Raw genomic sequence first — 48,055 nt, forward strand, 5'->3', positions numbered from 1 at the left:
CACCAGCTCCGGCGGGAACGTCCGCGTAAGCAGTCCGATTGCGATCCGGTCCGACAACCGCTCGTCCGTCGGCGGCTTGACCTGCCCAGGGCGTGACATCCAGGCACCTCCTGGACAGGCAGCCTACCAGCAAAGATCCTTAAGTCACTGGTATTGAGGCTAGCCCTTGACCTTCCAGTGCACTGGAAGGTCTACGGTCGATGCGTATCACGGTGATGACCAGGAGGGCAGGACGGATGCGGATCACGGTGCTGATGGTGGCGGACTGCCCCAACGCACGGCCGGCGCTGGAGCGGGTCACCGCCGCCCTGGGCGGCCGGGATGCGGAGGTGGAGCTGGTCGAGGTGCGCGACGAGGCCGAGGCCGTCCACTGGGGCATGCACGGGTCGCCGACCATCCTGGTTGACGGCGCCGACCCGTTTGCCCCGCCAGGGGCTGTGCCGAGCCTGTCGTGCCGCCTGTACCGGGACGCCGATGGCACCGTGTCCGGCGTGCCGGACGAAGCCGCCCTGCGTCAGGCGCTGGCCGCAGCTGCCGCGCCCGGGCCGGCCATAGACATGTCAGACTGTTGCACGGCACAGACTGCGGAGCCCCTGGATGTGGTCGGCCGGGCTGGCCGGGGCCGCCGCGCGCCTGCCCAGCACGGCCTGCGCGCGGTGCACCAGCAGATCCTGCGCCACTTCGCCGCCACGGGGGTCGCCCCCGATCCACAGACGCTTCAGCCGGTGGCGACCGGTGCTGGGCGGAGTGCCACCGACGTACTGGCCGAGTTGGCCGACGAAGACTTCCTCACCCTGGACGAGGCCGGGAACATCCGTGCCGCCTATCCCTTCTCCGCTGTCCCCACCCGCCACAGGGTCCGCCTCGAAAGCGGGGTGGAGGTGTGGTCGATGTGTGCCATCGACGCCCTGGGCGTCCCGGCCATGCTCGGCCAGGACGCGGTGATCTCCTCCACCGACCCGCTGAGCGGCGACCCCATCACCGTCACTTCGACTACTGGCACCCTTCGGTGGGAACCGGCGAGCGCGTTGGTCTTCGTCGGACAGCGTCCCGGAGGCGGTCCCGCGGCCGCCGCCTGCTGCGACGCTCTGAACTTCTTCACCGACGCAGCGAGCGCCCGCGCCTGGACGAGCCAGCACCCGGACGTCCCCGGCCGTGTAGTCGACCAGCCGGATGCCGAGCACATCGGCCGGCAGACTTTCGGGCCCCTGCTCGGCCCTTGAACGCCACCTGGCGCGCCGACAAGCAGACCCTCCACAAGGGCATCTTGGTGACGGATCCTCTGCTGTCACTCATCACCGGTACTGGGCGCCTCCCGTTCTCGTGAACATCGACTCCGGCTCATGACGAGCGCCTTGAGCCAGAACCGCAACTCGTGGACAAAGCCAAGGTGGTGCGGGAACGGGCTCGGACGCTGTTCTCAGCCGAGTTGGCTCTCGCGGAACCGGGGCTCATGCGGTGGGGAGGGCCCAGAGTTCCGGAACTGTCCCGTCTCATCGAGGTCTGCGCCGTTTCACCGGAGTCTGAGCGTGGGCGATCGCATCGTTTTGGAAGAGGAGCTCACGTCCCCAGGGCGAGGAACTGGCGGGCGCCGCGGAGCCTGGTCCGGAGCCGGTCCTGGGTGGCACGGCTGTCGAGGCGGACGTCGAGTGCTCCGGGACGTGCGCTGTCGGCCCGCAGGCCGGTAGGGAGCCGGGAGGCGTCGAGCCCGTCACGCCGGGCGATGAGGGTGCCGAGTTCGTAGCGGCTCACGGCATCGGTTCCTGCCAGGTGGTAGACACCGGACAGGTCGCTGGACGCGAGTTCCAGCAGGGCGGCGGCCAGGTCGGCGACGTGTACGGGGCAGCGGATGTCGTCGGTGAACAGGACACCGGTACGAGTGCCGGCCGCGAGGTCGTGCACCGCGCGTACGTGTTCTGATCGCCGGTCGCCGACGATCAGGGAGGTGCGAGCGACGACGGCGCCCGGGTTCACGAGGCGGACGCCGGTCTCCGCCGCGGCCTTCGCGGCACCGTCAGGGTTGAGCGGGTCGGGGAGGCAGGATTCGTCGTAGTGGACGCGGACACCGGAGAACACGGCGTCGCTGGATACGTGACTCCTCCACCGCGTGAACGCGGGGGCTTCTCGCTATGCCGCTTGGGCGTCGCGACGGGCCGGCCCGGCCCGGCCCGGCCCGGCCCGTAGAACGTTGACGGCTCCCACCGTGTCGGCGTGTGCCTGGTGGCCGCACCCAACGCAGTGGAAGGTGTCCTGTGCGGGCCGGTTCTCGCGGGTGGTGAGCCCGCATGCGGGGCACCGGCGGGAGGTATTGCGGGGGTCCACGGCCATCACGTAGCTCTGCGTAGCAGATCTGGGCAAACATGCCGGCCGCGACAAAGCCATCATCGCGCGGGAACCGCGCACGTTGTCGCCGGTCTGTTCGACTGAGCTAACCGGGATCGGGTTCGTCGTGGATGGTCAATGCTCCGGCGAGGTCGAGGTCGGCGACGGTGCCATGTGCCCCGGCGCGGACGAGCAGCACTGCGCCGAGCGCGGTGCTCCAGAACGTCCTGGCTTCCACGTTGAGCGGTCGACGGGTCCTCCAGCCGCGACTGTCGATGAGCTGGCTCACGAAACGCTCGGATTGCCGGAACAGCAACTGGAGGTGCTGGTCGACCACGGAGGCGAGTTCGGGCTTGGAGATCCCGGCGGCGAGTGCTCGCGTGACTGACGGGAGCGAGGGCATGGCCAGTACGGCGCGGGCGATGTTGCGCCGAAATGTCGCCGCATCGGGGGCTTGGCGACCGATGCGTTCAATCCGTCGGGCGTCGTGCAGCAGGCCGAGAAAGGCGGCGTGCACGAGGAGCGAGTCCTTGGAGCCGAAGTGGTAGGTGACCTGATTGGGGAAGACGCCTGCCGCGTTCGCGATCTCCGCGACGCTCATCTCGGCGCCGGGCCGTTCCTTGCAGAGCCGTGCAGTTTCCTCGATCAGCCGACGCCTCGTCGCGCGACCGCGGTCGCGCGACCGAGCCGGCGTTGATCGATCTTCGGTTCGCTTCTTCTCCACAGCGAAATTGTATGTGATACAACAGGGCTGTTCGCTTGTATCGCATACAAGAAAGGTTGAGGGGTATGCACCGGACTGAAGTCGTCGTGACCGGACTCGGCGCGATCACACCACTCGGGGCAGACGTGGCGTCCACCTGGGAGGCCCTGCTTGCCGGCGAGTCGGGCATCCGCGGGGGCGTCCTGCGCGGCCACGAGGACGTCGGCCTTCCCGACACCGTCGCGGGGACGATGGCGATCGACCCCGCCGAGTTGCTGCTGCCGGTACAGGCCAGGCGGCTCGACCGCTCGCAGCAGGCGGCCTTCATCGCGGCGGCCGAAGCCTGGGCCGACGCCGGCGCCCCAGAGGTGGACCCGGACCGGCTCGCCTCGGCGATCGGCACGGGCATCGGCGGCATAGGGACGCTGCTGAAGGAGGACGACGTACTGGAAGCGGCCGGGACCCGGCGCGTCTCGCCACGCACGGTCCCGATGCTCATGCCCAATGCGGCGGCGGCGCTGATCAGCATCGAATACAGCGCACGGGCCGGGGTCTACACGCCCGTCTCGGCGTGCTCTTCCGGTGCCGAGGCGATCGCCCTGGGGGCCAGGCTCATCCGTGCCGGCGAGGCGGACGTGGTCATCGCGGGCGGGACCGAGGCCGCAACCACCCCGATCACCGTCGCCAGCTTCGCCCAGGCACAAGCACTGTCGAGGCACACCGCCGAACCCGCCTCGGCGTCACGGCCGTTCGCCGCGGACCGCAGCGGATTCGTCCTCAGCGAAGGCGCCGCTGTCATGGTGCTCGAAAGCGCCGAGCATGCCGGCGCCCGAGGCGCGCGCGTCCACGCAGTGCTCGCGGGCGCCGGCATCGCCGCCGACGCCCACCACATCACGGCGCCCGCTCCCGACGGCTCCGGTCAGATCTCCGCCATGCGCAAGGCCCTCGCGCAAGCCGGTTTGGCTCCCGGGCAGATCAGCCACATCAACGCCCACGCCACCGGAACTCCGGTCGGCGACGTCGCCGAGGCACGCGCGATCAGGGAGGTCTTCGGCCACGCCACCGTGACAGCCCCCAAGGCCGCGCTCGGTCATCTCTTCGGCGCAGCCGGCGCGATCGAAGCACTCATCGCCGTCCTCAGTGTGGAGCGCGGTGTCATCCCGCCGACCCGCAACCTCACCGCGGCCGGCGTCGATCCCGACATCGATCTCGATGTCGTCGCAGAGCGACGAGACGTCCCCCAGGAGGCCGTGCTCAGCAACTCCTTCGGTTTCGGTGGGCAGAACGTTTCGCTCATCGTCACCGGCACGCGGCACCACGCGTCCCGTACGGCCTCGACGACACCATGAGCGAGGCGAACGCACCGTTGTCCGTGGAGGGTCGCCGCCGATTGATCGAGCGTTGCAAGACTCGTCCGACTGTGCATGTCGCCGCAGAGATGGAGGGATGTCCCGAGCAGCGGCGTCGAAGTGGGTGAACCGGAACCAGCGACACGGCGAACTTGGGCTGATCGATCGAAGCTCGTCGCCGCACCGCGGTCGGCCCTCGGTCATCGCCGACGACATGCCCCACACCGTGCTGCGGCGCCGCGCGGGCGGCCAGTCCGTCGAGCAGATCCAGCCCGACCTGATCATCCCCACCGGCAAGCGCAAGGCACAGAACCCCCTCGGTGGCCGGCATCTACCGGGCGCTCGCCGAGCACGCCGAGCGCAAGTCGTACCCCGAAGCCGTCGAACAGGCCCATACCGACTTCGCCGCCCTCCAGGTCCGCGAAGTGCCCGGACCTCGCCTCGCCCTCCCTGACCGAGCGTCACTTGATGACAGAGAGCTACTTGTCACTTTCCCGTAGCTTCGGGAGAACAGGGCCGAGAAGCCTGCCGCCGACCGACCTCTGACCGACACCCCCCGGCCGCCTCGAACCCGGCGGACGGAGTCCGGCACGGATCTGACTGCATGACCAGGTGAGGTCCCTCCAACGCTCCGGAGGGGCCTCACCGATATCCGGAACCACCGATACCCGCCCCGGTCACCGGCCGGGGTCGTAGCACACGAACTGGCCCGAGTGTTCGTCGACTTTCCGCGCAGAACGGCCTGCCGAGCGGCGAGCGGCTGACGCGGGTCAACGTGGACCGCTGACTCATGCCAACGTGCCAGTGAGTCAGCCCTCCCGCCCACAGGTGAAGCGTGCCGTGAACTGCTGCGACCGCCCTGGAGACCGGCCCCATCAGCGGCGTCTCCGTCTCCGCCACGCTTGGTGGCCAGACCGTCACCCTGGAGCGGCTCCGCGTCGACCGCCGGCTCGAAGAAGCCCTCGTCCACGGCCCCGACCCGCTCCACCTCGCCGAAGTCTTCGGCCTGGCCGAGAAAACCGCCATCCGCTACGCGGAGCCAGCACGCGTGCTCCTGGACGAGCAATCATCGCAATGAAAACCGCTCGATCCTGTGACCTGTTTGAAGAGACCCTATGGGCATGGAGTTCCTCTGCTACCACCGCAACCGGCCCGACTCCGTCGCCCTGCGCTACGAACTGCGGGAAGAACACTGGTCCTACATGGACCAGTACGCGAAAGAGATGATCGCCCGGGGCCCGACCCTCGACGACGACGGTGACACACCCACCGGAAGTGTGCACATCCTCGGCCTGCCCGATCCCGCCGCCGCCCGCGCGTTCGCCTTCGACGAGCCCGGCTACCAGGCCAGCGTCTACCGGGACGTGTTGCTGCGGCGGTGGCGCAACGTGCTGGGGCGCACCATGTGGGACTTCCCCGGTGGCCGAACCGGCGGCAACCGCTACCTGGTGCTCGGCCTCGGTTCGGGGCAGCCCGCCGACCTCGCCGTGCCACCCGACCGGGACGAGCTGATCGCCTACGGGCCGATGCTGTCCGACGACGGCGCCACCTGGCTGGGCACGGCAGGGTTGGTCCGGGCGCCGGACCCGGAGACGGCACGCGCCATCCTGACCCCGGACCGCTACGCCGACATCGAGGTGCACAACTGGCAGTTCGGCGGGCGGCCGTCATAGCCCAAGGACGTCCAGTCGGCGTTACCGCCGAAGCTCATCGGATTGCTCAGCATCCCGTGCTTGAGCGCGAACCCACAGATGCATCGGCCTGACGCACACCGGTGGACCCGTGGGTTCGCGCTGAAGGACCTTCGGTTCCCCTGAACCCACGGGGCTCTCGGGGTCCAGCCAAGGTGAATCCAGAAGCCGCCACGGGATGATCTCGGCGAGCCGGCAGGGCAGGTCGGCGGGAGCGTCCTCGGCCGGGTCGCGCTCGTCGTCCTGGTCGGTCTGATCGGTCCAGGCGCCGAAGGAGCCGGGCAGGCCGGCCTCGTCGGCACCGAGTCGGAGGGCGCCACCCTTGAGTCGGTGCGCGCCCAGGACAACCGGGTAGCGCGAGAACTTGGGAGATCGAACCCTGGGGTCTTCGCAAGGGCAAGGTTGGCTCCGCCTGCCTCAAGTACTGTGACTTCGCATGATCGAATCCGAGATTGAGATCAGCGAGGATCTGGTCCGCGACCTGCTGCGGGAACAGCATCCGGACCTGGCCGAGCTGCCCATCCGCGAGGTGGAGGGCGGCTGGGGCAACCAGATGTGGCGCCTCGGAGACAAGATGGCCGTCCGGATGCAGCGCATGGACAAACTCCCCGATCTGCAGCTCAAGGAGCGCCGCTGGCTGCCGGTGCTGGCCTCGCGACTGCCGCTTCCGATCCCGACCCCGGTGCGCACCGGGGCACCGTCCGAGCGCTTCCCCAAGGTCTGGACCGTCATGACATGGGTTGAAGGCACGCCACTGGACCACACCTCGATCACCCGCCCCAACCACGCGGCCGACACGCTGGCGGCCTTCCTCAAGGCGCTGCATGCGGAGGCACCCGCCGACGCGCCGGACGCCTCGGACTTCGGCGCTCACCCCAGGGAGTGCACGGACGGCTTCGAGAAATTCCTGCAGGCCGTGGACCTCGGCGGCTTCGCCGAGGACGACATCCGGGCCGTGTGGGACGACGCGGTGGTGGCTCCCGAATGGAAGGGCCCGCGGGTGTGGGTGCACGGCGACCTGCATCCCGCGAACGTCGTCGTCGCGGACGGCACACTGGCGGGCGTCGTCGACTTCGGCGCCCTCTTCGCCGGCGACCCGGCATGGGACCTTGTGGCCGCCTGGCTGCTGCTCCCCACGGGTGGCGCCTCACGGTTCTTCGACAGCTACGCACAGGCGGACGACGCGGCGGTACGACGGGCGCGCGGGCTGGCCGCGATGAAGAGCCTGTTCCTGATGCTGATGGGCCAGAACGGGGACCGCGGCCTGCCCGGCGGCAAGCCGAACTGGGGGCCCGCAGGCCGGTCGGCACTTGATCGTGTCTTGAAGGGCCTTTGACGTCGGCATAGATCGACCGGCTCTGTCCCGGTCCGGCACTTGAAATTGGGTCGGGCAGTGGGATGATCTTGGCGAGCCGGCAGGGCAGGTCGGCGGGAGCGTCCTCGGCCGGGTCGCGCTCGTCGCCCTGCTCGGTCTGATCGGTCCAGGCGCCGAAGGAGCCGGGCAGGCCGGCCTCGTCGGCACCGAGCTGGAGGGCGCCACCCTTGAGTCGGTGCGCGCGGAGCGCGGTGCATCGCCTACCTGCCCGAGGCGGCGCTGGTGCAGCTGGTAGGCCGGTCCGGCACCGATTTCACCGCGCGGTTCCCCGAGGTCGCCGACGCGCTGACGCAGGTCCGGGCCCGTTGGGTCCTGGACGGCGACCTGGTGGTGGTGCGCGCCGGCGTCCCGTCGTTCCCCGGGCTGCAGGGCCGCATCCACCGCACCCGCCCGGCCGCGGTGCAGGCCGGCGCGTTGGCTGCGCCCGCTCTGTACGTCGCGTCCGACCTGCTGCACACCGGCGACCAGTAGCTGCTCGCCGAGCCGTACGCGCGGCGACGCGAGCGGCTGGAGGACCCGTCAGCGGCCGGGCGTTGCGCTCGGCCGGGTGCCGGCCAGGCCTCTCCTCAGCGGTCACACGGTGCTCCGGGCCCGGTGGCACCCCCGGGTCATGCGATCGACAGGGGGCAGCAGTCCTCGATGGATGCACCGACGCCGTTCATGGAGTCGCCGGTCACGGTGAGCGTGAACAGTTCGCCGTCGCCGACCAGTTGGCCGCCGGGCAACCGGATCAGGCCCGCCTGGAGGCCTGGCTCCTGCGAGCGTTCTCCTGGCCGAACACAACCACCCGCTACCCGTGCGGGATCCGCTCGGTCCAGCCCACGACCGACCACCTGGTCATCGCCGTGGAGAACACCCCCGCGCTGCTGTTCACGAGGTGGCACGGTGTTGAGACCGAGCAGCAGCACAGAACCCTCCAGGGGAGACGAATTTCAGCCGTTCCGGCGCGTGTGGTGGGCGCCGACCTGCCAGTCCCGCGGCGTCATGCCGTAGGCCGCGCGGAAGGCACGGGTGAAGTGGCTGGAGTTGGCGAAGCCCCAGCGCCGGGCGATCCCCGCCACCCCGAGCTCCCCGGCCACCGGCCGGAGCAGGTCCCGGCTGCAGCGCTCCAGCCGCTGTGTCCGGATCCACCCGCCGACCGTGGCGCCCTCCAGGTGGAACAGCTTGTGGAGGAAGCGGACGGACATGAAGTTCGCCTCCGCGATCGTGGACGGTGACAGGTCCGGATCGCGGAGGTTGCGCAGGATGTACTCCTTGACCCGCTCGAAGGAGGCCGCTGTCCGTGAACCCTGCGGCCGTCCGCGCCCGGCCCGGTCGTCGACGAACAGCGCCAGCAGGTCGAGTGCCGTGGCCGCGGCCCGGCGCCCGACGGCCTCGTCCAGCTCCGCCGCCTCGTGCGCCATCCTCGACAGGTAGGTCGTCAGCAGCGCGGCGCTGCCCTCGGCGCCGCTGAACGCCGTGGCGGTGAGTGCCCGCAGGTCCTTCTCCTGGACGTCCAGTTCGGCGCGGGGGAAGTGGAAGGAGGTGAAGACGAACTCCTCTTCGATCTTCTTCCGGAAGACCCGGGAGGTGTCGGTGATGGAGAACTCGCCGGGCCGGATGAGCGTCTCCCTGCCGTCCTGGTCCTTGAGCGCGGTGCCCCGTTCCTGGAGGCTGAGGACGAGCGTCGGCGAGTCGCCGTCAGCGATCAGGTGCCTGTTGCGGGTCACCACCTGGGGCCCGGCCTGGACCCTGGAGATCTGCACGGAACCCAGCCGGTGGCCGACGATCTCCCCGGGCGACGGCACTTCCTCCAGGAAGTCCACGGTCATCGGCACGAAGGTGTGGGACACGGCGTCCTGCCAGCTCTCCGCCCGGTCGGCGGCGGGCAGCGACGCGGTGGAGAGAGATGCGGGCACCGGGTTCCCCTCGGGTCGATGGGTCATCGGGACACCGGGCCCCGGGTGTCCCGCGGGTCGGACGGCTCGGTGCCGCCGAGGGTGTCGCGCCACTGGCTCGGTGAGATGCCGTACGAGGCACGGAAGAGCCTGCTGAAGTGGGCCGGATCGGTGAAGCCCCACCGCTGGGCCACGCCGGAGACCGTGCTGTCGCCGCTGTCCTTGCGGGTGAGGGCCTGGGCAGTCGCCTGGAGCCGGCGGCGCTGGATCAGGCGGCTGACGGTGGTCCCCTCCCCTTCGAAGAGCTTGTGGAGGGAGCGGACGGAGATGCCGTGCGCGGCCGCGATCGTCCGCGGTCCGAGATCCGGCTCCTTGAGGTGCCGGTCCACGTAGGCATGGATCTCCCGGATCCGGGTGTGGCGGGAGTCCCCCGTGGCCGGCGCGTCACGGGAGGCCTGCTCGGTGACGAGGGTGGCCACCAGGTCGGCGAAGTTGCACGCCAGTCGACCGGCGACGAGCCCTGGGCAGTCCTTGGCCGTCTCGACCAGGGTCAGCAGGGACTGCTTGACCAGGGCGGCCACCGGGCCGCCGGCGTCGGCCACGGTGGCCGTCACCCGTTCCAGCTGCTCGTCCCGCACGCCGAAGGCCCGGCGGGGGAGCAGGCACACCCTGACGTCCACTCCGTCCGGGTAGTCGACCACATGGGGGGTCTCCGTGTACCAGAAGGAAACCGCTCCCGCGGGGACCTCGACCGTCCGGCCGTCCTGTTGCACCACGGCACCGGTGGCCCCCATGACGGCGACCACGAAGAACCCCTCGGCCTGCCTGGTGCCACGGGCGATCTCCCGCAGGTCGCGGGTGTAGCAGCGAGGGCCGGCTTCCGTCGTGATGAAGAGCAGGTGCCCCAACTGCTGGGTCCTCATCCGGCCCGGGTCCGACGAAGGCTCGTACGAGGCGACCGTCACGGGCATGGCGGCGATGGAGACGGCCCGGCTCCGTCGATGACCGGTGTTCCTGTCCTCCGGGAACCCGGCCGGGTCGGTCACGGATGTCATGGGTCCTCCCTCCGGTCGGTGTGGCATCCAGCATGGAACACGGGATGACTTACGTCGGCGGCTGAATGACTGTGAAGCGACTGTAGGTGATGTGTCGCCGGACACATGACTCTCAGCGCATTCCAACCGTGCAATGCGTGCACCTAGACTGCAACGGTCCAGGTCAGAGCACTGGCGCAGGCGCAGAGGAACATCGGATGTCAGGCACCACACTGTTCGGCCGGGACGAGGAGCTGGCGGCCGTCGACGCACTGGTCGACGCCCTGCCCGAGCGTGGCGACGCGCTGCTGATCCACGGGGCCCCCGGGATCGGCAGGTCCGTCCTGCTGGACCACGCCGCCGCCCGGGCGCGCGCCTGCGGATTCACCGTCCTCAGGGCCTCGGGTGTCCAGGCCGAGAGCGATCTGCCGTTCGCGGGACTGCACCAGCTGACCCACACCGTGACGGACCTCATCGAGCGCCTGCCCATCCCCCAGGTGCAGGCGCTGCTGGGGGCCTTCGGCATGGCGGAACCACCTCCCGGCGCCTCCGGGCCCCAGCTCTTCATGCTGTCCCTGGCCACCCTCGGCCTGCTCGGCGAGGCAGCCGCCGAAGCTCCCGTTCTGCTGGTCGTGGACGACGCCCAGTGGTTGGACGGGCCGACCCTGGACGTCCTCGCGTTCGTCGCACGCCGAGTCGGCGCCGAACCCGTCGGCCTGCTCGTCGCCGTCCGCGAGGACCGCACGGCGTGGCAGGGCGCCCACGACCTGCGCGAGCTGCACCTCAAGCCCCTGGAACCGGACGCGGCCGACGCCCTGCTGACCGCCCGCAGCCCCGGTCTCGCCCCGGGGACGCGCCGCCTGGTGGCGCAGATGTCGGCCGGCAATCCCCTCGCACTGACCGAGCTCCCGCTCACCCTGGGGGCGGACACGGCGCCTCGGGAGTCCGCGCTGTCGCCCGGGCTTCCCCTCACCGCCCGACTGGAGCGGGCTTTCTCCTCGCGGCCGGCCGACCTTCCCCCCGACACGCACCTCGCGCTACTGATCGCGGCCACCGCCGACGACGGCGCGCTGACCGAGGTGCTCGCCGCGGCTTCGGCGCTGACGGGCACCGAGGTCTCCGCACGTTCCCTGGAGCCCGCCATTGCCGCGGGTCTGGTGCGCGTCGACGGGTTCCGGATCGACTTCACCCACCCGCTGGTGCGCTCCGCCGTCCTGGGTGAGGCCTCGCTCGCGGACCGTCTCGCCGCCCATGGCGCGCTTGCCCGCACCCTCCAGGGGCAACCCGACCGGCAAGCGTGGCACCGGGCCGCGGCCGGCGGTCGCCCCGACGAAGCGGTGGCACGGCAACTGGACCAGGCGGCTTCCAGCGCGAGGGAGCGCGGTGCCGCAGCGGTGGCCCTGACGGCGCTGGAACGCGCCACCGCGCTGAGCGAAACTCCCTCGGGAAGCGTGGCCCGCCTCCTCGGCGCGGCGGAACTGCGCTTCGAACTCGGGCAGGCGGATCACGTATCAGCTCTGCTGCAGCAGGCCGAATCGCTGGGCCTGGACGTGCTGGAGCGGGCCCGCGTGGTCCTGCTGCGCGAATGGCTGGAGTCGGAGTCCGACACCACCACGTCCCGGATCCACCTGCTGATCGCCACGGCCGAGCAGGCCGCCGAGGCCGGCGATACCGAACTCGCGCTGCGGCTGCTGCGCGTGGCCGCGTGGCGGTGCTGGTGGGCGGACCCGGGGCGGGAACTGCGGGAGCGCGTCGTGACGGCCGCCGAGCGGCTACCCGTCGCGGAACTCCACCCGGACCTGGTGTGCACGCTGGCGGGGGCCGCCCCGCTGGAGGCGTCGGCGACGGTGATCGACCGGCTGCGGCGCCTCGAGCGTGAGGGCGGGTACGACGTCGTGACCGCCTCGACGCTGGCCAACGCGGCCATCATGGTGAACGGGTTCGACCACGTCATCGGATTCGCCCGCCACGCGGCGGACGGCCTGCGTCGTCAGGGGCGCCGGGGCCCGCTGACCAAGACACTGGTGCTCCTCGCCCTCGCCACCGTGCACACCGTCGACTGGGAGACCGGACTCCCGGCGGCGGCCGAGGCGGCCCGGCTGGCCGAGGAGACCGCGCAACCACGCTGGCTGACCGGTGCGCGGGTGGCGAAGGCCCAGTTCGCCGCGCTGCGCGGGGACCTGGACATCGCGCTGGTCGCGATCGGCGAGGCGGAGGGCCAGGGACTGACCGTGGTCGACCCCTCCAAGCTCGCGTACATCCAGATCACGCGTGGCCTCATCGGCCTCGCGGCGGGCCATTTCGCCGAGGCGTTCTTCTGCGTCTGGCGGGTCTTCGACCCGGCCGATCCCTCCTACCACCCGTTCATGCAGACCATGGCCATCACGGAGTTGGCCGAGGCCGCCACCGGCGACGACCAGCGCGCCATGGCGAAGGCCGCCCTGCGACAGCTCGTCACGTCCGCCGGGGCGAGCGAGGTCCAGATGATCCGGGTGAGCCTGGGATTCGCCCAGGCGCTACTTGCCGACGACGAGGACGCCGAAGAGCACTTCCGGTCGGCGTTCGACCTGGACATGTCCCGTACGCCCTTCGTCCGCGCCCGGCTGATGCTCGCCTACGGCACCTGGCTCCGGCGGCGCCGCCGGGTGATGGAGGCCCGCATCCCGCTGCGGATCGCCCGGGAGTCCTTCGCGGCCATGGGCGTGGAGCCCTGGCGTGAGCGGGCGGCCCAGGAGCTCCGCTCGGCCGGCGAGGGCAGCAGGAGCCAAGGCCGCCCCGACCGGGACCTGCTCACGCCCCAGGAGGTCCAGATCGCCCAGCTGGCGGCGCAAGGGCTCTCCAACAAGGAGATAGGTCGGCAGCTGCACCTGTCGCCCCGGACGATCGGCACGCATCTGTACCGGATCTTCCCGAAGCTCGGGATCACCTCTCGCAGCCAGCTGAGCGAAAAGCTGGGCACGGACTGAGCGCGACCCGTTCGGTGGGCGGGCACGGGCTCTCCCGGAGATGTTCCGGCGGTGCACCGCGATAGGACACTCTGCGCACCGTTCGCGGGATGCTCAGGCGGTCCTCGGGCTCGTTCCCGTCCTGCCCGTCCTGTCGGGCGGTCGGGGAGCGGCACGTTCGCGGGGGCTCCCCGGTCGTCGCCGGATGACCGTCATGCCGGGTGAACTCCCTTGGGTTGAAAGCCTTTTCGCCCCCGGAACCGACCCGGAGGACCGCCTCCACGTCCTCCTGCACGTCCGGGGCGCCACTCTGGTCCGACGCCACGGCGTCAGCACCGTGCTGGAACCCGGGGACCTGTTGATCGGCGCCACCCGTCACCCGACGGGCCTGTTGCGGGACGCCGAGTGCCTGATGGTCGAGTTCCGCGTCCCCTGCTTCTGCCTGGGCGTGCGCCAGGCCGACGCACCGGCGCACCGGTGGGGCTTTGTCAGCCACTCCCACTTCAGCCGCGCCTTCCGCGACGCCTACGGGATCTCGCCCCGCAAGTGGCAGGCCTACGCCGCCCAGGCCGACGGCCGTCATCCCTCCTGAATGCCCTGGTGAGCACGCTCGTCAGCCGGCGACGGGGATTCGTCAACCCGCGTACTCCAGCCGGGCTTTCGGGCCGCCTACGGGATCCCGCCGCGCCGGCGGCGCGCCCTGTGGGCCGGTGCCGGATGACGAGTCGCTTATCCTGGAGGGAAATCCGTGCACGATCAGGCCAATCGGGCCGGCTCTCCGGCACTACCGTCGGGAGGCGTGCGCGAGGCGTCGGAGGGCCGACCTTCCGCCAGGCGCGGACCGAGCCCACGCCCGGGCAGGCGTCGCGTTGCCGAGCCCTTCCGATCAGGCCAGGAGCGATGAGTTGTCCGATCCCACCCCTCTGCCCGAACGGCGTCCGGTGCTCGACCGGGCGCTCCAGGAGTTCCTGGACGCCGGAGCCGGCCGGTCCGCGACGGGACTGCCGGACCTCTCCTTCCTCGCCCACGACTTCCTCGCCCACGACGGCGTTCCGGGCGACGGATCGGGCGACGAGACGGTCTGCGACGAGTACGAGGACCCGGACGACCCCTGCGGCGTCACCTCGGAGTGGCTCGCCCTGCCCTGCGGGCCCGGCGGGCGGGTGCACGTCCAGGTGACCAGACCCGTCGGCACCGCCGAGCCCAGCCCGGTGGTGCTGTTCCTGCCCGGCCTCGGCTGGTCGCTCGGCGACGCCGCCTGCTACGCCCGGCTGATCCGGGAGTTCGCCCTGGGCACCGACGCCGCCGTCGTGTACGTGGACTACGCCCGGGCACCCGCGGCGCGCTACCCGGTGGCCGTCGAGCAGTGCCACGCCGTGGCCCGCTGGATCCACGAGCACGGGCACGAGATCGGACTGGAGGGGGACCGGATCGCCGTCGTCGGCGACTCCGCGGGAGCCAACCTGGTGGCGGCACTGACCCTGCTGGCCAGGGAACGCGGCGACGTCCCGCTCGCCCACCAGGTGCTGCTGTACCCGGTCACCGACGCCGACTTCGACACCCCCTCCTACCACCGCTTCGCCACCGGCTACTTCCTGCACCGCGAGCACATGCGCCGCTTCTGGGACGACTACCTGCCCGAGCCCCAGCGGCGGAAGGAAACGACCGCCGCGCCGCTGCGCGCCTCGCTGGAGCAGCTCGTGGGGCTGCCCCCGGCGCTCGTGGTCACCGCCGAGGCCGACGTGCTGCGGGACGAGGGCGAGGCCTACGCGGCCAGGCTCCGCGCGGCGGGGGTCCCGGTGGTGTCGACGCGCTACCAGGGGGTGATGCACGGCTTCCTGCTCGTCGGCGGGCTCCATCCCACCGGTACCACCCGCGCCGCGCTGATCCAGGTCGTCGACACCGTGCACATGGCGCTGCACCGCCGGCCCTGGTGAAGCCGGACGACGTGGGTGCGGACGGCCGGTGGTCGGGGGCGGTCGTGATCCCGCCGGGCAGGTGTCGAGCACGGGTTGAGTACGAATAGTCATGCCACCGGTCGAGTGGATCGGGCACGATCGTCACCGTGCACGCGCCTGCACGGGGGCCGGGCGGCGAGGTGGCGGACCGTCAGGATGCCGGGACGGCAGCCCGGTCGGGCGTCGCGTCAGGCCAACGGTATGGTCACTGCCGGGGGTGACACCCCTGTGTACGAAACACTGCATTCGGCTACGAACCCACGGGGGTCCTTGTGTCCATGGTCCGATCCACCGTCAGAATTCCGCTCGCGGTGGGCGCGGCCGCGATGGCCGCGGCCGTTGTCACGGGGTGCTCCTCCGGCACGGTGACCGTCTCCGGCACGCCGGCGGCCATCACCGCGGCCCCTGCCACCTCCCCGGGCGCCGCCCCGACGGACACGCCGACGCTCCAGGCGTCCGGCGCCCCGGCGTTCGGCACTCCCAGCAGCACGCCGACCGGCCCGCCGCTCCTCACCGGAGTGGACCTGCGCGCGTCCCTGCCGACCGCCGCGGTGCTGCCCGCCGGGTGGACGATCAAGGGCAACGGCAACCAGGTCGACACCGGCACCACCATCAACGAGTACCGGGCCGACCCGCCGCAGATCACGGAACCGTGCAACCAGATGCGTCTCGCCGGGACCATCTTCTCCCAGGGCTACAAGGTTTCGGGCGCGATGAACGAGGTCTACGACGGGGAGCACATGGTCCAGGTCTACCTGGCCGCCTACCGCCCCGGCGACGCGGCCAAGCTGCTCGGCGACCTCCGGGCGTACGCAGAGCGCTGCAAGACCTTCACCGGGAAGAGCGTGGACGGCATCCCGATCCCGATGACCGTGACGGCGCAGCCCGTGCCGGGGCTCGGTGACGAGGCCGTCGACATGAAGAGGGTTCCCACGGGCCCGTACAGCAGCTCGGAGATCGTGATGACCCGGATCGGCGACCGGGTGCTGTTCCTCAGCGGCGACAACATCCTGGGCCGGCTGCCGAACATCATGCAGCTGGCAGTCCCGCTGGTGAAGAGCATCAAGTAGGAAACCCGGCCCCGCCGGGGCCGGCACGGCGGCGGCCTGCGGGACGGCGTTCTGCGCGAGGGCGCATCCCCTGAGAAGATCTTGGTAATTCCGTGTGGTGCCGCAGGCAGGCCGACCTACACCCCGCCGCCCCACCCCTGCCCGAGTACCGCGTGGGTTTCGCAACATCCGCATGACGGCGGCCGGCCCGCCCTGCGACCGCGCCGAAACGGTCCCGGCCGGGCCCGGGACGGTCTCCCGGCTCGAAGAACAAGCAGCGCGCCAGGCGTCACGACGTCGGCAAGGCGGTCAAACGGGCCGAGTCGATCCGGGGAACATCAAACCCGCCGACCATGAACGTCGAGCTCAGGGGCCGACCCGTTCGTAGCGCAGGGACGTGCGACCGCTGGCGTCGGAGTAGATCTGAGCGATGGACGCCGCCCCGACCGCGTCGTTTCGGATGCCCTGCAGCCGGATCGTGGTCGGCCCGTTCACCTGGATCAGCTCGCTGATCGGTGCGGTCGCGTTGCCGCCGGCCTGGGCGGCGCCGGGGTTCAGGTCGATGATCTGGTTGACGAGCCGCTCGCTCTCCGCGACGGCGGTACCCGATGTGACGTCCCACAGCCGGGCGGTGATGAACGTGTTGATCGAGGGAGCGCCCGCGAGTCGGCCGCGGACATCCGCGTCGAGCTCGTAGGTCCCGGCCCGGGGAAGGGTCACCTCCAGCGGGGCGTCGGTCCACACGCCGTTCGGCAGGTTGACCGGCGTGTTGAGGTGGGCGATTCCTGCCACCCGCTCGGGCGTTGCCGGAGCCGCGGTGACGGCGCTCTGGGTCACCACGGTCGTAGCGCCCACGAGCACGGCAACGGTGACGGCGGTAAGACCGGTACGCAATGCTGGCATGATGCCTCCCATGCGGATGCCAGTGGAATGTGCCACCGCCACCCTAGGGGAATCTCACATAACGGACATACAACCCACAAGGGTGGCGTCGGCTTGCGAACCGATGACCGTGAACCGGCGCACGGCGGAAGCCTTGGATCTGCTGGCCATCGCCGGTACGCGAGGCACCTGACCTCGCCATCAGGAGGCCGGCGGCTTGTGGCCCCGGGCGGGCACGGCGGCAGGCTCCGGTGAAACTCCCCACCGCAGCTCAGGCGATGCGACGCGGGGTGCAACAGGCTGTTGCACCCTGAATTTCCCAGTGGTTTGCAGAGATCAGGGGCGCAACGCGAGGCCTGGCCAGGGCTTGCGCGTTGCGCGTGTTGCGCCCCCGTGTTGCACCCGCTGCCCAGTCAGGAGCGGCGCCACCAGGAGCGGCTGCGGGTGCGGTGGCGCCCTCGCTGCCACCTGCGGTGGTGCCTACGTGCAGCCGGCGCGGTGCCGAGAGCGGCCGGTCAGGCCGACCCCGGTCGGCGCGGACGGCTCCGCCGGACGCGCAGAAGAACACCGGCCCGCCGCAGGCGCGAACCCCGAACCGACCGATCACCTCACCACCCAGGACAGAGGACAGATGAAGGGGTAGTCGGCCTTCCGGCCCTCCGGGAACACGGTTTGACCTGCGCTGATGCAGGGCCGGGCCGGAGGGCTGCGGACCCGTCAGGCGCTCCACCGGACGCCTCAGCGGGCGACCGACCAGGCGCCTGACGGGACGACTCACAGGAGGCCGGCGGTCAGGTGGGCTGCCGTGCTCCGGTGACGTCGATCAGGCCCTGCTCCAGGGCCTGGCGGACGATCAGGGCGGCAGTCTCGGCGGTGTCGCAGGCGAGCGGGCGGGTGACTGATCAGACGGTGATTCAGCTTGTCGGGGATCTTGGTCGCTGCGGATCATGTTGCGCAGGCTTGTGCGGGCGGCGGCGAGGTCGCAAAGTCGACGGGGCACTCGGCACCCACACCCCGCCCGTCAGCGCGCACCGCGGGCCGACGGCCGGCGCCTCGACCGCCTCCGCGATTGAGCGGCCTCGGCCTCTGACCCACCGGCCGGCGCGGCGGGCCAAGGCCGTAGTCTCACCGCATGGAGAAGACCGTCACGTACCTGGAGATGACCGACCCGGACGAACTGCGCCCGTCCCCGCCGGTCGCCGCGCTGGCCCTCGTCCCGGCCGACGGCTCGTCCCCCGAGGTGCAGGCCGTCCAGGCGCGCGTCGGGGCGCCGCACGGCTGGCGCAGCACCGCCCGCACCGCCGCCGACTGGGCGGCCCACCTCGCCGAGCACCCCCGGCGCCAGTACTGGCTGCTGACGCACGACGGCGAGCCCGCCGGCGTCGCCAACCTGGAGCCGCACCCGGCCGGCGACGTGGAGATCACCACCTTCGGGCTCGTCCCGGAGCATGTCGGCCGTGGCCTCGGCGGCTACGCGCTGACGCTCGCGCTGCGCCAGGCGTGGGCCACCGAGCCGCTCGGCGCCGAGTCCGTCCGGCGGGTCTGGCTGCACACCGACACCAACGATCACCCGAACGCCCTACGCAACTACGAGAGCCGGGGTCTGCGCCCGTACGACGTCCGGACCGAGACCACCGGCACCGCGTGAGCTTGACGTTTGTGATCGGCGGGTTTGGTGTTTCTTGATCGACTCGGCCCGCTTGACGCTCTTGCCGACATCGTGGCGCCTGGCCCGGCGCTCGTTCTGCGAACCGGGAGGCCGTCCCGGGCCTGGCCGGGACGGTTTCGGTACGGCTGCCGGGCAGGCTGGTCGTCGTCACGCGGATGTTGCGAAACCCGCGCCGCACTCGGACGGGGGTGAGCCGGCGCGGTTCGGTCGCCGGTCGCTCCCAGGGACGGCGTAGGTCTTCGGCGAGGGGTCGCCGCCCGGGCTGTCTGGAGCCGTTCCTGAACCTCGCGGTGGGCAGCCGCGGGCCGATTCGCCCCACATCGCGTACAGCGCTCTCCATGAGACTGAGGAAAACCTCACTCCTTCTCATGCCACCCGGCGTTTCCCAACCGGGGAGCCGGCCGGTCCGACGTCCTGATCTGGCCCGGCGCAGAACGTGACAGGGACAACATCGACGCCGTTGCTGTAACGCGAACCCACCCCCAACGCGTGCCTGGGTCGATGACAGTTCGAGAAAGGACCGACCTGTGGGGGACGCACCCGCGGACTTCCTGGAGTTCGCCCATGCCCGCAGCGACCAGCTCTACCGCACCGCGTGTCTGCTCACGGGAGACCGCCACCTCGCCGAGGACCTCGTACAGGAGACGCTGGCGAAGATGTTCCGTTCCTGGCGCCGGATCGACCGCACGCAGCCGCCGGTCGCCTACGCGCACACCGTGCTGGTCCGCACCTTCACCTCATACCGTCGTCGGCGCAGCGCGCGGGAGCGACCGGTGGACCGGTTCCCGGACCGCGTGTCCGTCGACGCCGGCGACCCGGAGCTGCGGCTGACGCTGCTCGACGGGCTGGCGCGACTGGCACCGAAGGATCGGGCGGTGCTGGTCCTGCGGTACTGGGAGGACCGCCCGGTCGAGGAGACCGCGCAGATGCTGAGGCTGTCCGCGGGGGCTGTCCGCACCCGCAGCCTGCGGGCCCTGCAGAAGCTGCGAGATGTCCTCGGCGACGAGTTGCTCGCCGACCTCGTCCAGGCCTGACCGAACGGAGCACACTCATGAACCCCGATCAGCGTCTGCACGACGCCCTGCACCACTCCTCCCAGCAGTTCGGGTCGCACAGCGCGGACCTTGTGGCCCGTGCCACCGCCCACGGCCGGCACCTGCGCCTGGTCCGCCGCGCGCAGATCGGCGTTTCGGCCTTCGTCGCCGCCGGCCTTTGCGTTGCGGGCAGCGTCGTCTTCTCCGGGCGCCCGACCTCCGCGCTGCCCTCCCCGGCCGGAACACCGACAGCCACCGCAACCCCGGCTCCGGCACCCACCCGGGCCCCTTCGGCAAGTCCGCCCCCTGGCGGTCCTCGGTCCGGAGCGATCTCCGCCCAGCTGGCCGCGTTCATGCCCCCCGGCAAGATCACCAGGACCAACAGCAACGGCACCTTCGTCGACGGCCGTATCACCAAGCCGAAGCCGGAGGGCGATGCCGGTGCCGGTGGCGGCTTCGTGTACGACGACGGACGGGGCGAAGCCCTTGTCTGGGTGGATCTCGCGGACGACATGCCGCTGAACAACCTTGACTGGGAGGCGACCTCGCCCGAGCACCGCGCCGAACGGTTCCCGGACGGCACGGCCGTGCTGGTCGACCAGGGCCAGTGGATCGGTGGCGTAACCCACTGGAAGGTAACCGTCCTGCGGCCGGACGGCCGCCAGATCGAGGTGGACGAGGTCAACACGAACCGTATCGACCCCTCGGGAAAGACCGGCCCCACCCGCCCCGAACCACCGCTCACCATCGACCAGATGCGCGGCATCGCACTCAGCCCGCACTGGAATCGCTGAACCGGGGCCGTCCACGAAGGACGCCCCGGCCCCCGACCGGCTCGGTGAGGACCGCACGGTCGGGCACCGCGGCGGCGCGCGGTCAGCGGTGGTCGAGCGCGTCGATCAGCTTGGCGAGGGTGGCGGGGTCGTGGGTGGTGGGCATCGGTGGAACTGCGAACCCACAGCTCGTTTCCGTCTCACTGCCCAGAAGGAACAGACGACGACACCCGCCGATGACGGGATGGGCCGCCAGGGTGGGCAGCCGACGCTCCGGCCGGCTTCACGGATCCCGGGTCTGAGGAATCTCGTTCGGCGGTGGACGGCTACTGCTCCGACTCCACCAGGTTCTTGAACTGCTCCAGGCCGCCCCGGACGGTGTTCTCGATCCGGTGGACCTGGGCCATGCCCCGCGGGCCGCCGAAGGTGTCCTGGATGGACTCCGGCTCGTATTCCAGGTGCACCTGCACCTGGCTGTGGTTTTCGTCCAGTGACCGCACCGAGAGCGTGCCCTTCAACTCCGGGCTGCCCGTCGTCTCCCAGGCGAGGACCTGCTCGGTGTCGCGGTCGGTGAGAACGGCATCGAACTCCCGCTGTACCTCGCCGGCCCGCACGTCCAGATGGGCGCGGTCGCTGCTGGGCGCATAAGCACGTTGGATGCTGTCCATGAGCCTCGGATAGGCCTCGATGTCGTGCAGCCGCCCCCAGACCTCCCGTGCGGGGGCATCGACGTTGATCTGCTCTTCAAGCCTGCTCATCGCGAACCTCGCCTCCTGGTCCGGCACACCGGACCTCTTGGGTTCTTCCAGCCTGCGCCGCCGGCACATGCCCGGCAACCAGGGCCGTGAAGCGGCTCCACGCGTTCGTCTCTACCTGACCGAGCACATTGCTTGCTGAGCACGCGGACAACTTGGATCAACGACCTTCCAGGCCGGATCGAGCTGACGGCGATGACCGACATGGCGACGCACACACTCAGCCTTGGCGATGCACTGGACGTCCAGCTGGTCGGCGAGGTCGGCCAGCACCCCGCACAGCCCGCCGGCGGTCACCGGAGGCGGTCCAGAGCGCCCTGGCCAGCCGGCCAGGGCGGCACCGGCGCCGGTCAGGACAGCAGCTGCGCGGGAACGTCGGTGGCCCGGGTGAACACCGAGACCGGGTACTGGGTGTCGCAGTACTTGTTGCCGGTGGAGACCACGCCGATCACCACACCACCGACCACCAGCGGCCCGCCCGAGTCCCCCTTGCAGACGCTGTCCGTCGTACCGGCCCGCGGCAGACCGCAGACCTTGAACTGCGGGGAGTCTCCGGGCAAGGTGTACGGGTCGCAGGAGGCCGGCGGAGCCAGCGTCAGCTCCGCCTGCTTGAGGTGAGTGCCGGGCCCGTCCGAGCCAGTGCGCCCGAACCCCAGCAGCGTGGCCGTGCGGCCGTACCGGTAGAGCGCCGCGTCCCCCTGGCGCGCCACCCGCACCGGTGTCTGCGGCAGCGGCCGGTCCAGGGTGAGGACGGCGGAGTCATGCTCCAGGCCGGCGGTGTAGCGCGGGTCGACCCGGTAGCCCTTCACCCGGCGGACCTGACCGCCGGAGCCGGTCAGGTCGGTCCGGCCGGCGATCACCCGCAGTGAGCCCGGGTCGGCTGCCTCGGCCACGCAGTGGCCCGCGGTGAGCACCTTGGTCGGCGCGATCAGCGCGCCGGTGCACCACTGCTCGCCCGCGGCGGTCTCCAGGGCCACGACGAACGGGTGGGACCCGGTCGTGGTGTCCGACCCGCCGTGGACGGCGGCGGCCGGGGTGGCCCCAGCGGCCAGCAGGCCGGCGGCCGCCAGCAGGACGGCGATCGGACGTCGGTTCGAGATGCGCATGGCAGGGCTTCCTTCTGGGTCGGGTGGTACGTGGCAGGGCGTTCGCCGCGGTGGCCGCGCCCTGCGGCCGGGTGGCCCCGGCTCAGTGCCGGCCGCCGCCTGACCGAAGACTGTCCCGCAATCCGTCCCGCCCGCCAGCACCGCCCGGCGATGCGGAACGCTGGAACGGCCACACCCACCCTGACCTGCGCGTTTCAACGCGCCGTGGAACACCGAGACGGAACAGCGGACCCGGTAGGCCCCCGCGCGGCCGCCGACCGGCGGGCCGACACCGGACAGGCAAGGGCGCGAGCAGGCGGCGAAGGCGGTGTGCGCCCAGTGCCCCGGTCCTGTTGGAATGCCGCCGATACGCCATCGCCGCCCGTGAACCCTACGGCGCGTGGGGCGGCCGGGCCGAGGACGAACGCCGTGTGCTGCTCGGGAGACGCCGCACGGCCCCCCGAGCAGCCGCATGACGGGCCGGTCGAGGTCGGCAGGCACAAGGAGCCGGTGGAGGCCGTGGAGGCGGGGCGCGGGGGTGAGGAGCAGGTGGTCGTGTCGCACTTCGCGCTGGGTACCTGGCTCAACAACCAGAAGGCCCGTCGGGCGAAGCTCAGCCCCGGGCAGCTGGCGCAGCTTGCCGAGCACGGTGTGGAGTGGGCACAGGGCGGCGGGCCGGGTGGCCGCCGTGCGGTCGCTGGGCCGGCCGGTGTCCGTGGGTCAGAGATGTGCCGTTACGGCTCCGAGACTGCCCTTGGAGTCACCGCCCTACTGGCCGCTTGCGGACGCGGCTTCCGGCGTTGGTAGCTGCACCGGTACACAGCGTGTGGAGCTTCCCAGGCCGCCGCCGGGAGATGCGCCACGTCGTCGGCCGGCGGTTCCGACGGGCTCACGACCGGCTGGCTTTCCGGTTGAGCCAGGGGGTGAAGAGCACGGAGAGGAAGGCCCCCACCGCGCTCAGGGTAGTGACGACCACAGGGAGCGTGGGCGGGTGCAGTTCCACGTAGAGCGGTGAACCCGGGACGACAAGCCCCCACACGGCGAAGGAGAGGCAGGCCATGAACGTCTCCGCTGTCGGCCAAGCAGGCTTGGTTCCGCCGGCGGCACCACCGTGGGCCCGGGCTGCGGCCTGCGCGCTTGCTCGTGCCTCGCCGGGTGGAAGGTCCTCCGGACGTCGCCGGTCCTGGCCCCCGCCCTGTCCCGGTGCCGGGGCCGACTGGGTCTTGGTGAGCTGGTAGGTGAGGTTGAACGCCAGGGCGCTGCCGGCGATGCAGCCGCCGTAGAGGATCCAGCGCAGCGGCAGGTAGGTCGCCGTGACGTCGCCCTTCAGGACCCCGGTCAGCACTCCGAGCACGGTGGTGTACAGCACGATCACCTCGGTCGGAACCGCTTGGGCGAGGGTGTCGCTGGTCGCTGCGGCGGTTGCGGTGCGCGTGCCGCCCTCGGCGGCTGCCCAGGCTCTCGGCTCGTCGGGCCCGAGGTCAGCCCCGGCAGGCGTGGGGGTGCGCCGCAGATGCGCGGCAGCGGCCAGTGATCTGATGCTCATGTCCGCTCCTCGACTACGCCGTCAGAGGCTGATGTGGTCGGCGAGCCCGCTGGCCAGGCAGGAGTCCAGGTCCTGGATGTACTGGTGGTGGAAGTTCCCCGGGCTGGTGCCTGCGCCACCGACGAAGTGGCCGAGCAGATAGTCTGCGGCCCACCACACTGCAGCTACCTCCTGCTGGCCGTCCATCAACACGGTCCCGATGTCACGGGTCCGGTGTCAGCAGACGGCCGTGCGACTGCCTGTCGATCCAGCCGTTGGCCGCGTTCCTCATCGGCGTCGACGATGCCGAAGGCGGTGCGCCGGCCCAGCCCGCAATACCACTCACGTAGTCGTGCAGGTCCCACATGATCACGCCGGTGGAGATGCAGCAGCGGGAACCGGGCGCTGTACCGCAGTCCAGGGGAAGCCGACCGCGTGCTCGGCCTCGCGCTGCCGACCCGACGCGCACATGTGTTCCAGACTCCCATCTCGCCGCCGGTCCGGCGACTGGTCCGCCGGCGGCCGCAGCACTGGCTCTGTTCACGAGTTCGGTCGGACAGCATTTGTTCAGGACTTCGGACAGCACCTATGGGGCGATGAAATCGAACAGGCGCGGGGTGCATCGTCCTTGCCGCGGTCAGGCGCAGGAAGAGCTCGTCAGGGAGGTGGTGGTTTCGAGTGGGGTGTAGCCGTCGCGCAGTGAGGCGTCCTGGTCCTTCAGGCCGTTTCCGGTGAGGGTGATGACGACCGTCTGGCCCGGGGCGAGGTGGCCGCGGCTGTGCTGGTCGAGGAGCCCGGCGACGCCGGCCGCGGAGCCGGTTCGACGAAGACACCGTCGTGGCGGGCCAGGAGTCGGTAGGCGGCGAAGATCTGCTCGTCGGTGACGGCGGCGATCAGGCCGTCAGACTGGTCTCGGGCGTCGACGGCCCCCTGCCAGGTGGCCGGGTTGCCGACGCGGATCGCGCTGGCGGCGGTCTGCGGGTCGGCGACGGGAGCGCCGTGGACCAGCGGTGCTGCTCCGGCGGCCTGGAAGCCCGACATGCGCGGGAGCCGGTCGGCGTGTCCTTCGGCGTGGTAGGTGCGGTATCCGCGCCAGGTGGCGGTGATGTTGCCGCCGTTGCCGACCGGCAGACAGTGGACGTCGGGGCGGTACCGAGCGCGTCGACGGTCTCGTAGGCGACGGTCTGCTGGCCGGACAGGCGCAGCTCGTTGCCGACGCTGTTGACGAGGGCCACCGGGTGGTGGTCCTCGCCTTGCGAGGTGGCTGCGGAGCGTTGATGCTGAAGGTGAGGCATGCCTACCGACCACACGGACCGAGTGCAGACGGCCGCGGGGGCTCGGCCGCCGTGGCCCGTGCAGGGAGCGGGTTCCCGATGAGGCTTGTCGTCGATCTCAACCGGTGCCAGGGATTCGCGCAGTGCGTCTTCCTCGCCCCGGATGTCTTCGCCTTGCACGGCGATGAGGCGCTGCTGTTCTCCCCTCGCTTCGACGAGGCGCAGCGTGACGCGGTGGAGAGGGCTGCTGCTGCCTGCCCGGTCCAGGCCATCCTGGTCGACTACTCAAACGAGCCGACGAAGGGTGTGGGGCCCCATGTCGGCTGACACGGATGTCGAGGTTGTGCGGCGGGAGGGTCGCGTTGTCGTCGTCGGTGCTTCGCTGGCCGGTCTGCGTGGCGCGGAGACCTTGCGGGAGGAGGGTTTCACCGGATCGTTGACCATGATCGGTGACGAGCCGTACGAGCCCTACGACCGGCCGCCGCTGTCCAAGCAGGCGCTGCTCGGGTGGGCACGGCCCGAGGACACCGCGCTGCCGCGACGGCGCGACGTCGATGCCGAGTGGCGTCTGGGCGTCGCCGCCGAGGGCTTGGACCGGGACGCCAAGCAGGTACGTCTGGCGAACGGGGACACCGTTCCCTATGACCGCCTGCTGATCACCACCGGGACCAGAGCGCGGCCCTGGTTCCACCCGGAACAGGCGGCTCTTGACGGGGTCTTCGTGATACGTACCCGCGACGACTCCGTACGCCTGCATCGGAAGCTGACCGGGGGCGTGTCCCGGGTGCTGGTGATCGGCGCCGGTTTCACGGGCTCCGAGGTCGCCTCCGCATGCCGGGAGTTGGGCCTCGAAGTCACGGTCGCCGAGCGCGGCCCCGCACCGCTGGTGGGTGCGCTGGGCGGGGTGATCGGCGAGGTCGCGGGCCGGCTGCAGCGCGGGCACGGAGTAGACCTGCGTTGCGGCATCAGTGTCACCGCCCTGGAGGGCGACTACGCCGGGCGGCTCAGGCGCGCTCATCTGTCCGACGGTTCGACGATCGAGGTGGAGGTGGCGGTCGTCTCGCTCGGAGCCATGAGGAACACCGAATGGCTCGCCGGCTCCGGGGTGGCCGCGGGCCCCCGGGGGATCGCGTGCGACGCCGGGTGCCGGGTCTTCGATGTCAACGGCATCGTCACCGACGACATCTACGCCGCCGGTGACGTCGCGCGCAGCCCGCACCCGCTGTTCGACTATCAGTTCCTGTCGCTGGAGCACTGGGGCAACGCGGTCGAACAGGCCGAGATCGCCGCCCACAACATGGTCTGTGCGGGCCCCAAGCGCCGTCCCCACCTGTGGCTGCCGATGTTCTGGTCCTCCCAGTTCGGTGTGAACATCAAGTCCGTGGGTGTGCCCTCGCTGGGTGACCAGCTGGTCGTCGCCCAGGGGGCGCTCGCCGAGGACCGGTTCGTCGCGGTGTACGGCTACCGCGGCCGGGTCATCGCCGCGGCGTCCTTCGACGGGGCCAAGTGGCTGGGGTTCTACCAGCAGCAGATCGAGGCCGCCGCGCCGTTCCCGCCGCAGTACCGCACGGTGGACCGCCGAACCGAAGCACCGCAGGCGGTCGACCCGGCGTTCCCCGACCCCCACCTGCCCACCCACGGGCCCACCGTCACGCTGACGGGCCACTCGCCGAGCGAGCGGCGTGTCGAGTTCGTTCCGTCGCGTGCCTGATCACCGGCCCTGTACCGCCCGGAGCCCTCAGGAGACACCATGACGCTCGGTAGCATCTCCGCGCAGATCGCCGACTACGCCAGTCGAGCCGATCCGTACCCGCTCTACGCGGAACTGCGCAAGACACCGGTCTGGCGGGAGGACGACGGCACCTACCTGGTCAGCACGTACTACGAGGTGCGGAGCCTGGCCAACGACCCGCGGCTGAGCAACGACACGAGCAACCGTCCAGCCGGCTACGCCCGCATCGGGCAACCGGCGAAGGAGAGCGGCCTGCCGCCCGGCTTCATCTTCACGGACCCGCCCGTACACGACCGGCTGCGCGACACCATCAACCGGCCGTTCGGTCCCCCGCACAGCCCCAGATTCCTCGACGGCCTGCGCGGAGAGCTGGCCATGGTCGTCACCGAGCTGCTCGACGCCTTCGACGGCAAGGACCAGGTCGACATCGTCGAGGACTTCTCCTACCCCCTCCCCGTCACCGCCATCTGCAAGGTCCTGGGCGTGCCGCGCGAGGACGAACGGCGCTTCCACGGCTGGGCCGACGCCCTGACGTCCGAACTCGATCCCCACCCCGGCGGCGACAACCGCCCGGGAAAGGCAGAGCAGGCACGCCAGGACCTGGGCGCCTACCTGTCCGACCTGATCGAGACCAAACGCCGCCACCCCGGCCCCGGGATGCTCAGCGCGCTCGCCCCCGAAACCGGCCCCGGAGGCAGCATGACACCGGCAGACCTGGAGGCCACCGCGGTTCTGCTCCTGGTCGCCGGCCACGAGACCACCGTCAACCTGATCACCAATACCACCCTCACGCTGCTGCGCCACCCCGATGTCCTCAAGCGGTTCCAGAAGGAGCCGGACCTGGTCGTCCCGCTCGTCGAGGAAGTGCTGCGGTACGAGCCCCCGGTCCAGTTCGTCACGTGGACCACCGCCCTGGCCGACATCGACATCGCCGACACCACGATCCCCCAGGGCTCGCCGGTCTGGCTCATGTTGGCCGCGGCCAACCGCGACCCCAAACGCTTCAAGGACCCCGACCGGTTCGATCCCGACCGCAAGGACAACCAGCACCTGGGCTTCTACACCGGCATCCACTACTGCTTCGGCGCCCCGCTCGCCCGCATCGAAGCACAGCTCGCGCTGCCCGAACTGTTCCGCCGGGTCAAATTCGACCGGCTGCTCGAAGACCCGCCGCCCTACCGCGTCAACGCCGTACTGCGCGGCCCGCGCCACCTTCCCGTGGCAATCGAGGGCCTGACGGTTTGAGCACCACCGCCACCCGAATCCAGACCACCAACACCAGCCAACCCACAAAACGGCCGCGCGGAATCCCCACCCACATACAAGCCCAGAACATCCCACCAACCGAACGAGCGGGCCGACCGGGCCCCACCATCACCCCGGCCACCACACACAGTCTCGGATGCACGCCGCTCTGGCCGGGTGACCGGCCCGTCACGGCACTGAACTGGCTGCGCAACTCCCGCTCTGCCGCGCTCCTGACCCGCGCCGTCGCCGCCGGACGGGCGCTGACGCACGAAGACCTGGACGGCCTGGCGGCCGCGGAGGGCCGTGACGGTGCGCGGGTCGTCGACCACCTGCGCAGCGTCCTGCTCGCCCAGCAGGCCCTGCCCGAGCGCGACGAGCTCCCCGCCCGCGTCGAACGCCACCTGGTCCGCGTCCTCGTCCGACATCCCGAGCACGCCCTGCTGCTGCGGGCCTACGTCCGCTGGTCGCTCCTGCCCCGGCCCGACCCCGTCGCCCTGGACGACGACTCCCACTGGGAAATCTGGGGTTCCGCCCGCGGCGGGCAGGCGGGATGATGGCGGGTGTGATCATCGCAGCTGCGCAGTTCGCCCCGGCCGCCGGGGATGTCGAGGACAACGTCCGTACGGTGTCCGGCCTGATCCGCCGGGCCGGTGCCGAGGGCGCGCGCGTCGTCGTCTTCCCCGAGCTGGCCCTCACCGGCTACGAACCGACTCTCATCCGCGCGACCCCGGCCGCTTGTCTCACCGAGGCAGACACCCGGCTCGATCCGGTACGGGAGGCCTGCCGCGCGACCGGGGCGGCGGCCGTCGTCAACGGACCGATACTCATGGCCGGGGCGCAGGACCGGCCGGGTATCACCTCGCTGGTCGTCGGCCCGGACGGCGCGCTCCTCACCCGCTACGACAAGAGGCATCTGTACGGCGTCGAGGTCGAGGTCTTCGCCCCGGGCACCACCGACGGGCGCTTCACCCTCGACGGCGTCCGATTCGCGCTCGCCACCTGCTACGACAACCGCTTCCCCGACATCGCCGAGCGGGCCGTCTCGGACGGCTGCACCGTCTATCTGGCGAGCTCGGCGCTGGACGCCGACAACGACTCGTTCGAGAAGGTGTATCCGGTACGGGCCAGGGAGTTCGGGCTGTACGTGGTCCTGGCCGACCTCGTCGGCCCGAGCGAGGCGGGCCCGTGCACGGGCCGCAGCGGTGCGTGGGGCCCGAACGGCGAACGGATCGCCGACGCAGGCCCCGACCGCGAGGGGTTCGCCCTCGCCGAGGTGAGCTGACGAATCCGCCGGGTGAACTCGGCGGCACGCAGGACGGTCCCGCGGTTCTCCGGGGCGCCGCCACCATCCACCGCACCTCGCCGAGGCAGACCTCGCCCTCTTCGACCCGGATCCGGCGCGGCCCCTCAACGTGACCGCTCGACTCGAAGGACTGGAGCAACCAGCCCCGCCCCTGGCAGGGAATACCGCACGTTCGGAATGACTCTCCCCGCCAGCCGGCGCCGACACCTGGACCACCGACAAGCGCAAGCGGTTCGCCAACGACCTGACCCACTCCCAGCGACTCGCCGTCTCCGCCGCCATCCTGTACGACTTCATGACCCTCTACGGCAAGGCCACGCAGGTTCTCCAAGGCGTGGCCGCGCACGTCCTCAAAGTGGCCGAGCTCTGCCACGCGGGAGTCAGGGAGCAGGGTGACGGTCTCCGGCAGATCCAGGGCGATGGTCTCGTACAGCCCTGACGCGATCTGCCGTGCATAGCTGAAGGCGTCCGGACTCGGCACCAGCATGCCGGTGTTGGCGATCCGCGGGTAGAGCTGGGCACGGATGTCACCGGCCGCCATCGTCTCGAACGGCGACGGCCCACCAGTTGCCCGCAGCATCTTGCCGGTCATGTCCCGAATCGCCTCCGGCCACACCCGATCTCCGGACCGACCGTTTCGGTTGGCGTGGCCGAGAGCCGCGAGGTTGCCGAGCCCGAACTGCTTGCCAGTGGCGTCTTCGACGGCGTGGTCGGACAGCACCGTCACCTGGACCCCGTGCACCGAGAACGCTTCACGGACGTACTCCCGGAACCGCACACCCTCGTCCGCGGTCAGGAAGTCGAACTCCGGATCACGCAACACCTCACCGCCGGCCTTCGTGGCACGGCCGAAGGTCCCCACATCAGTCTCCTATTCGCATTGTCAGCGCGCGATCCTACAGATCCGCTCTTCCTCAGCTGTCGTGGGCTTGCCTTCGGGAAACGATCACTCCGTGCATGGGAAGCGATCTTCGAGCTGCCCCTTGTTCGCCTGGTCAACCCGACTCGTGAACACCCCCGTTTCACGGCAGGCGGCACGTCGGCCAACTCCGAGGCGATCAATCGGACTTCCCGCCTAGGCTCGGGAGACTCGATCCAGACCTGCGCATCCCTGGTGAGCACGGCGGCCAGCAGATCGCCTTCGTACATATCGCCTTCCGCCAGCGGGTCGTCCCGAAGGACCTCCACCGCCAGGGGCAGGAGATAGGCAAGGCCACGTCCTGCTTGATGAGCAGCCGCGACGGCGTCCGGCACCGCGACCAGCCGTCCGGGCCGGGCACAGCGCTGGGCTCAGTACTCCCGATCGTCCTCGGGCAGGGCCATCGTGGACCGCAGGTCGTCCTCCGCTTCGTCCTCGGAGGCGGACAATCGGGTGGAGCCGTTGCCGGTGGTGTCGGTCCACCACCAACTGTTGGTCTCCGGGGCGTACGTGACGGACCCGATCCCCTGCTTGTACTCGGTGCCGTCGGCGCGGAACAGGGTCTCGGTCACCTGGCGGGTGGACACGGGAGCCTCCGAAGGGGGTCGGCCTGCCGCGCGGCGCGGCAGGCGCCTGGCTCGGCGGTCTGCCGGCCATCCCTCCAGGAAGAGTTATGTGACGTTCACCCTGGGGAATTACGGGGGGTCGAGTTACCCAGGTGCCCGTCCAGGGCTGCCGTCTCTGCCTGCCGCGCACTCAAGTCCAAGTCGCTGGCGTCCAGCCTGAACCCGGCGGGTCGCCGTAAGTATTGATGACCACTCCACGTCACCCCCGGAAGTGAGCCAGAGCCGTTCGTTGGACAGACCCACGACCGCCGGACGCACGCACCGCCAGCCGCCCCGACGCTCAGGCTCGGAAACCCCGCGCGCACCGCCTCGCGGTGAGCCTGCTGTGCGCCGTGGCAGTTGCAGCCACTGCCACGGACGGCGCCCTGTGGAGGTACCGGCTGGGCTTCACCGTCAACGAGATCACTTCCCAGCGCTCCCTCGTGCAGGCTCGGGGGCTCCCGGACCCGCCGCAGTCGGAGTTCACCCACGTGAGGCAGATCCGAGCCTGGTACCGCCTCGCCGGCGACGACCTCACCGACCTCGCGGTCTCGTACGACAACCAAGTGATCACCGCCATCCGAGAGGCCCAGGCAGCCAACGACAACTGGGACGCGGTGGACCGACGCCTCCGGCCGGCCTGCACCCGCTGGGGGACGCCGCCTTGTTCGAGACCGTCTGGTTCCGCATACCCCCACAGATCCGCTCCGACGAGCCGACTGGCACGAACTGGTCACCAAGGCGGACAACGCGAACCGCCGCTGCACACAAGCGCTGACCGCACGCGACCAGAACGGCCTGAGGAACGCCCTGCGCGACCTGGCAGCGGCTCGACGCTGTGCAGAATCAGTCAACGCCGGGATCGACGGCATCCTCCGCGCAGGCGGCTTCCGGGGCACCTCCCGCCCACCCGCGATGGGCACTGCGGCGACCTGTGACCGCTCCGTCCGGAGCGCGACTGCCGGCCCGGCCAGTGTCCAGGGGCGGTTCTTCTGATCAGGGCGTGGTGGTGCGAGCCGGACTGATCGGTTCCGGGGACCGCTGGTTGTCGTGCGTCGTGCCGGTACTGGAACCGGCCTGCGGGGTGAGCCGGGAGCATCGTCCGGCTTCGGACGCGCGCCTTGCGGCCCAAAAGCGCTGGACGGCGCAGCCGGCTCCCAGCACGGCGGCGGTCCAGACGATGATCTCGGCGAGAAGGGTGGCCGGTGTCGGGGCGAGGTGAGGCCGGGGCGGCAGCAGAACCATCTGCGCGCCGGCCCCCACCGGCACGGTCAGCGCGGCAAGCAAGCCGGCCGTCCCGGGCCGCCTGATCGCCGCGCCCACCGCGCCGAGCGCGAGGCCGAACAGCACGCTTGCCGTCCACCACAAGGCCAGCTCACCCCTGTACAAGGCCAGTGGTTCGTCCCGGAGCAGTGCGTCCGTCACGTAGTACGCCCCTGTGGCGGCGATGAGCGACAGCGCGCCGGCGAGGGCACCGCGGCCCCGCGTCCCGGCCAGCCAGCCCGTCGCGACCGCCAGTGCAGCCCACGCCCAACCGGCGCCCAGGAGCAGGCTGAACACCCTCGCGGCGCCGGCCCAGACGGTGCCCGTGAGTGGCGCGCCGAGTATCCCGTACGGGGAGGAGAGGGCGTTGACGAGGGAGGCGGTCACGCCGAACGCCAGACCGACACCGGGACTCGCCATGGTGGCCTTCAGGCCGGCGTTGAGCGGCCGGGTGGCGCCGGTGCGCGCCCCGAACCCGGTTCTCAACCGGTGGCCGTGGCGCGGGCCCCGGCCGAGCAGGGTGCGCAGGTTGTGACGGGTGGGCATACCGAGTATGTATACCTGGTATGCCCATCCGGCTCAAGCAACGCCCCCTCCCACGGTGAGTGGGCACCGTCGTACGGTGCGAGCCAGTTGCGCATCGTCACACCGGACCCTCCAACCCCTGGCTCTGTACGCGAGAAGGGGTTCTGGCTCAACTTCTGTGGTGTCGGCCCGAGGCCGGGTACATCGGAACCTCGGGAGACGGAAATCGGCAGGTCAGAGATCTGCTCCGAGGTGGCTCCGCACGCACACGGCGGAGCCCCACAGAACTTGAGCCAGAACCCTGGAAATGACGGCAGCAGGGTGTCACCGCGGTCGACCACCGGTCCGAAGGCTCTGGTGTGGCCTGAGCCCCCTCGGTGCGATGATGCATTCGTGGTGACAGACGCAGAGTGGGCTCGGATTCGGGAAGGCTTGCGCTTCGGGCAGGTGTTTGAAGGCACCGTTGTAAGGGTGCCCCGTCCAGGCGTGGTTGGGATCTTCGTGGACATCGGCCTGAGCGTCGAAGGCTTCGTCGACGTCCTGCTGTTGCCCGAGCGAAGCGAGTCCTGGCCAGCCGAAGGCACTGTCAGCGACTTCGAGGTCTGGTGGGCTGACAGTCGCAAGCAGATCCGATTGAAGCCGACCGATCCCCAGTATCTGCGTGCGGACTTCGCTGGTTTCATGGAACGCGTTCGACCCGGATGGCCGTCCGAAGTTGGTTGTGTGGTTCGGGACCCGGGGTCCCCGATGCCGGATGAGTTGTTGGCGTCACTTCGCCGGATTCGGAGAGGCCATGAAGTCGACCTCCTCCAGGGTGACCTGCTGCTCGAACTTCGCCTTCTACAGGCGCCGTTGGAAGGCGGCGGTCTCGCGGCGGGTGATCTCGTCCTGGCAGAGGACCTGAAGGAAGTCCAGGTGGCCGAGCTCGCCGCCGTGGGCCTGGGCCAGGCGAACATCGAGGGTCTCCGGCATCCCTGAGAGCCGAAGCGCCGAGTTCACCGCCGTCGCCACCGGCTGAGGCGCCGGCCGGGGCGGTAGGGGGCCGCCCCGGGGCTCCGGCGGTCCGCGGAAACGGCGCCGGGCCGTTGTCATCCGTTTCCGGCGGGCGGGACGTCCTGGGGTTATGAACCGCCAACCAGCCGCACCACGGCACGACGTCCGCGACGACCAGCGGCGCCCCGGTCCGGACCGGGGCGCCCCGCCCGCGGTCCCGGCCGACCGGACGGCCCTGGCCCTGACCGCGGTGGCGGCGGTGGCGTCCGCGCTGATGGTCCGGTTCCTGCTGCTGGACCGCGTGTCCTCGGACTGGTTCTACTTCCTCGGTCCCTGGTACCGGTACATCACGGAGCAGGGCGGGTTCCGGGCGCTCGGCAATGCCCGCTTCTCGGACTACAACGTCCCCTACCTGTACCTGATGGCCGCCCTGACCTACCTGCCGGTGCCGGCCCTGGCGGGCGTCAAGTGCCTCTCGATCCTCTTCGACCTGGCGCTGGCGGCCTGCGCGTACCGCATCGTCTTGCTCGGGGCGCCGCACCGGCCCCGGCGGGCGCTCGCCGCGGCGGTGGTCGTGCTGTTCCTGCCCACGGTCGTGATCAACAGCGGCTGGTGGGCCCAGGCGGACGCGATCTTCACCGCCTTCCTGGTCGGCAGCGTCCTCCACCTCCTGCGCGGCCGCCCCTGGTGGACCTGCGCGTTGTTCGGGATCGCCCTGGCCTTCAAGCTCCAGGCGGTCTTCCTGTTCCCGCTGCTGCTCGTCGCCGTCCTGACCCGGCGGATGCCGTGGCGGTGTCTGCTCGCCGTCCCGGCGGCCTACCTGGTGCTCGACGTCCCCGCCCTGCTGCTCGGCGCCGACCCCTGGCAGCTGCTGACGGTCTACGCCCGGCAGACCGGCACGTACCAGGACCTCACACTCAACTCGCCGTCGATTTACCAGTTCGTCTCGGTGCCGTACGGGGAGAGCGACCCGGTGCGCCGGGCAGGCGTCCTGGTCGCGGGCGTGCTGGTGCTGACGCTGGTCGGGCTGGTGGTCCGGGCGGCCCGGCGCACCGGCGGGGCGCAGGCGCCGTGGCGCGGGGCAGAGCCGGGGAGCGCGGCGGCGGGCGACGGGCAGCCGGGGCTCTCCGGAACCGGGATCCTGCTGCTGGCCGCCCTCTTCGCGATCGCGGTGCCGTTCCTGCTGCCGTCTATGCACGAGCGCTACTTCTACGTCGCGGACGTCCTCAGCGTGCTCGTGGCCTTCCGGCGGCCCCGGCGGCTCTGGTACCTGCCGGTGCTGGTCCAGCTCTCGTCCCTCGGCAGCTACCTCAAGTTCATCGCGCCCGGGGTGGCGCCGTACCTGTCGATGCCGGCCCACGGGGCGCTGATGCTGCTGGCGCTGATCGCCGTGCTGCGGGCCGCGGCCCGGGAGTTCGGCGTGGCGAGGTAGCCGTCGCCAGGGCAGCGCGTCCGGCCGCCGTTGCCGGCGAACCGGAATTTCGTCCCCCGGTGGCGACGACGACCGCGGCGTCGTGGCCGGGGCCGTCGCCTCCCCGTCTCGCTGCACGGGACCAGGAGGAGGCCCTGGAGGCCAGCGTGCGGGACCTGACGCCCCGTCCGGGCCGGCCGGGTTCCCCGCGCGGTCTGCAGGGTGCTGCTCGGCAGCTTCCTGCTCATGCTGCTGGAACCGGTCGCCCTCATCACCGCCCCGCTGAACACCCGGCCGACGGTTGCCGGCGTCAGGCGCGGAGCACCGTGCTCCTCCAACTCGCCGCCGAGATCCCCGCCGCGATCCTTGCCCGCACCCTGGGCATCCACTCTGACGTCGCCGTCGCCTGGCAACGTCTCTCCGCGGGCGACTGGGCCGCCTACGCCGCCGAAGTCAGCCTGCGGCCGGCGAGGACAGATCAACACCCAGCATCGAATACATGATCATGTCCCGACGCTCCTCGCCCACCTGCTGCCAGCTGCGGAGCAGACCCTCGCGCTGAAAGCCGACACGCTCAGCCGTCCGCTGCGACGCGGCATTCCACGGCTCGACATACAACTGAAGACGGGGAATCCGCAGGTCACGGAAGGCCCAGCGGACAACCGTCCGGAGAGCTTCGGCCGCGATCCCCTGGCCCCGGGCCGACCCGGCAAGCCAATAGCCCAGTGACGCTCGTCCCTCACCCCGGTCCCTCAGCCAGAGACCAACCATCCCCAGCGGACGCCCGTCCTCGATCCGGACGATGACGAACGGATACCCGCTACCAGTAGATGCCCGCTCCCACTGCCGCCGGATGAAGGCTTCACCCGCCGCCTGCGAGTACGTCGAGGGAACGGTCGTGATCAACGGGATGTAGTCATCGTCGGTCGCTTCCCGGACGAGAGGCAGATCTCCAAGCTCCCAGGCGCGGAGCACAAAGCTGTCGCCAGCAGCCAAGCACGGGACGTCCAAGGGGGTAACCATGCCCGCATCCTGCCGGGATCGCCGCCTCAACGCACTCCGGTTTCCGCTGCCACGCGGGCATTCGGACAGTTCCACTACCCGACGTCACCAGTCAGTCAGAAGCGCAAGCGCGAGGCCGTGAACCGGGTCACCGCCCTGCAGTTCGACCGGCACGGCAACCGCGTCGACCGAGGAAGCCGGCTGCATCACCGGTGACCTCACCGTCGTCACCACCGTCTTCCCGGGCGGGCAGGCCTGGGTCGCCGTCCAGTACACCGGCGCCGACGAGTCCGACGGCCACCGGGTCCGGCAACCGGTGCGGCGGGGGCTCCGCGGTAGCTGAAGCGTGGGGCAGTCGGCCGGGTCCGGGGGGCAGGGGATGTTCCGCAAGGCCCGGCCGGTGGGAGGCCGGCAGCGCCAAGTTGGCATGGCGCGGCTGCTCTGCTCGGCGGTCCGGTGGTGCTGTGGTGGGGCCGCAGACCCGCTGGTCGGCAGGTGGCCGGGGCATTTTTCGGCCATCTGCGGGGCGGGCCCCAGGGCCGGTGCCCGCCCCGCCGCTGGTCTACGGCTCGCTGGTTCTGTTCACGTCGCAGAGCAGCGTTTCGACAGCAGTTCGGAAGGCAGTGCCTGGGCCGGATGTTCACGAGAACGGGAGGCACCTCGGTGGTGGCCGACGGGATGCCATCCATCGCCCGCGCCGGGCTCGGGGTTTGAGGAACGCCAAGCCCTCGCGGGCCTGAACGGCGCTCTGAACTTTCGGTCAGAAGGCACGGAGGCCGGGGAGACCGGAGGGCTCAGTTGCCGACCGTGAAGCGCTCGCCGACGTGGTTCACCTCCTCGATTTCGTCGACGAGGGCCACCGCGTAGTCCTCGGCGGAGATCCGGCTGTTGCCGTCGGCGTCCACGACCAGGTCGTCGAGGGCGGTGCGGTAGCTACCGGTCCGCTTGCCGGGCGCGATCTGCGCGGCGGGGCTGAGGTTGGTCCAGCGGACATCGTCGACGGAACGGTAGAAGTCGAGCGCGTCGCCGTGCGCGTGCATGATCTGGAGCAGGTCCTCGGGCAGCCCATCGGCGTCCCATACCTGCCTGCCGTCCGGCGTGCGCAGAGAGCCCGCGCCGCCGACGGCAATCAGCCGCGGGGCCCTCCCTCCGAGCGAGCGCAGACCCGCCACCAGGGACTTGGCGGCCGGCACAATGGTGGCGACATGACCGGGGCCGTCACCGCCGCCGACAGCGCTGACAACAACATCCTGGCCACCAGCGACAGCGGTCACCGACGAAGGGTCGAGAACGTCGCCGGAGGTGACTGTGAGATTCGGGTGCTGCATGCTGAGCTTCCCGGGGTCACGGACCGCGGCCGTGACGTGGTGGCCACGGTCCAGCGCCTCGCGTAGGACACGGCTGCCGATGGTGCCGGTGGCACCGTAGAGGGCGATCTTGGCCATGGGGGTCTCCTCGGAACCGCAAGTGGACTGGAGAAACCACGCTAGGCCCACATATCCGTCCCACTGGGAAGGCTCGCGATCCCCCGCCGAGTACGGTCCCTCCTTTGCCAGGGCATGGTCGAGTCGATCAACTCCCGACTGCGGAAGGCCACCCGCAACCGCGGCCACTTCCCCTCCGAGCAAGCGGCGTTGAAGGTGCTCTACCTCGCCGTCCGGGAGCAGATCACCCCCAGGGCACGCGATATCAACCACGTCGCCGCACACTGGAAAGAGGCACTGAACCAGTTCTCACTCTTCTTCGAGGACCGGCTCAGCATCCAATAACCCCAAGGCACTTACACGAGATCGCTTACACGCCCTGGTTGGGCGGGTGGCCGAGCCAGCGGGTCGCGGCCTGCTGGAATGCTTCGGTGTCGGCGTGGTCGTCCGCCCACGCCACAATGCCGTCCGGCCGGATGAACAGGGCCGTGAATCCGAGGTCGGGCGGCCGAACCCGACGGCAAGGGTTCGGCCGCGCCGGGCACGCCCGAAGGCGGGCGTGGTTCAGCGGCGGTCACCGCCGATGGTGTCGGTCTCGCGCAGCACCACCAGCGCGAAGGCGAGGCGCTTGTCCAGCCAGCCGTCCCGCTTGACGAAGTACCAGCGCGTGCCGTCGGAGCGGCGCGGGAAGGTCAGCACCGCTTCCCCCGTCCCGTCCGCCCCCTCCCCCGCGCCCACGCCCGTCGCCCAGACCACCGGCTTGAGGCTCCCCCCGGAACCCGTCGCTTCGTCGGACCCGAAGGACAGCAGGGAGTCCACGATCCCGTCGAGGACATGGCCCGCCCCACGCCCCAGGGACGCTCCCGGCCCTCCCCGAGCCCAGGCCCGTGGGGCCACGATGACCGGGTGCCCGAGCTGTTCCATCCACAGGCCCTGCTGGGTGAGCCGCTTCGTGACCGGTGTGCGACGGACGGAGCCGAGCTCCCGGCCGGCAGCGTCCGTCACCCGATAGCGGTCGGAACCGTCCGGCAGCAGGGCCGGTCCGGGGAGATCAGGTGCCCACGAAGCGACCGCGGGCGGCAGGAGGCCCTCCGGTACGAGGCCGGCCAGGCGAGTAGGTCTCGGGCGGCGGGTCAGGCGGTGCGGGCCCTGAGGTGGGCGCGCTCGCCCTGGTGCCCGAAGAGGACGAGGAGTTCGACAGTCCGGTCGCCGTCCGGTCCGAGCCAGTGCGGTACGTGGGTGTCGAACTCGGCGGCCTCGCCCGCCTTGAGGATCAGGCTCTGGTCACCCAGCAACAGGCGCAGCCTGCCGGCAAGCACGTAGACCCACTCGAATCCCTCGTGGGTCTTCAGTTCCGGCTCGATGCCCGGCCGGGGTGGGATCAGGAGCTTGTGAGCCTGGACACCGCCCGGGCGGCTGAGCGGCACGTATGTCATCCCGTCCTGGACCACCGGGCGCAGGTGGATGCGCGGGTCCCCGGTGCGAGGCGCACCCACGAGGTCGTCGAGGGGGACGGCGTGGACCTCGGCGAGCGGCAGCAACAGCTCCAGGGTGGGCCTGCGGGTGCCGCCCTCCAGCCGGGAGAGGGTGCTCTCGTTGATGCCGGTCCGTTCGGCGAGCTCCGCCAGCGTCATCCCGCGCCGGCGGCGCAGCTCGCGCAGGCGGGGGCCGACCGCGTCCAGGACGTCCTTCTTCGCGTTGCTCATGCCCTCAGATTGCCGAAACGGCATGGAGCCTTGCAAGTCCAGCATGGCGCGGGGCACCGTCATGTCAGCGGGCCGGCCCGCGAAGCCGGTGGCGAACCGCCCCTGACCTGCTCGTCCCCCCGATCCCCGAAAGGGCCCCGATGCACACTGACAGCGACTCCGCGGCCTTCTGGGAGAACCACTACGCCCGCCTCGACACCGAGTGGGGCACCCGGCCCAACGCCGTCCTGGAAAGCCTCGTCACCGCACTCGCGCCCGACCCCGGCACGGCGCTGGACCTGGGCTGCGGACACGGCGGCGACGCGATCTGGCTCGCCGCCCTCGGCTGGGACGTCACCGCCGTCGACATCGCACGGACCGCCCTCGAGCGCGTCGCCGAGCGGGCGCGTGCCGCCGGCGTGTCCGCCCGGGTCCACCCCGTGTGCCACGACCTGGCCCGGACGTTCCCCCCGGGCGACTTCGACCTGGTCAGCGCCAGCTACTTCCACACACCCGTCGAGATCCCCCGTGCCCAGGTCCTGCGCCGCGCCGCGGAGGCGGTGGCGCCGAACGGGCTGCTGGTTGTGGTGGACCACGCCTCGGTGGCCCCCTGGTCCTGGCAGGCCGGGCAGGAGGTGAGCTTCCCCACCCCCGAGGAGGTCCTCGCCTCGCTGCGGCTCGGCGAGGGCTGGCACACCGAGCGCTGCCACGCGCCCCGGCGCACCGCCATCGGCCCCCAGGGCCGGAGCGCGACCGTCACCGAGAACGTCTTCGCGCTGCGTCGGACGGCCTGAGCGCCCCCGTCGGCGTTCCCGGTCCACGAGGAGAACACCGTGTCCACCACCTCCCGTCGCAACGACACCCCTCCGCCCCGCACCGCGAACAGCGAGGCCGACGTCCTGCGCGGATTCCTCGACTACCTGCGCGACTCGGTGGCCGCGAAGGTGGAGGGAGCCGCGGAACCCGAGGCCCGGACCGCCGCCGTGCCCTCGGGAACGAGCCTGCTCGGCCTGCTCACGCACCTGACCGCCGTCGAGAGGGCGGCCTTCCTCGGTGAGCGGGTCACCGACCGGCAGGCGACGTTCCGGCCGGCCCCTCAGGATGGCGTGGCCGATGTCGTCGCCCGCTACCGGGCCACCGTCGAGCGCGCGAACGAGACCCTCGACCGGTTCACCGACCTCGGCGCACCGCTTCCCCGGCCAGGGCGTGCGGGCCCGTCGCCGAGCGTCCGCTGGGCACTGACCCACATGATCGAGGAGACCGGCCGCCACCCGTCCGCACCTCCCGCACCCGCCTGATCACCGCTGCCGCGAGCGTCGCGCTCGCCGCCTTCTCGATCACCGCGTGCAGCGACAACGGGGACATCAAGACGGCAACCGGCCCGTCGCTCAGGGCCACCGTGCCCGCCGCGGCACCCGCCTCGCCGACGGCCCCCTCGACGTCCGCCGGCACCACTGGCACCACCGACAAGCCCCTGGCCACCGCACCCGCGCCCACCGGTTCGAAGCCCGCCGCGAACACCCCTGTGCCGAAGGCCCCCGCGGCTCCCCCGGCCGCCAAACCGACCACCTGCGAGGGCTCCAGCACCAAGACCACCGCCGCCCCGCTGAACCGCCCCGTGCACCACATGCTACTCACGGTCACCAACACCGGCTCCGGCACCTGCTACCTCTACGGCTACCCGGCCGTGCGCTTCGGCGGGGCCCAGTCCGTGCCGCCGGTGATCACCGATTCGAAGCCGCAGGCCGTCGTCACGCTCAAGCCCGGCGAGTCCGGCTACGCCTCCGTGAACCTGTCCTCCACCGACGGCAGCAACGGTTCGAACGGCCACACCGTGACGTCCCTGGAGGTTTACTTCCAGGGCCCCTCCGGCGACGAGAGCGTCGGTGCGGGGGCCCACCCGTCGCTGCCCGCGAAGGGCGTCTACGTGGACGACTCCCTCAAGGTCACCTACTGGCAGCAGTCGCTGGACGACGCCGTCTCCTGGTGACACCGCCACCACCCGAAAAGCCAACGACACCCGGCCCGAAAGCAGGCACGCCACCATGCGCAGCACGCCCCGCAGAATCGTCCGGCTCCTGGTCGTCCACGTCTGCGCGGTCTTCCAGGCCCTCGTCCTCGGTAGTCCGGACGGCAGGTGCATCGGGTGCGGCTCCGCCGCCCGCACCTCGTCCACCAGGACGGCCCACGGCTCCCGGCTGTGTGGCCTCCCGGCCTGGGACCCCGTGGTGATCGACGAGGCGCACCGCACGGCCGGAGCGGAGGGAACGGAGTGGGCCGCGATCCGCAACGACGACCAGGTCCCGGCGGAGCGCCGGCCGTACTTCACCGCGACCCTGCGGATCACCGACGGCCGGAAGGCGGAGGACGGCTTGGCCGACCTCGGCGCTGACGCGGACGGCCAAGCCCCTCCGGCGATGTGCTCTGCCGGGTGTGGGCAGGTGGCTGTCAGCACTGCTCCGACCACATGAGGGAAACCTTGCGCCACTCCGGCGTGTTCGCGTTGTGGTGATCCAGCCAATTCTTGAGCGTGGCGCAGGAGTACGCCGGAACGTCGGGGTACGCGGTGGCGGTTGTCGCCGCCTTGGGGACGGGCGGCACGGCGGCGGCCTGCGACACCATGGCGGCTGAGGCCAGGAAGGGCGCGGCGACGACGGTGACCAGTGCCCGCCGAATGAAAGTCGACATGGCGTGCCTCCTCGCGGGGAGATTCAAGCAGCCGTTTTTCACCGTACGCCGGCCAGGGGACCGGTCCTTGTCGCCGAGGCCGCCGTTGCGCGGTGGGCTGGCGTCTGTAATCCGGTTACGTTGATAGAGCACATGGTCAGAGGGGGGTAACAAGCCGTAACCCACCGGGGACGCTGTATGACTGGCCTGACCGTCATCCTGCTGCTCGTGGTCCTGGCCACGGCCGTGGCGACCGGTGCCCGGCGCTGGCGCTTGCCCGCTCCCTCGCTCCTCGTCATCGCCGGTCTGGTCGTCGGGCTCATTCCCTGGGTTCCCGAGGTCCGTCTGCCGCCTCACGTGATCAGCGTGCTGGTGCTGCCGCCACTGCTCTACGCCTCGGCCGGGGAAATCTCTGTCCGCGACCTGCGCAGCGTGTGGCGGCCTGTGACCGGCCTGGTCTTCGGTCTGGTCCTGGCCTCGGCCGTCGCCGTCGGGTACGTCGCCCAAGCGATCACCCCGCTCACCACCGCGACCGCCTTCATCCTCGGCGCTGTCCTGGCCAGCACCGACCCCGTGGCCGTTACCGCACTCGGCCGGCGCCTGTCCCTCCCAGCGCGTGTGCAGGCCATGGTGCAGGCGGAAAGCCTGTTCAACGACGCCACGTCGCTGGTTCTGTACAAGGTCGCCGTGGCGACCGCGGTTTCCGGCACCGCCATCACCGTGTCCGGGACCGTCGAGCAGTTCCTGATCCTCGCGGGCGGAGGAGCCCTCATCGGCGCGGCGGTCGCCGCAGTGGTGGCCCTCATCCGCAGACGGACCGAGGAGCCCGTGCTGGAGACCGTCATCGCATTGGTCACGCCGTACGCCTCGTACGTCATCGCGGAGGACTCGCACGCCTCCGGCGTGACCGCCGTCATCGTGTCCGGGGTCGTCCTCGGCAGCACCGGCCACAAGCTCAGCAACGCTCCCATCCGTCTCCAGATCCACGCCGTCTACGACACCGTGACCTTCCTGCTGGAGAGCGTCGTCTTCGCCCTCATCGGTCTCGAGCTCCCCTCCGCCGTCCGTCACCTCGCGCACGACGAGCACGGCTGGCCGCTGTGGGTGCCGGTGATCGCCTTCACGGTGCTGGCGATCCGCCTGTTGTGGATCTTCCCGCTGTCCGCCCTGATCCAGTACCGGCACAAGGAGGGCGACAGTCGCCTCTCCTGGCGCGTTCCGGCCGTCCTGTCCTGGGCGGGCACCCGAGGCGTCATGCCGCTGGCTGCCGCGCTCTCCATCCCCCTGGTCACCCACACAGGGGCGCCACTGCCGCACCGGGCGCTCATCCTCACGCTCACCACCGGTACCATCGCGCTCACCGTCGTTTTCCAGGGCTTCACCCTCGCTCCTGTCGTCCGCCGCTCGGGCATCGCTCTGGAACCGGAGCACACCGCCCGCGAGGAGGCCCGGACCCGCCGGCACATTGCCCACACCGCTCTCGAAGAGCTCAAACAGCTTGGCGATCTGGATGAGCTCGCAGAACTGGGCACCGCCGCTGAGGCCGCCTTGAAACAGGCCCGTCGCGATCTGGAAGCGCGCATCCACCAAGCGGAAGATGCCCACTACAGCGACCCGGACGCCCGTCCCGCCGACGCCTACCGCGAGATACGCCGGACACTCATCGGCATCGAGGCGGCCGAGCTCCAGCGCCTCTACGAAGCAAACACGATCAGCAACGCCACCCGGCGCCGGATCCAGCGCGAACTCGACCTCGAGGAAGCCAGCCTCCGTGCCCGCGACTGACGGGTCTGTGCTGCAAGCGATACCCGCATCTGTGCTGCGCGAGCTCGGCCGCAGTTACCACCACGCCCGGCACTACGGCTTCGGCGAACCGTTCAGGACGCGGACGGACCTCCTGTCCGGACCGCCGGGGCGGCCCCGGTCAGGAGGGTGTCGACGGCACGCGTCGCGAAGTGCTCGTCGAGCGGGAGTTGACGGAAGACGATCCTCCGTGTCTGGCGCGTGGCGCGACCGGCACCAGCGGCACCACGGTGGCGACCGCCGCGATCAGCCACCCCACATCGACACACTCAGCGCTATCGACCCGAGCAGCCGTCGCCCCGACAACGCGTAGAGCACCTGCCGCGGGTCTCACCCGCGTCCGGCGCCAGGCCCGCCCCGCGGGCGAGCAGCTCGACGCGGAGCGCGACCGCCTGCTCCACGCCCAGGTACTCCAGTGTCGACTGCGCCTCGCCGTCGGCCGCCATGTCAGACCTCAGGAACTGCGCGCAGTGCCTTGTGGCCATCTTGTCCAGGGGGTTCCGCGGGGCCCGACGGGGAAGCAGCGCCGCGGCGCTGCTGCTGCTCGGCGGCCTGGTGGGGTGGCGGTGTCAGACGGCGGCCGGCAGCTCCAGCACGAAGCGGGCGCCGCGCGGGGCGTGCGCGACCCGCAGGGTGCCGCCGTGCCGGGTGGCGATGTCCGCCGCGATGGCCAGGCCCAGGCCGCTGCCGCCGGCGTCCCGGCTGCGGGCCTCGTCGAGCCGGGTGAACGGCTCGAAGATCCGCTCGTGCTCGGCCGGCGGGACGCCTGGGCCGTCGTCGCGTACCTCCAGCAGGCAGCGGTGCCCAGCTTGCCGGGTCGCGAGCACGATCTCTTCCTCTGCGTGCCGCTGGGCGTTGTCGAGCAGGTTGCGCACCAACCGGTGCAGCGGCATCCGGCTGCCGTGCACCAGGACCGCCTCGGGTGCGTCCACCCGCAAGGTGAGTCGGGCGCCGAGGACCGGCCGGTACTGGTCGGCGAGTTCGCGCAGCACGTCGGACAGGTCGACGGCGGTGAGCTGGTCGGCCGTCGCCGGGTGCGTGTTCCGGGTCAGGAGCAGCAGGTCCTCGGTGAGCTGCTGGAGGCGTTCGACCGAGGTGAGCGCCGCCTGGGTGGCGGCGGGCCAGTCGGTGCGCTCGGGGTGGGCCAGCGAGACCTCCAGGTTGGTGCGCAGCGCGGCGATCGGGCTGCGCAGCTCGTGCGAGGCGTCCGCGACGAAGCGCTGCTGCTGGATGGCCGAACGCTCCAGCCGGTCCAGCGTGGCGTTGGTGGTCCGGGCCATCCGGGAGATCTCGTCGCCGGAGCGCGGCACCGGAACGCGGCGGTCCAGCCGGTGCTCGCCGATCTCGGCCAGCTCGGCGCGGATCGCCTCCACCGGGCGCAGCGCCCGGCTGGTCGTCGCCCAGGCCACCAGCGCCACCAGGAGCGCGGCGGCCGGTACGCCGGCCAGCAGGACCGGGTCGACGGTGCGCAGCGAGGCCTCGGCGGCGAACGGGGTGGCCGGCACGTACACGGTGATCGGGCCGAGCAGGGGCTTCGTCGGCCCGGTGGTGTCCGCGGCCCGGTCGTACATGCTCCAGCTGTCCATGGCGGTGCAGGTGCGTTCTGAGTAGTGGTAGGCGGCGGTCGGGCCGGCGGGGCCGATGGTGATCCGCCCGCTCGCGGGTTGCCAGTCCTCGGGCGCGCGCGGTGGGGCGGGCGGGGACAGCAGGCCGGTCAGGTGCTGAGTAGCAAGCGGCCCGCCAAGGCTGACCAATTGGCCGTCCTTGTCGAGGATGATGTACGGCGGCAGATCGCTCCCGGCGAACTGCTGGCCGCGGGTGAAGCCGCGGGCGATCTCTCGCGCCTGGTACCTCGTCTCTGCGTCGGTGGCCTGCAGCTGGGCGTCGTACATGTGGCCGCGCAGCCACCAGGCGCCGCCGCCAAGCAGCAGCAGGGCCGCGAGGCCGGCCGCCAGCGCGGTGCGCAGACGGGTGGAGAGGCGGCTGAGCACGGTCAAGCCTCCAGGCGGTAGCCGGCGCCCTCGGGGTCTGCGAGAGCGGCGGCGGTGCGTTCGGCCTCGGCGAGCAGTCGGGTGGCGATGCCGTGTCCGCGGGCGTCGGGCGCGACGTGCATGCGCGTGAGCTCGGCCGCGCCGTCGGGGAGCGGTTGGACGGCGCAGCAGCCGACGGGTCGCCCGTCGGTCTGTGCGAGCAGGAAGCGGATGTCGGGGTGGAGGCGGGCGTCACCGGTGCAGGGTTCGTCGGGGTAGCTCGCGGCGAGGTCGGCGTCGAGGTCGCGGAGCAGCTGCAGGATTCCCGGGTCGTCGGGTGCGGCTTCGGTGATGGTCAGGTCGTGGGTGGCCACAGGCTGCGGTGCCTTTCGAGGATCAGGTCCAACTGGGTTCGCGGGACGCGCCGTTGGAGGTCCCGCGGGTAGGCGTCGGGGTCGGTCCCGACGGTCAGGGCCAGGCCGTCCAAACAGGAGACCGACGCAAGGACCCGTGATTCCCAGCTGACCAGTTCGGTCTCGATGCCGGTGGGGCGAGCCGAGCCGTCGTCGATCTCTCCGAAGGCGTAGGAAGGGCTGCTGGCCGTCAGGACGGCACCGGTGCGGCCGCTGCGGCGAGCGGCCTCCGGAGCCCTGGGGGCGCCGCCGACGGTGACGGCGGCGCCCTGGTCGTCGACGACTGCCTTTGTCAGATGCGGATGATCGCTGCGATCGGCATGACGGCGGCGCCCAGGTACTGGACGGTTTTGCCGGGCTGTGGGGCGTGGATGATCTGTCCGCCTCCCACGTACATGCCGACGTGGCTGTGGTCGTTGAAGTAGATGACGAGGTCGCCGGGGCGGGCGTTGGAGATGTCGGTTCCGATGTTGCTGCCGGCCGAGGCTTGGTCCTGTGAGGTGCGCGGCAGGGTGATGCCGGCTTTGGCGTAGGCCCATACCATCAGGCCCGAGCAGTCGAATGAGTTCGGGCCGGTGCCGCCCCGTACGTAGGGTTTGCCTTCCTCGGCCACGGCGGCGGCGACCGCGGCTGCCGCGTGCGAGCCCGTGGCAGTGCCGGCGTCTTTGGTGGTCTTGGGGTTTGTGCTGCTGTCGAGGCCGGTACGGCTGTCGGTGCGTGAGGCGCGGGTTGGGGAGGCCGCGTCGGCGGCGGCCTTGGCATCGGCGGCGGCCTTGGCATCGGCCTGGGCGAGTTGGTCGCGATCCTGCTGTGTCAGGGAGTTGAGCAGGGCTTGTGCTTTCGCCAGTTTTGCCTGGACCTCCTCCTTCGCCGCTTTCAGGTCCTTGGCGGTGGCTTCCAGGTCTGTCAGTTTCTGCTGAGCTTCGGCTTTTTGCTGGTCGAGCTTGCTCTGCTCGCTCCTGAGTGCCTTGAGCGTGTCGGCTTGCGTCCGGCCTACGAGCTGGGCCGAGTCGGCCTTGGAGAGGAAGGAGTCCGGGTCGCTGGAGAGCATGAGTTGTACGGTCGGGGACATCCCGTTGTTGCGGTACTGGTCGGCCGCGATCTCGGCGAGACCGCTCTGGGCGGTGCTCGCCTGTGCCTGCCGGCGTGCCATCTGGTTCTGCAGGTCGTTCGCTTGTTTCTGCAGGGTCTGCTGCTTCTCGGTGGCCGCGTTGTACTTCTCGGTGGCGACCTCGGCCTGGTGGTAGAGCTGGTCGAGCTGGCTCTTGACGTCGTCCTTTGTCGGTTTCGGGTCGGCGTGCGCACCGGTCTGGGAGGAAAGGGCGACCGCGGTTGCGGCGGCGGCGGTCATGACCGAGACGCATACGCGGCCCGCGGGCTTGGAGCGGCGGTGAGATGCCACGGAGACGGGCTCCTAGCAGGGAAGATGTGCGTGGAGGGTCGGCTCACCCGCCGGTGAGCAGCGAGACGAGGTGTCTGCCGACGCCGGCGGGCGTGTCCGGGAGCAGTTGGCAGGCGTTGCGGTCGCCTGGTGCGCCGCACCCCACCGTGACCGTGGCGGTGAACCGGGATGGGTCTGGTGGTGAGCAGCGCATCAGGGACCTGTTCCTGCGCGTGGAGCGGGCGGCGGCCGGCGCTATCAGAGCCGCTTCCAGCCGGGCGAGGGCTGCAACGGGCCCGCCCACCGGTGTAGGGGACGGGTCAGAACTGCCAGGTGGGGTCGTCGGCGATCGCCAGCAGGGCGGCCTCGTCCAGGCCCGCGTCCGGTTGTTCGGCCCACTGCTGGAGCGTC

48 protein-coding genes and 6 pseudogenes are annotated in these 48,055 nt (G+C 70.9%); 29 read left to right on the forward strand and 25 right to left on the reverse strand.

Annotated features, from left to right (window positions below; all coding sequences use genetic code 11):
- Window positions 1–254 precede the first annotated feature (254 nt).
- The gene (locus ACIRRH_RS39220) at window positions 255–1,223 is read left to right on the forward strand and encodes an alkylmercury lyase family protein (protein WP_403077510.1); all 969 of its coding nucleotides are present in this window, start codon (window positions 255–257) and stop codon (window positions 1,221–1,223) included.
- Window positions 1,224–1,560: 337 nt separating this feature from the next.
- Here the strand turns inward: ACIRRH_RS39220 and ACIRRH_RS39225 are convergent.
- The 3 genes and pseudogenes from ACIRRH_RS39225 to ACIRRH_RS39235 all read right to left on the reverse strand — a co-directional run.
- Window positions 1,561–2,094, reverse strand: a pseudogene (locus ACIRRH_RS39225) (sugar nucleotide-binding protein); the annotation flags it as partial.
- A 33-nt stretch (window positions 2,095–2,127) separates the two neighbouring features.
- The gene (locus ACIRRH_RS39230; RefSeq protein WP_403077513.1) at window positions 2,128–2,385 is read right to left on the reverse strand and encodes a zinc ribbon domain-containing protein; all 258 of its coding nucleotides are present in this window, start codon (window positions 2,383–2,385) and stop codon (window positions 2,128–2,130) included.
- Window positions 2,386–2,428: 43 nt separating this feature from the next.
- Window positions 2,429–3,046, reverse strand: coding sequence for a TetR/AcrR family transcriptional regulator C-terminal domain-containing protein (locus tag ACIRRH_RS39235; protein WP_403077398.1), 618 nt, complete (start codon window positions 3,044–3,046; stop codon window positions 2,429–2,431).
- A 65-nt stretch (window positions 3,047–3,111) separates the two neighbouring features.
- On the opposite strand from ACIRRH_RS39235, the gene ACIRRH_RS39240 reads away from it, so the two are divergent.
- The 5 genes and pseudogenes from ACIRRH_RS39240 (at window position 3,112) to ACIRRH_RS39260 (ending at window position 7,911) form a co-directional block, all read left to right on the forward strand.
- Window positions 3,112–4,374 (forward strand): beta-ketoacyl-[acyl-carrier-protein] synthase family protein, encoded by a 1,263-nt coding sequence (locus ACIRRH_RS39240; RefSeq protein ID WP_403077400.1) that lies wholly within the window; start codon window positions 3,112–3,114, stop codon window positions 4,372–4,374.
- Window positions 4,371–4,559 (forward strand): annotated as a pseudogene (locus ACIRRH_RS39245) (helix-turn-helix domain-containing protein); the annotation flags it as partial. The gene ACIRRH_RS39240 and the pseudogene ACIRRH_RS39245, both read left to right, overlap by 4 nt.
- 936 nt (window positions 4,560–5,495) lie before the next feature.
- The gene (locus ACIRRH_RS39250; protein ID WP_403077403.1) at window positions 5,496–6,047 is read left to right on the forward strand and encodes a YciI family protein; all 552 of its coding nucleotides are present in this window, start codon (window positions 5,496–5,498) and stop codon (window positions 6,045–6,047) included.
- Between the two features lie 454 nt (window positions 6,048–6,501).
- The gene (locus ACIRRH_RS39255; protein WP_403077404.1) at window positions 6,502–7,401 is read left to right on the forward strand and encodes an aminoglycoside phosphotransferase family protein; all 900 of its coding nucleotides are present in this window, start codon (window positions 6,502–6,504) and stop codon (window positions 7,399–7,401) included.
- Between the two features lie 261 nt (window positions 7,402–7,662).
- Window positions 7,663–7,911, forward strand: a complete 249-nt coding sequence (locus ACIRRH_RS39260; RefSeq protein ID WP_403077406.1) for a hypothetical protein — start codon at window positions 7,663–7,665, stop codon at window positions 7,909–7,911.
- A 137-nt stretch (window positions 7,912–8,048) separates the two neighbouring features.
- On the opposite strand, the gene ACIRRH_RS39265 is transcribed toward ACIRRH_RS39260, so the two are convergent.
- The 3 genes from ACIRRH_RS39265 to ACIRRH_RS39275 are packed head-to-tail and all read right to left on the reverse strand — an operon-like array spanning window position 8,049 to window position 10,372.
- Window positions 8,049–8,348: a hypothetical protein gene (locus tag ACIRRH_RS39265; protein WP_403077409.1), complete on the reverse strand. Its 300-nt coding sequence runs from the start codon at window positions 8,346–8,348 to the stop codon at window positions 8,049–8,051.
- Between the two features lie 24 nt (window positions 8,349–8,372).
- Window positions 8,373–9,338: a helix-turn-helix domain-containing protein gene (locus ACIRRH_RS39270; protein ID WP_403077411.1), complete on the reverse strand. Its 966-nt coding sequence runs from the start codon at window positions 9,336–9,338 to the stop codon at window positions 8,373–8,375.
- A 23-nt stretch (window positions 9,339–9,361) separates the two neighbouring features.
- Entirely contained in the window at window positions 9,362–10,372 is a 1,011-nt protein-coding gene (locus ACIRRH_RS39275; RefSeq protein ID WP_403077413.1) for a helix-turn-helix domain-containing protein, read from the reverse strand.
- A gap of 197 nt (window positions 10,373–10,569) precedes the next feature.
- Between ACIRRH_RS39275 and ACIRRH_RS39280 the strand changes: the two genes are divergently transcribed.
- The 5 genes and pseudogenes from ACIRRH_RS39280 to ACIRRH_RS39300 all read left to right on the forward strand — a co-directional run.
- On the forward strand, window positions 10,570–13,317 hold the full coding sequence (locus tag ACIRRH_RS39280) for a helix-turn-helix transcriptional regulator (protein ID WP_403077415.1): 2,748 nt from the start codon (window positions 10,570–10,572) through the stop codon (window positions 13,315–13,317).
- A 442-nt stretch (window positions 13,318–13,759) separates the two neighbouring features.
- Window positions 13,760–13,888 (forward strand): annotated as a pseudogene (locus ACIRRH_RS39285) (AraC family transcriptional regulator); the annotation flags it as partial.
- A gap of 313 nt (window positions 13,889–14,201) precedes the next feature.
- Window positions 14,202–15,233: an alpha/beta hydrolase gene (locus ACIRRH_RS39290; protein WP_403077417.1), complete on the forward strand. Its 1,032-nt coding sequence runs from the start codon at window positions 14,202–14,204 to the stop codon at window positions 15,231–15,233.
- 299 nt (window positions 15,234–15,532) lie between these two features.
- A complete protein-coding gene (locus tag ACIRRH_RS39295) occupies window positions 15,533–16,324 on the forward strand; it encodes a hypothetical protein (protein WP_403077420.1) in 792 nt (263 codons plus the stop codon).
- A 121-nt stretch (window positions 16,325–16,445) separates the two neighbouring features.
- Window positions 16,446–16,632: pseudogene (locus tag ACIRRH_RS39300) on the forward strand (transposase); the annotation flags it as partial.
- A 37-nt stretch (window positions 16,633–16,669) separates the two neighbouring features.
- On the opposite strand, the gene ACIRRH_RS39305 reads toward ACIRRH_RS39300, so the two are convergent.
- Window positions 16,670–17,197 carry a hypothetical protein gene (locus tag ACIRRH_RS39305; RefSeq protein WP_403077422.1) on the reverse strand — a complete coding sequence of 176 codons (528 nt, stop codon included), beginning with the start codon at window positions 17,195–17,197 and terminating at the stop codon, window positions 16,670–16,672.
- Window positions 17,198–18,317: 1,120 nt separating this feature from the next.
- Between ACIRRH_RS39305 and ACIRRH_RS39310 the strand changes: the two genes are divergently transcribed.
- Window positions 18,318–18,833, forward strand: coding sequence for a GNAT family N-acetyltransferase (locus ACIRRH_RS39310; RefSeq protein ID WP_403077425.1), 516 nt, complete (start codon window positions 18,318–18,320; stop codon window positions 18,831–18,833).
- Here ACIRRH_RS39310 and ACIRRH_RS39315 read toward each other — a convergent pair.
- Window positions 18,765–19,107, reverse strand: a pseudogene (locus tag ACIRRH_RS39315) (hypothetical protein); the annotation flags it as partial. The gene ACIRRH_RS39310 and the pseudogene ACIRRH_RS39315 sit on opposite strands and share 69 nt — an antisense overlap.
- Window positions 19,108–19,381: 274 nt before the next feature.
- Here ACIRRH_RS39315 and ACIRRH_RS39320 point away from each other — a divergent pair.
- Complete coding sequence (locus ACIRRH_RS39320) at window positions 19,382–19,888, forward strand: SigE family RNA polymerase sigma factor (RefSeq protein WP_403077428.1); 507 nt, start codon at window positions 19,382–19,384, stop codon at window positions 19,886–19,888.
- 17 nt (window positions 19,889–19,905) lie between these two features.
- Window positions 19,906–20,682: a hypothetical protein gene (locus tag ACIRRH_RS39325; protein ID WP_403077431.1), complete on the forward strand. Its 777-nt coding sequence runs from the start codon at window positions 19,906–19,908 to the stop codon at window positions 20,680–20,682.
- A 305-nt stretch (window positions 20,683–20,987) separates the two neighbouring features.
- Here ACIRRH_RS39325 and ACIRRH_RS39330 read toward each other — a convergent pair whose 3' ends face one another.
- Together ACIRRH_RS39330 and ACIRRH_RS39335 are read right to left on the reverse strand one after the other, a co-directional pair.
- Window positions 20,988–21,419 (reverse strand): SRPBCC family protein, encoded by a 432-nt coding sequence (locus ACIRRH_RS39330; RefSeq protein WP_403077434.1) that lies wholly within the window; start codon window positions 21,417–21,419, stop codon window positions 20,988–20,990.
- A 347-nt stretch (window positions 21,420–21,766) separates the two neighbouring features.
- A complete protein-coding gene (locus ACIRRH_RS39335; protein ID WP_403077437.1) occupies window positions 21,767–22,522 on the reverse strand; it encodes a S1 family peptidase in 756 nt (251 codons plus the stop codon).
- A gap of 71 nt (window positions 22,523–22,593) precedes the next feature.
- Here ACIRRH_RS39335 and ACIRRH_RS39340 point away from each other — a divergent pair, with 71 nt between their 5' ends.
- Window positions 22,594–22,977 carry a WhiB family transcriptional regulator gene (locus tag ACIRRH_RS39340; RefSeq protein WP_403077516.1) on the forward strand — a complete coding sequence of 128 codons (384 nt, stop codon included), beginning with the start codon at window positions 22,594–22,596 and terminating at the stop codon, window positions 22,975–22,977.
- Between the two features lie 413 nt (window positions 22,978–23,390).
- Here the strand turns inward: ACIRRH_RS39340 and ACIRRH_RS39345 are convergent, their stop codons facing one another.
- The 3 genes and pseudogenes from ACIRRH_RS39345 to ACIRRH_RS39355 form a co-directional block, all read right to left on the reverse strand.
- On the reverse strand, window positions 23,391–24,047 hold the full coding sequence (locus ACIRRH_RS39345) for a hypothetical protein (protein WP_403077440.1): 657 nt from the start codon (window positions 24,045–24,047) through the stop codon (window positions 23,391–23,393).
- A gap of 21 nt (window positions 24,048–24,068) precedes the next feature.
- A complete protein-coding gene (locus tag ACIRRH_RS39350) occupies window positions 24,069–24,206 on the reverse strand; it encodes a hypothetical protein (RefSeq protein WP_403077443.1) in 138 nt (45 codons plus the stop codon).
- Between the two features lie 457 nt (window positions 24,207–24,663).
- Window positions 24,664–25,273: pseudogene (locus ACIRRH_RS39355) on the reverse strand (pyridoxal-phosphate dependent enzyme); the annotation flags it as partial.
- Window positions 25,274–25,399: 126 nt separating this feature from the next.
- Here ACIRRH_RS39355 and ACIRRH_RS39360 point away from each other — a divergent pair.
- From ACIRRH_RS39360 to ACIRRH_RS39385, 6 genes are all read left to right on the forward strand, one after another.
- On the forward strand, window positions 25,400–25,627 hold the full coding sequence (locus ACIRRH_RS39360) for a ferredoxin (RefSeq protein WP_403077446.1): 228 nt from the start codon (window positions 25,400–25,402) through the stop codon (window positions 25,625–25,627).
- Window positions 25,617–27,011, forward strand: coding sequence for an NAD(P)/FAD-dependent oxidoreductase (locus ACIRRH_RS39365; protein ID WP_403077449.1), 1,395 nt, complete (start codon window positions 25,617–25,619; stop codon window positions 27,009–27,011). The genes ACIRRH_RS39360 and ACIRRH_RS39365 overlap by 11 nt, the downstream gene beginning before the upstream one ends.
- Window positions 27,012–27,050: 39 nt before the next feature.
- A complete protein-coding gene (locus tag ACIRRH_RS39370) occupies window positions 27,051–28,277 on the forward strand; it encodes a cytochrome P450 (protein WP_403077452.1) in 1,227 nt (408 codons plus the stop codon).
- Window positions 28,274–28,834 carry a hypothetical protein gene (locus ACIRRH_RS39375; RefSeq protein WP_403077455.1) on the forward strand — a complete coding sequence of 187 codons (561 nt, stop codon included), beginning with the start codon at window positions 28,274–28,276 and terminating at the stop codon, window positions 28,832–28,834. The genes ACIRRH_RS39370 and ACIRRH_RS39375 overlap by 4 nt, the downstream gene beginning before the upstream one ends.
- Complete coding sequence (locus tag ACIRRH_RS39380) at window positions 28,834–29,562, forward strand: carbon-nitrogen hydrolase family protein (RefSeq protein WP_403077458.1); 729 nt, start codon at window positions 28,834–28,836, stop codon at window positions 29,560–29,562. Before ACIRRH_RS39375 ends, ACIRRH_RS39380 begins: the two co-directional genes overlap by 1 nt.
- Before the next feature lie 316 nt (window positions 29,563–29,878).
- Window positions 29,879–30,022, forward strand: a complete 144-nt coding sequence (locus tag ACIRRH_RS39385; protein ID WP_403077461.1) for a hypothetical protein — start codon at window positions 29,879–29,881, stop codon at window positions 30,020–30,022.
- A 353-nt stretch (window positions 30,023–30,375) separates the two neighbouring features.
- On the opposite strand, the gene ACIRRH_RS39390 is transcribed toward ACIRRH_RS39385, so the two are convergent.
- The 3 genes from ACIRRH_RS39390 to ACIRRH_RS39400 all read right to left on the reverse strand — a co-directional run bounded on the left by ACIRRH_RS39390 (window position 30,376) and on the right by ACIRRH_RS39400 (window position 32,916).
- Window positions 30,376–30,837 carry a contact-dependent growth inhibition system immunity protein gene (locus ACIRRH_RS39390; protein ID WP_403077464.1) on the reverse strand — a complete coding sequence of 154 codons (462 nt, stop codon included), beginning with the start codon at window positions 30,835–30,837 and terminating at the stop codon, window positions 30,376–30,378.
- A gap of 36 nt (window positions 30,838–30,873) precedes the next feature.
- Window positions 30,874–31,089 carry a hypothetical protein gene (locus tag ACIRRH_RS39395; protein ID WP_403077467.1) on the reverse strand — a complete coding sequence of 72 codons (216 nt, stop codon included), beginning with the start codon at window positions 31,087–31,089 and terminating at the stop codon, window positions 30,874–30,876.
- Between the two features lie 1,014 nt (window positions 31,090–32,103).
- A complete protein-coding gene (locus tag ACIRRH_RS39400; protein WP_403077470.1) occupies window positions 32,104–32,916 on the reverse strand; it encodes a hypothetical protein in 813 nt (270 codons plus the stop codon).
- Window positions 32,917–33,288: 372 nt separating this feature from the next.
- Here ACIRRH_RS39400 and ACIRRH_RS39405 point away from each other — a divergent pair, with 372 nt between their 5' ends.
- On the forward strand, window positions 33,289–33,873 hold the full coding sequence (locus tag ACIRRH_RS39405) for a S1 RNA-binding domain-containing protein (RefSeq protein ID WP_403077473.1): 585 nt from the start codon (window positions 33,289–33,291) through the stop codon (window positions 33,871–33,873).
- 145 nt (window positions 33,874–34,018) lie between these two features.
- Window positions 34,019–35,320 (forward strand): glycosyltransferase 87 family protein, encoded by a 1,302-nt coding sequence (locus ACIRRH_RS39410; protein ID WP_403077476.1) that lies wholly within the window; start codon window positions 34,019–34,021, stop codon window positions 35,318–35,320.
- Between the two features lie 432 nt (window positions 35,321–35,752).
- On the opposite strand, the gene ACIRRH_RS39415 is transcribed toward ACIRRH_RS39410, so the two are convergent.
- Entirely contained in the window at window positions 35,753–36,322 is a 570-nt protein-coding gene (locus tag ACIRRH_RS39415) for a GNAT family N-acetyltransferase (RefSeq protein ID WP_403077479.1), read from the reverse strand.
- A 773-nt stretch (window positions 36,323–37,095) separates the two neighbouring features.
- Window positions 37,096–37,746, reverse strand: a complete 651-nt coding sequence (locus ACIRRH_RS39420) for an NAD(P)-dependent oxidoreductase (protein WP_403077481.1) — start codon at window positions 37,744–37,746, stop codon at window positions 37,096–37,098.
- 78 nt (window positions 37,747–37,824) lie between these two features.
- On the opposite strand from ACIRRH_RS39420, the gene ACIRRH_RS39425 reads away from it, so the two are divergent.
- Window positions 37,825–38,070: a transposase gene (locus tag ACIRRH_RS39425; RefSeq protein WP_403077519.1), complete on the forward strand. Its 246-nt coding sequence runs from the start codon at window positions 37,825–37,827 to the stop codon at window positions 38,068–38,070.
- Window positions 38,071–38,095: 25 nt separating this feature from the next.
- Here ACIRRH_RS39425 and ACIRRH_RS39430 read toward each other — a convergent pair whose 3' ends face one another.
- The 3 genes from ACIRRH_RS39430 to ACIRRH_RS39440 form a co-directional block, all read right to left on the reverse strand.
- Entirely contained in the window at window positions 38,096–38,293 is a 198-nt protein-coding gene (locus ACIRRH_RS39430; protein ID WP_403077522.1) for a hypothetical protein, read from the reverse strand.
- Complete coding sequence (locus ACIRRH_RS39435; protein WP_403077484.1) at window positions 38,290–38,730, reverse strand: hypothetical protein; 441 nt, start codon at window positions 38,728–38,730, stop codon at window positions 38,290–38,292. Before ACIRRH_RS39435 ends, ACIRRH_RS39430 begins: the two co-directional genes overlap by 4 nt.
- A gap of 128 nt (window positions 38,731–38,858) precedes the next feature.
- Window positions 38,859–39,431: a helix-turn-helix domain-containing protein gene (locus tag ACIRRH_RS39440; RefSeq protein ID WP_403077487.1), complete on the reverse strand. Its 573-nt coding sequence runs from the start codon at window positions 39,429–39,431 to the stop codon at window positions 38,859–38,861.
- A gap of 140 nt (window positions 39,432–39,571) precedes the next feature.
- On the opposite strand from ACIRRH_RS39440, the gene ACIRRH_RS39445 reads away from it, so the two are divergent.
- From ACIRRH_RS39445 to ACIRRH_RS39460, 4 genes are read left to right on the forward strand one after another with little or no spacing between them, the layout of a single operon-like run.
- Window positions 39,572–40,204, forward strand: coding sequence for an SAM-dependent methyltransferase (locus ACIRRH_RS39445; protein WP_403077490.1), 633 nt, complete (start codon window positions 39,572–39,574; stop codon window positions 40,202–40,204).
- A 39-nt stretch (window positions 40,205–40,243) separates the two neighbouring features.
- Window positions 40,244–40,708 carry a DinB family protein gene (locus tag ACIRRH_RS39450; protein ID WP_403077493.1) on the forward strand — a complete coding sequence of 155 codons (465 nt, stop codon included), beginning with the start codon at window positions 40,244–40,246 and terminating at the stop codon, window positions 40,706–40,708.
- On the forward strand, window positions 40,642–41,400 hold the full coding sequence (locus ACIRRH_RS39455; RefSeq protein ID WP_403077525.1) for a DUF4232 domain-containing protein: 759 nt from the start codon (window positions 40,642–40,644) through the stop codon (window positions 41,398–41,400). The genes ACIRRH_RS39450 and ACIRRH_RS39455 overlap by 67 nt, the downstream gene beginning before the upstream one ends.
- 55 nt (window positions 41,401–41,455) lie before the next feature.
- On the forward strand, window positions 41,456–41,881 hold the full coding sequence (locus tag ACIRRH_RS39460) for a hypothetical protein (RefSeq protein ID WP_403077496.1): 426 nt from the start codon (window positions 41,456–41,458) through the stop codon (window positions 41,879–41,881).
- Here ACIRRH_RS39460 and ACIRRH_RS39465 read toward each other — a convergent pair.
- Complete coding sequence (locus ACIRRH_RS39465) at window positions 41,859–42,098, reverse strand: hypothetical protein (protein WP_403077498.1); 240 nt, start codon at window positions 42,096–42,098, stop codon at window positions 41,859–41,861. The genes ACIRRH_RS39460 and ACIRRH_RS39465 overlap by 23 nt on opposite strands.
- 177 nt (window positions 42,099–42,275) lie before the next feature.
- Here ACIRRH_RS39465 and ACIRRH_RS39470 point away from each other — a divergent pair, with 177 nt between their 5' ends.
- Window positions 42,276–43,862 (forward strand): Na+/H+ antiporter, encoded by a 1,587-nt coding sequence (locus tag ACIRRH_RS39470; RefSeq protein WP_403077501.1) that lies wholly within the window; start codon window positions 42,276–42,278, stop codon window positions 43,860–43,862.
- A 587-nt stretch (window positions 43,863–44,449) separates the two neighbouring features.
- Here the strand turns inward: ACIRRH_RS39470 and ACIRRH_RS39475 are convergent.
- From ACIRRH_RS39475 to ACIRRH_RS39485, 3 genes are all read right to left on the reverse strand, one after another.
- Window positions 44,450–45,871 carry a sensor histidine kinase gene (locus tag ACIRRH_RS39475; protein WP_403077528.1) on the reverse strand — a complete coding sequence of 474 codons (1,422 nt, stop codon included), beginning with the start codon at window positions 45,869–45,871 and terminating at the stop codon, window positions 44,450–44,452.
- 2 nt (window positions 45,872–45,873) lie between these two features.
- Window positions 45,874–46,224 (reverse strand): GNAT family N-acetyltransferase, encoded by a 351-nt coding sequence (locus ACIRRH_RS39480; protein WP_403077504.1) that lies wholly within the window; start codon window positions 46,222–46,224, stop codon window positions 45,874–45,876.
- A gap of 331 nt (window positions 46,225–46,555) precedes the next feature.
- The gene (locus tag ACIRRH_RS39485; RefSeq protein WP_403077507.1) at window positions 46,556–47,614 is read right to left on the reverse strand and encodes an NlpC/P60 family protein; all 1,059 of its coding nucleotides are present in this window, start codon (window positions 47,612–47,614) and stop codon (window positions 46,556–46,558) included.
- Between the last annotated feature and the right edge of the window lie 441 nt (window positions 47,615–48,055).

It is taken from the genome of Kitasatospora sp. NPDC101235 (assembly GCF_044767505.1).
GTDB lineage: Bacteria > Actinomycetota > Actinomycetes > Streptomycetales > Streptomycetaceae > Kitasatospora.

Bases quoted from the DNA above. Each gene is read 5' to 3' on its own strand.
- ACIRRH_RS39220 (WP_403077510.1), top strand. From the start codon at position 255: ATGGTGGCGGACTGCCCCAACGCACGGCCGGCGCTGGAGCGGGTCACC.
- ACIRRH_RS39230 (WP_403077513.1), bottom strand. From the start codon at position 2,385: ATGATGGCTTTGTCGCGGCCGGCATGTTTGCCCAGATCTGCTACGCAG.
- ACIRRH_RS39240 (WP_403077400.1), top strand. From the start codon at position 3,112: ATGCACCGGACTGAAGTCGTCGTGACCGGACTCGGCGCGATCACACCA.
- ACIRRH_RS39250 (WP_403077403.1), top strand. From the start codon at position 5,496: ATGGAGTTCCTCTGCTACCACCGCAACCGGCCCGACTCCGTCGCCCTG.
- ACIRRH_RS39255 (WP_403077404.1), top strand. From the start codon at position 6,502: ATGATCGAATCCGAGATTGAGATCAGCGAGGATCTGGTCCGCGACCTG.
- ACIRRH_RS39275 (WP_403077413.1), bottom strand. From the start codon at position 10,372: ATGACATCCGTGACCGACCCGGCCGGGTTCCCGGAGGACAGGAACACC.
- ACIRRH_RS39280 (WP_403077415.1), top strand. From the start codon at position 10,570: ATGTCAGGCACCACACTGTTCGGCCGGGACGAGGAGCTGGCGGCCGTC.
- ACIRRH_RS39295 (WP_403077420.1), top strand. From the start codon at position 15,533: ATGGTCCGATCCACCGTCAGAATTCCGCTCGCGGTGGGCGCGGCCGCG.
- ACIRRH_RS39310 (WP_403077425.1), top strand. From the start codon at position 18,318: ATGGAGAAGACCGTCACGTACCTGGAGATGACCGACCCGGACGAACTG.
- ACIRRH_RS39325 (WP_403077431.1), top strand. From the start codon at position 19,906: ATGAACCCCGATCAGCGTCTGCACGACGCCCTGCACCACTCCTCCCAG.
- ACIRRH_RS39330 (WP_403077434.1), bottom strand. From the start codon at position 21,419: ATGAGCAGGCTTGAAGAGCAGATCAACGTCGATGCCCCCGCACGGGAG.
- ACIRRH_RS39335 (WP_403077437.1), bottom strand. From the start codon at position 22,522: ATGCGCATCTCGAACCGACGTCCGATCGCCGTCCTGCTGGCGGCCGCC.
- ACIRRH_RS39345 (WP_403077440.1), bottom strand. From the start codon at position 24,047: ATGAGCATCAGATCACTGGCCGCTGCCGCGCATCTGCGGCGCACCCCC.
- ACIRRH_RS39360 (WP_403077446.1), top strand. From the start codon at position 25,400: ATGAGGCTTGTCGTCGATCTCAACCGGTGCCAGGGATTCGCGCAGTGC.
- ACIRRH_RS39365 (WP_403077449.1), top strand. From the start codon at position 25,617: ATGTCGGCTGACACGGATGTCGAGGTTGTGCGGCGGGAGGGTCGCGTT.
- ACIRRH_RS39370 (WP_403077452.1), top strand. From the start codon at position 27,051: ATGACGCTCGGTAGCATCTCCGCGCAGATCGCCGACTACGCCAGTCGA.
- ACIRRH_RS39380 (WP_403077458.1), top strand. From the start codon at position 28,834: ATGGCGGGTGTGATCATCGCAGCTGCGCAGTTCGCCCCGGCCGCCGGG.
- ACIRRH_RS39385 (WP_403077461.1), top strand. From the start codon at position 29,879: ATGACCCTCTACGGCAAGGCCACGCAGGTTCTCCAAGGCGTGGCCGCG.
- ACIRRH_RS39400 (WP_403077470.1), bottom strand. From the start codon at position 32,916: ATGCCCACCCGTCACAACCTGCGCACCCTGCTCGGCCGGGGCCCGCGC.
- ACIRRH_RS39410 (WP_403077476.1), top strand. From the start codon at position 34,019: ATGAACCGCCAACCAGCCGCACCACGGCACGACGTCCGCGACGACCAG.
- ACIRRH_RS39415 (WP_403077479.1), bottom strand. From the start codon at position 36,322: ATGGTTACCCCCTTGGACGTCCCGTGCTTGGCTGCTGGCGACAGCTTT.
- ACIRRH_RS39420 (WP_403077481.1), bottom strand. From the start codon at position 37,746: ATGGCCAAGATCGCCCTCTACGGTGCCACCGGCACCATCGGCAGCCGT.
- ACIRRH_RS39440 (WP_403077487.1), bottom strand. From the start codon at position 39,431: ATGAGCAACGCGAAGAAGGACGTCCTGGACGCGGTCGGCCCCCGCCTG.
- ACIRRH_RS39445 (WP_403077490.1), top strand. From the start codon at position 39,572: ATGCACACTGACAGCGACTCCGCGGCCTTCTGGGAGAACCACTACGCC.
- ACIRRH_RS39460 (WP_403077496.1), top strand. From the start codon at position 41,456: ATGCGCAGCACGCCCCGCAGAATCGTCCGGCTCCTGGTCGTCCACGTC.
- ACIRRH_RS39465 (WP_403077498.1), bottom strand. From the start codon at position 42,098: ATGTCGACTTTCATTCGGCGGGCACTGGTCACCGTCGTCGCCGCGCCC.
- ACIRRH_RS39470 (WP_403077501.1), top strand. From the start codon at position 42,276: ATGACTGGCCTGACCGTCATCCTGCTGCTCGTGGTCCTGGCCACGGCC.
- ACIRRH_RS39485 (WP_403077507.1), bottom strand. From the start codon at position 47,614: ATGACCGCCGCCGCCGCAACCGCGGTCGCCCTTTCCTCCCAGACCGGT.